We start from the raw sequence: 54194 nt of genomic DNA, 5'->3' as shown, positions 1-54194 counted from the left end.
GGAGTGGCGGAGGCGCACGGGGGTTCTCGTTTCGGTGGAGACGACCAAGGTCATCCCCACCCCTAACCCGCTCCCCCGAGCCCCAAGCGGCGCGCGGCCGCCGGAAGGTTTCGCCCTCACCCGTCCGGCGGAGAAGGCCCGTTACGGGGTGAAGACCTCTTCCAGCTGGTGGATCGCCCCGTCGTCCCCGACCTGGAACCGGAAGACGAGCCCGGAGTCCGGGTGGGCCTTGACCCAGTCGATCAGCTCCTGCACGCCGATCCGCTGGTTCTCGGTGCTGGTGACGATCGGGTTGGTGGCGGTGACGTACGCGGCCTGGTCGAGCGCCCAGCGGCTCTCCTCACCGGTGACGACGAACGGCCCTCCGTCGGAGTCCTTGGGGGCACACCCCCAAGCCCCGCGCTGGACCACGAGGTTGACCTTCCCCGTGCTGGGGTCGAGCTCCTCGATCCGGTAGAGCGCGAACTCGTCGGGGTCGACGTCGTCGGGCCCGGGAGGCGCGTCGACACAGTCCTCGGCCTTGGGCGCGGACGTCGCGGGCGCGGAGGTCTTGGGGGGCGCGGGCTTGGGGGCCGAGGGCTTGGCGACGACGGGCTTCTTCACGGCGGGAGCGGCGGTCGGGGTGGCGGCCGGCGGGGCGGTCGGCGGGGCGGTCGTCCCGGCGGGCGCACCGGACGCGCCGGTGGTCGTGGCGACCGGCGCGGGCGCGGTCGGCGCGGCGGCCGAGCCGCCCTCCTGGCAGCCGGTGAGCACAACGGCCAGCGCACCGGCGGCCAGTGCGAGGACAGCGGGTCTGAGACGGTCGACGTTCATTCGGGAAGCCCCCTCTTCACGGGCGGCCACCGCACGGCCGCACCCCTGCCGGGAACGTAGCAACGCCCCACCCCCGCGCACAGCACCCGGCCCCCGCTGTCACACACCTGGTACGCCCTCAGAACCCCCGCACGACAACGTACGGACGGTGCCCGGCCCTGAGGGTCCTGCGCAGACGGATGCGCTCTCCGCGCCCCCGCCGTTGAGTACCGGTACTCATGTTCGGGCGCGACCCGTGATCCATCGTGGAGATCACCAACGGACCTACCCGAGGAACAACCGATGCCGACTGCGTCCCACCCCCGCCGCCTCCCGCGCCTGCGCCGACTGCTCGCCCTCGCTTCGGGCAACTGGCTCGCCCGGGGCTATCTCGCGGTGTTCGCCGTCTCCCTCGCGGCCATGTTCCTCGCCCCGGACAGCGCCCTGGCCGGGAGCTCGCTGCTGCTGACGGCGCCCCTCTCCTTCCTGATGGTGTTCCTCCCCCTCGACCCCGGCGCCCAGATCGACGGGGCGGCCGACATGACGGCGGTCGCGGGCTTCACCGGCTGGCTCGTGGTGTGCGCCCTCGTGAACGCCGCCGTGCTCGGAGCCCTCGCCACGAGGATCACGACCACGGCTCCGGCCGAGCAGCGAAGAAGAGACGTGGAGAACCCCGCGGGCGGGCTCCGGGCCCTGCTGGCACCCGCGGTGGACAACTGGCTCGCCCGTGGCTACCTCGCCGTGGTCGCGGTCGCCCTCGGATTCTTCCTGTGCGCCACGTTCCTCCTGCCGGACCCCGGATACGCCGGCATCTGGCCCCTCATGGCCACGGCCCCGCTCAGCCTCCTCGCGGTGGCGATCTCCACGCCCATCGAACTGTTCTCCTCGATCACCTGGCTCGGCCCGCTGGTCTTCGCCCTCGGGGTGGCACTGTCCGGCCTGGTCAACGCCGTCCTGCTCGGCCACCTCGCCCGCAGGCTGCGGACCAGCGAACCCCGCCCGGCCCTGTAGCACCGCAGGACGGAGACACGGACAAGGCCCCCACTCGCGGAGAAACCGCAGGTGGGGGCCTTGATCACGCGTGTTGTTACTTCTTGCCCTGGTTCTTCACGGCCTCGATGGCCGCCGCGGCGGCGTCCGGGTCGAGGTAGGTGCCGCCCGGGTTGAGGGGCTTGAAGTTCTCGTCCAGCTCGTAGGAGAGGGGGATGCCCGTCGGGATGTTCAGGCCCGCGATGTCGGCGTCCGAGATGCCGTCCAGGTGCTTCACCAGGGCGCGGAGGCTGTTGCCGTGGGCGGCGATCAGGACCGTGCGGCCGGCGAGGAGGTCCGGGACGATGTTGTCGTACCAGTACGGGAGCATCCGCTCGACGACGTCCTTGAGGCACTCGGTCTGCGGGCGCAGCTCCGGCGGGATCGTCTGGTAGCGGGCGTCGTGGGCCTGCGAGTACTCGCTGTCGTCCGAGAGCGCCGGCGGCGGGGTGTCGTACGAGCGGCGCCACAGCATGAACTGCTCCTCGCCGAACTCGGCGAGGGTCTGCGCCTTGTCCTTGCCCTGGAGGGCGCCGTAGTGGCGCTCGTTCAGGCGCCACGAGCGGTTGACGGGGATCCAGTGACGGTCCGCGGCCTCGAGCGCGAGCTGCGCCGTGCGGATGGCGCGCTTCTGGAGGGAGGTGTGCAGCACGTCGGGCAGCAGGCCGGCGTCCTTGAGCAGCTCGCCGCCGCGCGTCGCCTCCTTCTCGCCCTTGGCGGTGAGGTTCACGTCCACCCATCCGGTGAACAGATTCTTCTCGTTCCACTCGCTCTCGCCGTGGCGGAGGAGGATCAGCTTGTACGGTGCGTCGGCCATGCGTACGAGCCTAATCGACCGCTGACGATTGACGCGCGTCGTCAATTCGCTGGCGTCCGGCGTATGAGATGCGTAAGTTACGAGAGCCGGAAGCAGGGCTTACGCACCACAGGGGGCCGCCACACATGTCCATCGATTCGCTCAGACGATCGGCCCGCGAGACGGTCTCCGGCCTCCCCCCGGGTTTCTGGTGGCTCTGGCTCTCCACCCTGGTCAACCGGACCGGCGCCTTCGTCCTGACCTTCCTCTCCCTCTACCTGACCGTCGAGCTCGGGCACTCGGCCTGGTTCGCCGGACTCGTCGTCGCCCTCCACGGACTGGGCGGTGTGGCGGGATCGCCGCTCGGCGGCGCCCTCACCGACCGCTGGGGCCGCCGCCCCACCATGGTCACCATGCACCTCGCGGCCGCCGCCTGCGCCGCCGCCCTCGCCGTCGTCACCAGCGCCTGGGCCATCGCCGCCGTCGTCCTCCTCATGGGCGTCGCCATGCAGGCCGTCCGCCCCTCCATCAACGCGACCATCGCCGACATGGTCCCCGCCCACGACGTGCGCCGGGCGTACGCCCTCAACTACTGGGCCCTCAACCTCGGCTTCGCCGTCGCCTCCATCGCCGGCGGCGCCGCGGCCTTCCTCGGCTACCGGACCCTGTTCGTCGTCGACGCCGTCGCCACCACACTGTGCGCCGTCATCGTCTTCCTCCGGCTCCCCGAGACCCGCCCCGAGGCCGCCGTCGACAAGCAGGGCGAGCCGGTCGCCGAGGAGAAGGTCAGCATGCTGACCGTGCTCCGCGACGCGCCCTTCCGGACCCTCGTCCTGCTCAACCTCCTCGTCTGCCTCGTCTTCACCGCCCCCTGGATCGGCCTGCCGCTGACCATGGCGAACCAGGGCCTCTCCCCTTCCTCGTACGGCGTCGTCATCGCCGTCAACGGCATCGTGATCGTCGGCTTCCAGCTGCTCGTCAACAAGCTGACCGACAAGCGCTCCCCCGTCCTCCTGCTGACCCTCTCCGCGCTCCTCTTCGCCCTCGGCACCGGCGCGACCGCCCTCGCCGGCTCCCCCGTCGCCTTCGCCGCGACCGTGGTCGTCTGGACGGTCGGCGAGATGATCCACGTCCCGACGAACGCCGCCGCCACCGCCCGCCTGGCCCCCGAGCACGCCCGGGGCCGCTACCAGGGCGTGATGGGCATGTCGTGGGCCGTCGCCGGTTTCGTCGCCCCGATCGGCGCCGGCGCGATCGTCGGCGGGCCGGGACCGGACGTGCTGTGGGCGGTGACGACCGCGATCGGCGTGGCGGCGGCGGTCGGGTACTTCACCCGCCTGCGGAAGGCCCTCTCGGAGGAGACGGAGGCGGCCGGAGTCGACACCCCCGCCACCACCCTCTCCGAGGAAGTCGACGCCCCCGCCACCAACCGCAGCGAGAACCCCGAGTCCTCCGCCGTCGGCGCCTGACTCAGCCCCTCCCGTAGGCCGCCCACCCGGCCACCGCGAACCCCGTCCCCTCCCTGCGCACTTCGGCGGCGCCCGCCCCGCCGAAGTGCGCGGGGACGACCAGTTCCCGCGCGTCGGCGGCCCGTTCGAGGACCCGTCGGCGACTCGCCGCCGCCCCGGCCGCGTCCAGGCAGAAACAGCTGGCGCGCGCCGGGTCGAGGATCTGCACCGGGCTGTGCAGGAGGTCGCCGACGAAGACCGCCCGGTCCGTCCCGGAGGCGAGCCGCAGCACGGCGGAACCCGGCGTGTGGCCGGGCGCGGACTCCAGGACGAGGTTCTCGTCGATGCGGTGGGAGCCGTCCCAGAGCGTGACGAGCCCCGCGCGGTGCACGGGCGCCACGCTGTCCTCGTAGATCAGCCGGTCCTCCTCCTGGAGGCCGCCGCCGTACCCGTTCTCCGGGCCGAAGTGGAAGTCGTCGGCGGCGGGGAGGAGGTACCGGGCGTTCGGGAACGTCGGCGCCCACTCCCCTCCCGCGTCGTAGGTGTTCCAGCCGACGTGGTCCGCGTGCAGATGGGTGTTCACGACGACGTCGACGTCCTCGGGCCGGATGCCCGCCCGCTCCAGACGGCCGAGGAAACCGTCCCGCCGCCGGTGGAAGTGCGGCGAGTGGGGCCGCTCCCGCCCGTCACCGACGCCGGTGTCGACCAGGACGGTCCGCCCGCCGCTGCGCAGCACCCAGGTCTGCAGCGCCATCACCGCGCTGTCGCCGTCCGGCGCCCAGTGGTCCGGCGCCAGCCACTCCTCGTTGTCCTTCCACACCTCGGCCCCGGCGTCCGGAACGAGGGTGCGGGCCGGCGCGAACGGCCCCTGCCACTCGACGACCCGGATGATCTCGACGTCCCCCAGGACGATGCTCTGTGCGCTCTCGTTCGTCATGCGATCGACAGTAGGGAGGGGGAGTTGAGCCTCTCAATGCCTGAACTGCTCCCCCTCATACGCGAGAAGCTCACCCCCGGCGATACGCTCCCGCCATGGACGTGGTGAGCGACGCGATCTCGGCCGTACGGGTCGGGCAGCCCTCCTCCGACCGGGTACGGGTCGCCGGACGCTGGTGCGCGCGGCTCGCCCCGTACGACGGGGCCGGCTTCCACGTCGTCCTCAGCGGCAGCTGCTGGCTGCTGCCCGACGGCGGCGCACCGGTCGCGCTCGGTCCGGGCGACGCGGTGCTGCTCCCGCACGGCACCGGGCACGTCATCGCCGACGCGCCCGCCGACGCGGAGACGGTCGCACGCGCGGTGCCCTTCGAACGCTGGGCCGACGGAAGCCTCCCGCGCCCGCCCCGACCGGCCCCACGCGCGCGCGAGGTCGAGATGCTCTGCGGCAAGTACCGGCTCGACCGCAGCCACACGCACCCGCTGCTCGCCGAACTCCCGCCGCTCGTCCACCTGCCGGCCCGCGAAGGCACCCATTCCGAGCTCCGGGCCGCCATCGGCCTCCTGGGAGGAGAGCTGGACGAACGGCGGCCCGGCGTATGCCTCGCGCTTCCCAGCCTGCTCGACCTGCTGTTCGTCTACATGATCCGGTCCTGGATGGCGACCGAGACCGCGGCCGGGAGCACGGCCGGAACGTGGCCCGCCGTCCTGGGCGACCCGGTGGCGGCCGCCGCGCTGCGCGCGCTGCACTCCGACCCGGCCGCGCCCTGGACGGTCGACCGGCTCGCGGCCGAGGCGGGCGTCTCCCGCCCGACCCTCGCCCGCCGCTTCACCACCCTGGTGGGCCGCCCCCCGATGGCGTACCTCACCTGGTGGCGGCTGACCCGCGCCGCCGCCCTGCTGCGCGACACCGAGGCCCCGTTGGCGACCGTCGCCCGCCACGTCGGCTACGCCTCCCCGTACGCCCTCTCCCACGCCTTCCGCCGCGAGTTCGGCACGACACCGGGCCGCTACCGCAGCGCCACGGTCACTCCGCCCTGAGCGCCCGCTGGGCCTCGTACGGGTTCGCGGGACGGACCTGGCAGCAGAGGGCCCTCACGGGAAGGGGTCAGCGCGTCGGCTTCTGGGTCAGGTTCTTGAACGCGTCCAGGTTCCGGGTCGACTCGCCGCGCGAGACCCGCCACTCGTACTCCCGGCGGATCGCCGACGCGAAGCCCAGCTCCAGGAGGGTGTTGAAGTCGCCGTCCGCCGCCTCCAGGACCGAGCCGAGCAGCCGGTCCAGCTCCTCCGGGGTGACGGCCGCCAGCGGCAGCTTGCCGGCGAGGTAGACGTCGCCGAGGGCGTCGACCGCGTAACTCACCCCGTACAGCTTGAGGTTGCGTTCGAGGAGCCAGCGGTGGACCCCCGCCTCGTTCTCGTCCGGGTGCCGGATGACGAAGGCGTTGAGGGAGACCGAGTGGCGGCCCACCCGCAGCGACAGGGTGGTGAACAGCTTCCGCGTGCCCGGGAGCTTCACGACGTACGAGCCGGGCTCCGGGGACTCCCAGTCCAGCTCCGCGTCCTTGAACGTGTCCTCGACGATCCGCCGGACGACCTCGGTCTCAGCCATGGTGCGAGCGTACGCGACGGCGGTTCTCCCGCAGCCGGTGGTCGTGCATGGCCGCCGTGTACACGTCCGCCGTGCCCGAGGCCGCCGTGTCCCAGCCGAAGGACCCCGCGTGCAGCGCCGCCGCCTCGCCCATCCGCGCGGACAGCGTCGGGTCCGTCACGAACCGGCCGAGCGCCCGCGCGTAGTCCGCCGGGTCGTGCCCCTGCACGAGGAAACCGGTCACCTCGTCCCGTACGGCCACGGGCAGACCGCCCACCGCCGCCGCGACGACCGGCGTGCCCGCCGCCTGCGCCTCGATCGCGACCAGACCGAAGGACTCGCTGTACGAGGGCATGACGAGCACGCTGGCCGCGCGGAACCAGTCCGCGAGCCGGTCCTGCCCCACCGGCGGGTGGAAGCGCACGACGTCCGAGATCCCGAGCCGGGCCGCCAGCTTCTGCAGCTGCTCCGGCTTCGCCAGGCCGCTGCCGCTCGGGCCGCCGACCACCGGGACCACCATCCGGCCACGCAGCGAGGGGTCCTGCTCCAGGAGCCGCGCGGCGGCGCTGAGCAGGATGTCCGGGGCCTTCAGCGGCTGTATCCGGCCCGCGAAGACCGGGATGAACGCGTCCTGCGGCAGGCCGAGCCGCGCCCGGGCCGCCGCGCGGCCGTCGGCGGGACGGAAGTGGTCCAGGTTGACCCCCGGGTGCACCACCGCGATCTTGCCCGGGTCCGCCTCGTAGAAGCGGGCCAGCTCGTCGGCCTCCTCGGCCGTGTTCGCGATCAGCCGGTCGGCGGCCGAGACGATCTGCGTCTCGCCGATCACCCGGGCCGCGGGCTCGGGCGTGTCGCCCTCGGCCAGCGCCGCGTTCTTGACCTTCGCCATCGTGTGCATGGCGTGCACGAGCGGGACGCCCCAGCGCTCGGCGGCCAGCCAGCCGACGTGCCCGGAGAGCCAGTAGTGGGAGTGGACGAGGTCGTAGTGGCCGGGCCGGTGACCCGCCCACGCCTGCATCACGCCGTGCGTGAAGGCACAGAGCTGCGCCGGCAGCTCCTCCTTCGCCAGACCCTCGTACGGGCCCGCGTCCACATGGCGTACCAGCACGCCCGGGGTCAGCTCGACCACCGGCGGGAGGCCGCCGGTGGTGGCCCGGGTGAAGATCTCCACCTCGATGTCGATGGCGGCGAGTCGTTTCGCCAGCTCGACGATGTAGACGTTCATGCCGCCCGCGTCACCCGTGCCGGGCTGGTGCAGCGGCGAGGTGTGGACGCTGAGCATGGCCACGCGCCGGGGGGTGCGGTGCCGGCCGGGGAGCCGGAGCCTGGCCGGCGCCGGGTGCCGGTGCCGGGTACCGGCGAACCGGGACACGTACTGGCTCACGTCGGCGGTCCTTCCGCTCGGGGGGCTGAGCTGGGCGGCTGAGCTCGTCGGGCATGACTGCTGGAGGGCGCGGTACGTCCTCCAGCGGCCACAACACCGGAATCGCCCCTTTCATTTCCGCCGGCCCCCTGCTTTGCCAATTCGTTGCCGGGGCCACCGGTCCGAGAGGCACCCCTTACGCTCATGACATGGCCCCGCGCACCACCCGCCCCGTCGGCACCCCGACCCGCGGGACCACCAACCCGAACCGGCTGCGCCGCATGGACCGCTGGATCGCCGCCGTCCACGGCCCCGCCCTGCGCCGCTCCCCCGAGCCGCCGCTCGCCGTCGACCTCGGGTACGGGGCCGCCCCCTGGACCGCCGTCGAGCTCCTGGCCCGGCTCCGCACCGCCGACCCCCGCACCCTCCTGTACGGGATCGAGATCGAGCCCGCCCGCGTCGAGGCCGCGAAGCCGTACGAAGCCGCTCACGAGGGCCTCTCCTTCCTGCACGGCGGCTTCGAGGTGCCGGTCCCCGGCCGGGTCGCCCTGATCCGGGCCGCGAACGTGCTGCGCCAGTACGACGAGGACCAGGTCGCCGCCGTCTGGGCGCGGCTCTGCGACCGGCTCGCACCCGGCGGGCTGCTCGTGGAGGGCACCTGCGACGAGATCGGGCGCCGGCACGTGTGGGTGGCGCTCGACGCGGCCGGGCCGCGCACGGTGACCTTCGCGACCCGGCTCGGCTCGCTCGACCGGCCCTCGGACCTCGCGGAACGGCTGCCGAAGGCGCTGATCCACCGGAACGTGCCGGGCGAACCGGTGCACGCGTTCCTGCGGGACTTCGACCGGGCGTGGGCGGCGGCCGCCCCGTACGCCTCGCTCGGCGCCCGGCAGCGGTGGATCCGCTCGGTCCGCGACCTGGCGGCGGACTGGCCGCTGACGGACGGCCCGCGGCGGTGGCGCCAGGGCGAGGTGACGGTGCGGTGGGAGGCGCTGGCACCGAGGACGTGACGGGGGGGGCGGGTTCTGACCGGGGGGGCGGTTCTGACGGCGGACCGGTCCTGACGGGGTGCAGGCTCTGACGGGGGGCTGGTTCTGACGGCGTGTCGGCCCGGATGTCTTTCCCTCGGTATCCGTAACTCCCCTTGAATTTCCCGTGCAGAGGGAACGCCACACGCGTATCACTCGTCCCCCGTGGGGGGAACCGGCCCGACAAGCCCTGGTTTCCCCTGTCGTTTTCCGGTTTCGCATGGCACTATCGCCAAGGTCACCACCAAGTTACTGACGGTAAATCAGATTTGGGTCACTCGAGGGGGAGCTCGTGAACCGACGCCGCCACGCCACTGCCGCGATCACCGTGATCTGCGCCCTGACCGTGTTGGCCTCCCCCGCACTGACCCTCCAGGCCTCGGCCGCGCCGCTCCCGCCCCCGCCGCCGAAGAAGAGCCTGGAGGAGGTGCGCAAGGAGATCGACGACCTCTACCGCAAGGCGGCCGTCGCCACCGACGCGTACAACCTCGCCGAGGAGAAGACCAAGGAGCAGTCCGCCGAGATCGTCCGGCTCGCCCGGATGATCGTGGAGGGCCGCGAGAGGATCGAGGACCTCAAGTCCAAGGCGGGCGCCCAGGCCCGCGCCCAGTACCGCAACGGCGGACTCCCGGACGGCGCGCAGCTCGTCCTCACGAACGACCCGCAGCTCTTCCTCGACGCCGCCGGGCGGCTCAAGTCCGGCGCCAAGGCCACCACCGACCTGCTGGGCGAGATGACCCGCACCCAGGCCGAGTTGGACACGTACGCCAAGGACGCCAGCACCAACTGGACCAAGCTGGAGGCCATCCGCGTCAAGCAGGCCAAGGCGAAGAAGGAGATCAACGACAAGATCGACGCCGCGAAGAAGCTGGAGTCCGAGCTCGCCGCCGAGGAGCGCGAGCGGCTGCGGCGCCTGGAGGAGCAGGCCCAGCTCCGGGCCCAGACGAGCTGGCTCGGCACCGGCGTCCTCGACGGCCCGCACGCGGGCGCGACCGCGGAGGGCAAGAGGGCGGTCGACTTCGCCACGGCCCAGATCGGCAAGCCGTACGTCTGGGGCGCGGAGGGACCGGGCTCGTACGACTGCTCGGGGCTGACCCAGAGCGCCTGGGGCGCGGCCGGCCGGGGGATCCCGCGCACCTCGCAGGAGCAGTGGCGGCTGCTTCCGCACGTGGACATCAAGGACATGCGGCCCGGCGACCTGATCGTCTACTTCCAGGACGCGAGCCACATCGGCATGTACGTCGGGAACGGCATGATCGTGCACGCGCCGCGCCCGGGCCGGAACGTGACCCTCGCGGGCGCGGGCTCGATGGAGATCCTGGGCGTGGTCCGCCCTTCGTGACACGAAGGGCCTCGGTGACGCGAGGGGGCGTGGTCCGCCCTTCGTGACACGAGCCACCCCGGTGGCTCGACGGGCGGCTCCCGGGGCGTGACCTTTCTCATGGGATCCGGTGCCCCGCGCGGACCGTCCGGGGGCAAGTACCTCCCCTTCCGCGGCATATGCCAAGTGCGACGCGCGCTCTCACAGGCTGATCACCATTCCGCTGCGCACCGCCCTACCGCTATGGTCCGGGACGGGCGGGACGCCACCCGGCGCCCTGCGCACCCTCGGGGGGAGGGAAGGAAACCCGGACCGATGCCCGTATCCGTACCGCGCCAGAGAAACGTCTCTGCCGCTGCGGGACCCGGCGAAACCACCCCAATGGACGCCACTCCCATGACAGGCACAGTCACAGGAACCGACCGCACCGATCTCACTCTCCTGGTCGTCGAGGACGACCCGGCGGGTGCCCTCGCCGTACCCGAACTGCTCGACGCGGCGGACGCCGCCGGCACCCGGGTCCGCATCCGTACCGCCCGTAACCTCACCGAGGCCGAGCGGCTCCTCACCGACGACGTCCACTGCGTCCTCGTCGACCTCTCCCTGCCCGGCGCGCGCGCCGGGGCCGCCGGCGACGACCCGCTCGCCCCGCTGCGGCACATCCTGCGCCTCGCCCCGCGCCACGCGGTCCTCGCGCTCGCGGGCTCCGCGGACGCCGAGCTGGCCGCCGAGGCCGTACGCGTCGGGGCCCAGGACCACCTCTTCCGCGAGGAGCTCGACGGGCGGCTGCTCAGCCGGGCCATCCGGTACGCCGTCGAACGCAAGCGGGCCGACGCGGTCCAGGTGAAGCTGGCCGAGTCCCGCCTCCGCGCCCAGGAGAACGCCCGCCTGGAGCGCGGGCTGCTCCCGACGCCGCTCCTGGAGGGCTCCGACCTCCGCTTCGCCGCCCACTACCGGCCCGGACGCTCCCGCGCCCTGCTCGGCGGCGACTTCTACGACGTCGTCCGCACCCCCGACGGCACCGTCCACGCCATGATCGGCGACGTCTGCGGGCACGGCCCCGACGAGGCCGCGCTCGGCGTCGAGCTGCGGATCGCCTGGCGTGCGCTGACCTTCGCGGGCCTGTGCGGGGACGAGCTGCTCTCCACGATGCAGCAGGTCCTGGAGCACGAGCGGGAGAGCGAGGAGATCTTCGCGACCCTCTGCACCGTCGACATCGCGCCCGACGGGCGCCGGGCCGGGCTCTGCCTGGCCGGGCACCCCTCGCCGCTGATCGCCCGGCAGGGGCGGACGGCACGGCTCCTCCCGTACGAGGACGGCGGCCCGGCCCTCGGACTGCTGCCGCGCGCCCGCTGGCCGCGCCGGCAGGTCGAGCTGGGCGGGGCGTGGAGCCTGCTCATGTACACGGACGGGCTCATCGAGGGCCGCTCGGCGGGCCCCGACTCGCCGCGGCTCGGCCAGGACGGGATGGTCGAGATGATCAACCGGCAGCTGGCCTCGGGCCTGCGGGGCGAGGAACTCCTGGAGGCGGCCGTGACGGAGGTCCGGTCCCTGAACGGCGGCGAGCTCACGGACGACGTCGCCGTCCTGGCCCTGGAAAGGGACAGGACCCGGGGGTAAGCACCACCCGGGCCCTGTCTTCCGTCGTCCTGTCTTCCGTCGTCCTGCCTACCGGCCGCCGTTGTAGGGGCCGTACGGTCCGTCGCTGCTGGAGCCGCCGCCCCGGCGGCCGCCCCGGCCTCCGCCGGAGACCTGCGCGAGCGCGGGGCGCACGTCCACCATGAAGACGATGGCGGCGATCAGGCCCGCGATCTGCAGGAACAGCATCGGCAGCAGCAGGTTCAGGGCGAGGTTGATGCCCAGGATGATCAGCCAGAACTTCTTCGTCTGCTTGTCGGCGGCGCGGTAGGCGTCCTCGCGCGCCATGGCGGCGAAGACGAGCGCGGCGACGGCGAAGCCGGTGAAGACCAGGAAGATCACCAGGGAGAGAAGGGAGTCGAATCCCGCGCGCAACATGCTGAGCACCGCCTAGGGGGATGGAGAGAGAGCGCCTCGCGGTCAAGGTACCCGGTACAACGCACCGGGTACCCGAATTGGTGCCCGGCCCTACTCCTTCTCGGCGGCGACCGTCGTCTTCTTGGCGGGAGCCTTGCGGGCGGTGGTCTTGCGAGCGGGCGCCTTCTCGGGCTCGGGCTTCTCGTCCGTCTCCGCCTTCGCCTCGGGCTCGGGCTCGACGACGACGGCGATCTCGGTGATCTCCTCGGCGACCTCGCCCCGCCAGGCGCGGACGGCCTCCTCGCCGTGGGCGGCGACCTCCTCGTACTTCTCGCGCGCCTTCACGGCGTACTCGGCGGCGACGCCGACCCCGCGCAGGGCGAGGTCCTGGGCGGTCTCGCCGAGCTTCTTCAGGTCGGTGTCGAGACCGCCGACGACCTCGGCGAACTTCGACTGCACGGTGGCCTGGGCCTCCTTGGCCTGCGCGGTCACCTTCTCCTGCACGGCCTTCGGGTCGGTCTTCCGCACGGCGTCGATGCGCGCGGGGGCCTCGGCGGCGAGCTGCTCGATCAGGCCGGGGACCTTCTTGGCCTGCTGGACGGCGAGGTCGGCGGTGCCGGCGGCGAAGTAGAGAGGGGTACGCAGTTCGTCGATGATGGCCATGCTGGTGTTCCTCCCGGAGATGACGTACTAGGTCGAAGGCGGCGTGGCATCGGGTGCGGCTTCCGCGGCGGCGTCGGCGGCGTTCTCCTTGCGGAAGGAGTCGTAGATCTGGAGCAGCACCTGCTTCTGCCGCTCGTTGATCGAGGGATCGGCCAGGATGACGGCGCGCGTCTCCAGCTCCTCCCGCTCCTTCTCGTCGAGGATCCCGGCCCGTACGTAGAGCGTCTCGGCGGAGATCCGCAGGGCCTTCGCGACCTGCTGGAGGACCTCGGCGCTGGGCTTGCGCAGCCCGCGCTCGATCTGGCTGAGGTACGGGTTCGACACCCCGGCGGCGTCGGCGAGCTGACGCAGGGAGAGCTGCGCGGTCCGCCGCTGCTCGCGGAGGTACTCGCCGAGATTGCCGACGTTGAGCGATGCCATGCTCCGACCATGCCAGCCTTTGCTAACTATTGCAAGCACCTGCTTGCAAGAGTCGCGTACGGGGTGCCGTGTGCCGTGCCATGCTGGGGGCGTGGACCTGGAGGACCTGAAACGACTGCGCCGCGCGCGGGACACCATGGACCGCGACTACGCCTCGCCGCTGGACGTACCGGCCCTGGCGAGGGTCGCCCTGATGTCGACCGGGCACTTCGCGCGCAGCTTCCGCACCGCGTTCGGCGAGACGCCGTACAGCTATCTGATGACCCGGCGCGTCGAGCGCGCGAAGGCGCTGCTGCGGCGCGGGGACCTGAGCGTGACGGAGGTCTGCTTCGAGGTGGGCTGTACGTCGCTCGGGTCGTTCAGCTCGCGGTTCACCGAGCTGGTCGGGGAGACGCCGAGCGCGTACCGGGCGCGCAGCCACGAGGAGGGCGCGGCAATGCCGGCGTGCGTGGCGAAGGTGCTGACGCGGCCGGTGAAGAACGGCGGCCCTTCTGAAGCGATCAGGATCGGAGAAGCGGGAACGAGCGCCTCGCCGTAGCGTCGTCGGCATGGACAACATCAAGCTCTCGCAGTGCTTCATCACCGTCGACGACGCCGACGCGGCGCTCGGTTTCTACCGGGACGCACTCGGCCTGGAGGTCCGCAACGACGTCGGCTACGAGGGGATGCGCTGGGTGACCCTCGGGTCGCCCGCGCAGCCGGACGTGGCGGTCGTCCTGGAGACCCCGCTGCCCGACCCCAGCGCCTCGGAGGCCGACCGGAAGGCGGTCACGGACCTCCTCGGCAAGGGCCTGCTGCGCGGCGTCATCTTCTCCACGCAGGACGTCGACGCCACCTTCGAACGCGTCCGGGCGGCCGGCGCGGAGGTCCTCCAGGAGCCGGTCGACCAGCACTACGGCGTGCGCGACTGCGCGTTCCGCGACCCGGCCGGCAACATGATCCGCTTCGCCCAGCCGAAGGCCTGACAGTATGGCCTGAAAGCCCAACGGGGAGGGACAGCATGACAGTTGACGAACGGAACGACGTGGCGGCGCCCAGGCGGCGCTCGGATGTCCTCGACGAGGCGGGGGTCGCGGGGCCGGCGCGGTTCACCGGTCCCGCGACCGGGGACGAGCTGCCGATGCTCGCCGGGTTCCTGGCGGACCAGCGGGCGACGCTGGTGCTGAGGTGCGCGGGCCTGGAGGAGGAGCTGGCGGTGAGGTCGGTGGAACCGTCGACGCTGTCCCTCCTCGGCCTGGTCCGGCACCTGGCCGACGTCGAGCGCCACTGGTTCCGCGAGATCCTCGCCGGCGAGAAGGACGCGCGCCCCCTCTTCTCCTCACCGGCCTCCCCCGACGGGGACTTCGACGAGGCCGCGGCCGGCCCGTCGGCCGTCGCCGAGGCCTGGGAGGCGTGGCACGCGGCGGTGGCCTACGCGGACCGCTTCACGGCGGAGGCGCCGAACCTGGACGTCACGGGCGAGGACGGGTGGCGCGGAACGGTGTCGCTCCGCTGGGTCCTGATCCACATGATCGAGGAGTACGCCCGCCACAACGGCCACGCGGACCTCCTGCGCGAACGAATAGACGGCACGCGGGGCCTGTAGGGCCCCGTCGCGGGCGCGCTTCCGCCCGTTGTGGGCAATCGTTCCGCTGGGGCGGAACGGGTGGGCACAACGGAACGGCGCCCCGAGCCGGGCCTAGGCTCCAGCGCCTGAACCCGCACCGAATGTGCGCCGCCACGGCCGGTGCGGGTCCAGGCCCGGAACGCGAAGGCGCCGCGAAAGGGCGCCGTCCCGTGCGCCCACCCTCCCCCAAGCTCTCGGCTTCGCTCGAGCAGGGGGGACCCCCATCGCCCAGCGGGACGATTGCCCACACGGGGCGTGGGCACCGCCCAGCACGGCGCGGCCGCCCCCACTCGTCCGCTTCGCGACGATCCGCTACGGATCGGTTCTCGTTACGCTGGCAGGTATGACAGCCATGGCGCCCACCCGCACCGAGCCCGACCTCTCCTACCTCCTCGATCACACCAGTCACGTCCTGCGGACCCGGATGGCCGCCGCGCTCAGTGCCATCGGGCTCACCGCGCGGATGCACTGCGTCCTCGTGCACGCCCTGGAGGAGGAGCGGACGCAGGCGCAGCTCGCGGAGATCGGGGACATGGACAAGACGACGATGGTCGTGACCGTCGACGCCTTGGAGAAGGCCGGGCTCGCCGAGCGCCGGCCGTCCAGCACCGACCGGCGGGCGCGGATCATCGCCGTCACCGAGGCCGGGGCCGAGGTCGCCCGGCAGAGCCAGGAGATCGTGGACGGCGTACACGAGAGCGCCCTCTCCTCGCTCCCCGACGAGGAGCGCACCGTCCTGCTGCGCGCCCTGAACCGGCTGGCCACCGGCCATCTGGACGCCCCCGTCGAGAGCCCGACGCCCGCCCGCCGGGCCCGGCAGCGCGGATAGCACCCGTAAGCCGTTCCGTAAAAAATAGTCTGCAACAAAACCTTCTGTTAGTGTCACTCCTGTCGCCTCCCTCCGACAGGAGCTGTCCCCATGCCCGCTGCCCCCGCCCCCAGCCCCCGCCTCGCCCTCGGCGTCCTCGCCACCGGCATGCTGATGACCGTCCTCGACGGCAGCATCGTCACCGTCGCGATGCCCGCCATCCAGGGCGACCTCGGCTTCACCCCCGTCGGCCTCAGCTGGGTCGTCAACGCCTACCTCATCGCCTTCGGCTCGCTCCTCCTCCTCGCCGGCCGGCTCGGCGACCTCATCGGCCGCCGGCGGATGTTCCTCGCCGGCACCGCGCTCTTCACCGCCGCCTCCGTCCTCGCCGGCGTCGCCACCTCCCCCGCCGTCCTCATCGCCGCCCGCTTCCTCCAGGGCGTCGGCAGCGCGATGTCCTCCGCCGTCGGCCTCGGCATCCTCGTCACCCTCTTCACCGCACCCCGCGAACGCGCCCGCGCCATCGCCGTGTTCAGCTTCACCGGCGCCGCCGGAGCCTCCCTCGGCCAGGTCCTCGGCGGTGTCCTCACCGACGCCCTCGCCTGGAACTGGATCTTCTTCATCAACCTGCCCATCGGCGCCGCCACCCTCCTCGTCGCCCTCCGCGCCCTGCCCGCCGACCGCAGCCTCGGGCTGAAGGCCGGCGCCGACGTCACCGGCGCGCTGCTCGTGACCGCCGGACTGATGGCCGGGATCTACGCCGTCGTCAAGATCGAGGAGTACGGGGCCGGTTCGGCGCACACGCTCGGCTTCGGGGCCCTCGCGCTCGCCCTCCTCGCCGGCTTCCTGCTCCGCCAGGCGAAGGCCGCGCACCCCCTCATGCCGCTGCGGATCCTCCGCTCCCGCGCCGTCGCCGGCGCGAACGCCGTCCAGATGCTGATGGTCGCCGCGCTCTTCTCCTTCCAGGTCCTCGTCGCCCTCTACCTGCAGAAGGTCCTCGGGTACGGAGCCGCCGAGACCGGCCTCGCGATGCTGCCCGCCGCGCTGATCATCGGCGCCGTCTCCCTCGGCGTCTCGGCGCCCCTCATCGCCCGCTTCGGCGAGCGGAACGTCCTGCTCACCGGCCTCGTCCTGCTCATCGGCGTCCTGGGCCTGCTGACCCGCGTCCCCGTCCACGCCTCGTACGCCACCGACCTGCTCCCGGTGATGCTGCTCGCCGCCGGCTTCGGCCTCGCGCTGCCGTCCCTCACCGCGCTCGCCATGTCCGGCGCGGAGGAGGCGGACGCCGGCCTGGCCTCCGGGCTCTTCAACACCACCCAGCAGATCGGCATGGCGCTCGGCGTCGCCGTCCTCTCCACCCTGGCCGCCGCCCGCACCGAGTCCCTCACGGCGGCCGGGAAGCCCGCCCCCGAGGCCCTGACCGGCGGTTACCACCTCGCCTTCGGCGTCGGCGCCGGGCTCCTCCTCCTCGCCCTGACCGTCGCCCTCACGGTCCTGCGCCCCACCGCCAACGCCACCCCCACCGAGCCCCGGCAGATGACGATGGCGGCCTGAGCCCCGACCGACGGCCCGGCACCGCCCCGCGCCTCCTCCGGAGCACCCGACGACGGGTCACCGCCGCCGGGTGCTCCGGCCGTCGAACTCGCCGCCGAACCCGGGCCGGCCGGGCGCACCGCCCCCGCCCGGACCGAGCCGCCCTCACCCCTCCCCACGGAGACACTCCGGCAGCTCCCCCACGTGCACGAGCGCGAGGCGCGACACCGCCCGGGTGAGCACCACGTACAGCCGGTTCGCGCCGCGTGCCTCGGCCGCCACGATCGCGGCCGGTTCGACGACCACGACGTGGTCGAACTCCAGGCCCTTGACGACCGTCGCGGGCAGCACGGTCACCCGTTCGCCCCCGCCGCAGTCGCCGGCCGCCTCCGCCACCGCGTCGACGAGCCCGTCCGCCGTGATGACCCCGACCGAGCCCTCCGCCGCGAGCGCGGCCCGCACCGCCTCGCGCACCCCGGCGGCCAGGTCCTCCGCCGGGTGGACCGTCACCTCGCCGTCCCGGCGTACCGAACGCCCGGCGGGCACATCGGCACCCAGCTGCGGCAGGAGCCGGTTGGCGAGGTCGACGATCGCGGCCGGCACCCGGTAGCCGAGGGTCAGCGGCACGACGGGGGTCCCGGCCTTGCCCAGGTGGGCCAGTTGTTCGGCCCAGTCGCGGGCCGCCCACGGGGTGGTGCCCTGGGCGAGGTCGCCGAGGACGGTGAGCGAACCGAACGCGGTGCGGCGGGCGATGGCCCGGCACTGCATGGGCGAGAGGTCCTGGGCCTCGTCGACGACGACGTGCCCGTAGCTCTCGGGGCGCTCGATCAGGCCCGCGAGCTCGTCGAGGAGGACGAGGTCGGCGGCGGTCCAGTGCGCCGAGCGGTACGAGCGGGGCGGCCGCGCCCAGCGGATCGCCACGCGCTCGCCCTCGCTCAGCGCGGGGTCGTCGGGGTTCGTCAGGACCTCCGCCAGGACCTCCTCGGGGCTCGTCCTCGGCCAGCACGCGTCGAGGAACGCCGTCACCGCCCGCGCCCGCTCGATCCTCCGCGCCCAGGCCGCCCCCATGGGCCCCGAGCGGCGTTCGGCCCGGAGCTGGAGGGCTCGGACGACCCGGGCGCGGACCCGCTCGCGGCCGGTCGCGTAGGGCGGGGCCTCCTCCCGTACCGCCGAGACGATCGCGGCGAGTTCGTGAGCCGGGAGCCGCCAGTGGTACGTGCCGTCCGGGACGGCCAGGTCCTCCGCCGGGGCCGGGTCGACCCTGCCGTACAGCGCGCGGTGCAGCACCCGCGCCATCCGGGCGTCGTGCTTGACCCGGGCCGCCGCCTCGCCGTCCTCGGCCCGTACCGCGTGGCGGGCGATCTCCTCGTCGAGGGTGGCCTGCCGGATGCCGGTCTCGCCGAGCGAGGGCAGCACTTCGGAGATGTACGCGAGGAAGGCCCGGTGGGGGCCGAGGACGAGGAGTCCGGAGCGGCGGATCCGCTGCGGATGCGTATAGAGGAGGTACGCGGCCCGGTGCAGGCCCACCGCGGTCTTGCCGGTGCCGGGGGCTCCCTGCACGCACAGGGAGGCGGCGGGCTCGGAGCGGACGAGGTCGTCCTGTTCGGGCTGGATGGTGGCGGCGATGTCCCGCATGGGGCCGACCCGGGGGCGCTCGATCTCCCCGGTGACGAGGGCGCTCACGGTCCCCGCCCCGCCGCCGTCCGTGAGGCGCTCGTCCTCCAGGGCGGTCAGGTCCTCTGTGGCGCCGGTGCTGTGCGGGGCCCAGCCGAAGCGGCGGCGCCGCAGGACGCCCTGCGGGTCGTGCGCGCCGGCCTGGTAGTAGGCGCGGGAGACGGGCGCGCGCCAGTCGACGACGAGCGGCGGGGCGGCCGGGTGTTCGGCGATCCGACGGCGGCCGATGTGGTGGATCTGGCCGTCCTCGCGGTCGAGGCGGCCGAAGAACAGCGGTCCGGGCGGCTGTTCGCCCATCTCCTTGGCGCGGCTGCGCAGGTGGTAGCCGAGCGCCTCGGCGTCGGCGCCCGAGGCGGCGACGTCCTCGCCGATGACGACCTGGTCGGCGACGTCCTCGGTCATGCGGATCAGGGCGGCGCGGCAGGCGTCGTGGTGGGAGCGTTCGCGGGCGAGCTCAAGGTCCAGTGACGTCATTCCGACAAGCCTAGCGGAAAACGTTACCGGGTTACATTTTTTACTTGGTCATAGCGGGGGTCAGTACGGAAGCCCCTGCCGCAGCGAGCCGAACGCCTTCTCCGCCCCCGCCACCGCGTCCCGCCCCACCTCCTCGATCGCCTCGCCCGCCATCAGCCGGGCCACGTTCGCGTTCGCCAGGATCCGCAGCACCGCCACGATCTGCCCGGCCGCGAGCCGCGCCACCAGGGGGTCGCCGCCGAGCGCCCGCGCCAGGACCTCCTCCGACCGCTGCTGGTAGCCGTGGATCGCGGCGAGCAGGGCGGGGGTCCCGTACAGCAGCCGGTGGTACGCCAGGACCGCCGGAACATCGCAGAGCCCGGTGACCGGATCGCGCCGCTCAAGCCCGTCGAGGAGGTGCGCGTACAGCGCGTCGAGCGGCGCCGCGCCCTCGGCCCGCCCGGCCTCCACCACGCGCGCGGACTCGTCCTCGTGGTCGGCGAACCGGTGGAGGACCAGGTCCTCCTTGGCCGGGAAGTACCGGAACAGCGTCGGCTTCGACACCTCGGCGGCGGCGGCCACCTCCGCCACGGAGACCCCGTCGAAACCCTTCTCCAGGAAGAGCGCGATGGCGGCGTCCGACAGGGCTTGCCGGGTGCGCGCCTTCTTCCGCTCACGCAACCCGGTCGGGTACTCCGGCTTCACGGGACATCTCCTTTGCGAGACGTCCATCCTATGAGGGCAGGGCTCAGAAGATGTCCGGCGAGAAGGGCCTCAGCGGCGTCCGGAACAGCAGCTCGGCGCGGGCCGCCGCACCGGGCGTCAGCTCCTCGACGCGCCCGAGCCGGGACAGCCGTACCGCCGACTCGTCACCGAACGCGAGCGTCCCCAACTCGGCGACGCCGAGGGCGACATCGGCGGACCCGGTCGTACGGACACAGGTCACGCCCGCCGGGGAGGCGTCGAGCCGGAAGCGGCCGCCCGCGAGCCCGTCGGCGTCCCGCACCTCGAGGACGAGGCTGTCCGCCACCGGATACGTCCGGCCCTCCAGCACCCGGACCACGTCCAGGACCCGGACCCACAGCATGTCCGCGTACGTCACCAGCCTGGCCGCGCGCGGGTCGGGCAGCAGCATCGGCAGCGGGTCGTCGGGCGCCCGGTAGCCGGAGCGGACCGTCGCGATCCAGTCGATCGAGCACATGTAGTGCCACAGGGCACGCTCGGCGGCCGGAGTGACCGCGACGAGGTCCCGCACGCTCGCCGTGTTCACCGGCTGCTTCGCGTCGTCCCACTTGTCGTCGGCCGTGTACGCCACGTACCCCTCGACCTCGCCGGCGGCCGACCGGTACATCGCGTAGTACGGCTCCCGCCACGGATCGCTCTGGTAACCGAGCCCCGTGCCGCGCTCCCAGTCCCGCTTGTCGCGGTGGGTCACCCCGGCACGGACGCCGGCCAGACGGCGGTGCAGCCCGGGGCCCGTCCGGCGGATCTCGTCGCCGTCCGTCAGATCGATCCGGCCGCCGTCCTCCGGGCGGCCCGAGCGGCGCGGGTCGAGACCCGCCCGCCGCACGTCCACGGCCCACTCGGACGTCCAGCTCGCCACACCGAAGCCGAACCGGCCGTAGATCGGGTACTCGGCGGCGATCAGCGTCGCGATCGCGTCGCCCCGCTCCTTCGCCGCGGCGAGATCGGCGGCCATCATCCGGCCGAGCAGCCCGCGCCTGCGGTGCGTCGGCGAGACCGTCACCTGGGTGATCGCGTCGGCGACGAGGCTCCCCCCGCCGACCGTGCTCACCTCCTGCCGGAAGGACCGGAAGGTGGCGACGATCCGGCCCCCGTCGAAGGCCCCGAGCGTCCGCGCCAGGTCCGCGTGGGCCAGCCGGTCGGCGAACTCCTCGTCGGAGACGACCGGCGTCCGGAGGAAGCCGGTGCGCAGCGCCCGCTGCCAGTCGCGGAACTCGGACTCCGTCACCGCGCGTACGTCGACAGTCATCCCCCGACCCTACGCACGGCCGCCCGGCCCCCGCACCCGACTTTCCCGGCGCTCGGGCACTCCAGACGCTCGGGCCTGCCCGGACCTCAGGCCAGCAGGTCGTCGACCTGGGCCTCGCCCTCGCGGTAGCGGCGGGCGATCTCCGCGCTGCAGTCGTCGGCGGTCCGCTGGAGGTGCTGCCGGCGCCGCGAGATCTGCTGCTCGTACCCCGCGAGCCGCCCCATCGCCGCGTGCAGCTCGTCGTCCGTACGGGCCGTCAGGTCCGACAGCTCGACCTCCGACAGCATCTCGGTCGCGAGCCGCCGGTACTCCTCGCCGCGCGGCGTCGACAGCGTCACGTGCCGCGCCGAACTGCGGTGCCGCGAGGGCACGTCGGCGAGGATCTCGGAGAGCCGGTCGAGGACCGGGGCCTCCGGATCGGTCCGCCGCGCCAGCTCGGCCCGCAGGATGTCGATCCGGCCCTGGAGCATCCGGCGCACATAGCTCAGGTCGGCCTCGTCGCTCTGCGCGTCCCGGCGCAGCGCGCGCAGCTCGGGCAGCCGCAGCGCGCCGAGGTCGGGCTGCGACCCGGGCTGCAGACGGTCGGGCTGCAGACGGTCGGGCTGCGTCCGGTCCGCCGGCTCGGCGGACCGCTGCACGGGTGGGCGCGTCACGGGTCCTCCGCCCGGTCCTCCGCCACGGGTTCCGGAGCGGATCAGCGGTACGGGGCCGGACGGCGTCGGCCCGGTGCCAGGTGCACTCATGAGAATCGTCCCCTCGACCGGTGCGGAACCGCACCGCCTCCCCCGCATGGTGCCACTCCTGCACCTGCACGTGCAGGCGCTCTGCACCCGTTCGGCCCCTCGTCCTTCGGTCGGCGGCACCCTCGGTAGGTTGGTGCGCATGCGAGCAGTGGTGCAGAGGGTCGACGGCGCGAGCGTCGTCGTCGCAGGGGAGACCGTCGGTGAGATCTCCGGCGAGGGGCTGTGCGTCCTGGTCGGGGTGACCCATGACGACACCCCGGAGAAGGCCGCCCAATTGGCCAGAAAGCTCTGGTCCGTCCGGGTACTGGAGGACGAGAAGTCGTGCTCCGACGTGAACGCGCCGCTGCTCGTCGTCTCCCAGTTCACCCTCTACGGAGACGCCCGCAAGGGCCGCCGCCCCACCTGGAACGCCGCGGCCCCCGGCCCGGTCGCCGAACCCCTCGTCGACGAGGTGGTGCGCTGCCTCCGGGAACTGGGCGCGCACGTGGAGACGGGCCGCTTCGGAGCGAAGATGAGCGTCTCCCTCACGAACAACGGCCCGTTCACGGTACTGATCGAGGTCTGAGGTCTACGGCTCGACGACGGTCTCCTGCGCGGCCGCCGTCGTCCCGGCGATCAGCGGCGCGTCCACCGGCACGTTCCGCTTCACCAGCGCCAGGGCGATCGGGCCCAGCTCGTGGTGGCGGACGGCGGTCGTCACGAAGCCGAGCTGCCGGCCCTCCTCCCCGTCGGCCGCGAGCCGGACCGGGGTGCCGTGCCCGGGCAGCAGCACCTCGCTGCCGTCCAGGTGCAGGAAGACCAGACGGCGCGGCGGCTTCCCCAGGTTCTGCACCCGGGCGACGGTCTCCTGGCCCCGGTAGCAGCCCTTCTGGAGGTGCACGGCGCTGCCGATGAGCCCGACCTCGTGCGGAATGGTCCGGTGGTCGGTCTCGAAGCCGAGCCGCGGCCGGTGCGCCTCGACCCGCAGCGCCTCGTACGCGAGGATCCCGGCGGCCGGACCGTGCGAGGCCGCGAAGGACTCCAGGTCGGCCCGGGGCAGGAACAGATCGCGGCCGTGCGGGGTCTCCCGTACGACGACACCCGCGGGCACCTCGGCGATGGACCCGGCCGGCAGGTGGACGACGGCGAAGTCCTCCGTACGGTCGGCGACCTCCACCCGGTAGAAGAACTTCATCGACTCCAGGTACGCGACGAGCTCCTCGCGCGTCCCCGGCTCGACGTGCGCCCACACCGTCTCGCCGTCGTCGACGAGGTACAGGGCGTGCTCGATGTGCCCGTTCGCGGAGAGGATCAGCGCCTCGGTGGCCTGCCCCGGCGGCAGCTCCGTCATGTGCTGGGTGACGAGCAGGTGCAGCCAGCTCAGCCGGTCGTCGCCGGAGACGGCGACGACACCGCGGTGCGAGAGGTCGACGAAACCGTTGCCTTCGGCGAGGGCGCGCTGCTCGCGGAAGAGGTCGCCGTAGTGCGCGGCGACGCCTTCGTCGCGGCCTTCGGCGGGGACGGCGCCGGGCAGGGACAACAGAGGGCTCTTCATACAGAAGAGCCTACGACTCGGCGGCAGCTTCCTTGTTCGAACAGTCCCGGCAGCGGCCGAAGATCGCGAAGTGCTTCATGTCCGTCTCGAACCCGAAGGTCTCGCGGAGCTTCCCGGTGAAGTCGGCGGCCACCTCGACGTCCGCCTCGATCACCTCGGAACAGTCCCGGCACACCAGGTGCAGATGGTGGTGCCGGTCGGCGAGGTGATAGGTCGGGGCCCCGTGCCCCAGATGCGCGTGACTGACGAGCCCGAGCTCCTCCAGGAGCTCCAGGGTCCGGTACACGGTGGAGATGTTCACCCCGGAGGCCGTCCTGCGGACCTCGCCGAGGATGTCGTCCGGGGTCGCGTGCTCCAGCTTGTCCACGGCCTCCAGGACAAGCTGACGCTGCGGCGTCAGCCGATAGCCGCGCTGCCGCAGGTCGCTCTTCCAGTCGGTACTCACCACGCCCCCCAGTGTAGGAGTGACGGCCCCGCGCCGGGCCCCCGCCGAGTCACCGGTCCGAAGCGTCCGAGTCGTGGACATCGCCCGTCGTCATCGTGTCCGTCAAGGCTCCCCGGAGCGCCCGCGTCGCACGCACCACGGCCTCGTGTGCCCGGATCTTCTCGTCCAGAGCCCTGAGCGTCCGGCCCACCCGCCGCTGTTCCGCCAGACCCGGCAGGCGTACGGGAAGCTCGGCGAGCAGGCGCATCGAGAGGTGCTGGATGGTCGATCCGGCCGCGGCACGGCCGATCCATTCCTGTGAGGCGGACGAGGAGAGAAAGGCCAGAAGGTATTGCGGGTCGACGGACTCAGGCGTGCGCACCCGCAGCCGGATCAGCGACGGGCCGTGCAGCCACCCCTGTTCGTCCGGGGTGGTCAGCGCGACACGTCCGACCGTCCCGGACCGGGTCATGAGGAGGTCACCGGCGGTGACGGCATACCTTCTCAGCCGTTCCGCCTCCTCGGCGGGCACGTGGCGGGAGGGCGACGCCGTCAGCCGGTGGTCTACGAGGTCGACGGGATGGATGACGGGCAGTCCCTCGGCTGCGTACTGCTCCGGCTTCAGCGCCGGCATCCCGCTCTGGACGTCGCAGATCTCGCCCAGGGGTACCGTCGGAGCGCTCCGCGAACGGCCCACTTCTCGCGAAGCGCCCGCTTCCTGCGGATCACTCACGCTCTCCACCTGCCCTCCTTCTCGAGTCCGGACAGGATCTCCCGCACCCGCCCGTCCGCCTCACGTGCCTGCTCGTCCCGGCGCGCGAGGTCGTCGATCAATCGGCCGATCCGCGGCGCCACGTCGGAGGTGCTCCCTGGGGGTTCGGCGGCGACATGCAGGACGGGACTGAGCAGCCAGTCTCTGGCAGCCAGGGTCCCGGGGGACACCGAGGCACTGAACCCGCTCCGCCCGGAGAATGCCTTCCCTCCGGCCTGAGCCGACCGCCATCGGAGGCAGACATCCACGACGGAGGCGACATCGGCCGCCGAGAGGACACGCCGGACGCGGTCGGCCATGCTGCCGAGCGACGCCCCGTCGACGAACAGTACGTCCCCGGGGACACCGGTGGGACTGCGCAGCAGCCACAGGGTCACCGGGATGCTCGTGGCCCTGCCGAACAGTTGCGGCGGCAGCGCGACCAGCGCTTCCACCGCACCGCTCTCGACCATGGCGGCGCGAATCGCACGCTCGGCCGGGTTGGCCGACTGCGCGGCGATGTTCGGCATCAGAACGGCCGCCCTGCCTCCCGGCGCGAGCGCGGAGACGGCGAGCTGGAGCCAGGCGAAGTTCCCGCTGTGCCGAGGAGGCGTGCCGTACGGGAAGTGCCCCTCGTAGCGGTACGGTTCCTCGGTGCGCTGGTTGAACGGCGGGTTGCTCACGACCGCCGAGTACCGCTGTCCGGGCTCCGGCCACCAGAAGCCGCGGGTGTCCACTGCGTGGTCGGTGTCGCGGAGGGTCAGCCGCATACGAGCCAGAGTCGCGTCCTCCGCCCCACCACTCACCCCACGTAGGGCGAGCGACGCCCCCGGCGCCCGCTCCCGCTCGACGGCGGCGCAGGTGTCCAGGATCTCTCCCGTACGGCAGAAGGGGTCGAGGATCGTTCTCTCGGCACCGTCATCGACCCCGGACAGCAGTTCCGCCATCAGGCGGCGCACCGCCTTGGGCGTGACCAGGTCGCTACCGCGCCGCCCCTCGATGCCGCTGCGCTGCTCGACGAGCCAGTCGAACGCCTCGATCGCCGTGTCGCGGTCCCAGCCCTCGGCAACGAGCACCTGAGCCGCGAAATCCGCGGAACGTTCCTGCCACCACCGTTCGCCGGCGGGGCCTCCGAGGCCCGCCGCTTCGATGCCGTCTTCGGCGAGGGTCCGCCGCACGGCCCACCACACGTCGACGGACCGGGAGAGTTCGTCGGAGGACCGGACGGCGATGACGTACGTGACGGCGATCAGCAGGTCGAGGACGCGCTCCGTGGTGCTCTCGCCCCGGAGCCTGTCGAGGATGTGCGTGAGAACGGTCTGCGGGCTGGTTCGCGAACCGACCCCGAGGGAGGCCAGGAACCGATCCCCGTAGGTCGTCCCCTCCAGCTCGCCCGCCTGGAGCCCGCCGACCGGGATCCGCCTGGTCGCGAGCCACGCCGCCACGTCGGAGGCCCGGAACGTGTCCACCGCTCCCGTGCCGGTCCGTTCGGATGCGACGGGCTGCGGGAAGTCGTCGTGGCGGCGGGCCCAGTTGGTGACGGCAGGGCGGTTCACGCCTGCCAGGCGAGCGATGTCCGACCGGGTGACCAGTCGTTCAGCGAGTGGACGCACAGGAGTCACCCTCTCAGAACCGGGGCGGCCGGCGGCCGCGCAGCGCGTCACGCTTGGCCGCGAGCACCGCCGGGAAGCGGTCCATCGACCGGATCTCCTTGGCGAGATCCTGGTTCACGTACCCCATGATCCGGTAGAGCTTGGCGTGGTCCTCCCGGAGGTCGCGATGGTGGATCGGCTCGTGGTGCATGATGCGGTTCCGCAGCAGCACGAGCGACAGGACCTGGTCGTCGAGCACGTCCCGACGACCCTGGTAGCCGGGAAACGCCTTGTGCACGACGGGTACCCAGAAGTCCCGGCTGTTCCAGCGCGTCAGCAGCTGCCGCCAGAAGCCGAAGGACAGTTCGGCGACGATCTCGTCCGGCGTACCGGACTTCCCCCGCCCCTGGCAGGCGCGGCGGGCTTCGTCCACCTTGCGCAGCCCTCCGCTCCTGAGCGGAGCCACGGTCCACCAGTCCGGGCGCCCGTGGAACTCCGCCAGCCGGTCGTGAACGGCATTGCGGAGAGCGACCTCAAGGCAGTGGAACGGCCCGAACAGCGCCGCCGAGGCCTCCACGTTCCACCAGTACAGGCGGAGGGCCGCCGTACGGTCCCCACCTGTGAAGTCCGTGTAGGCACGGAGCCTGGCCTCCGAGAAGACGTCGGACATCCATGCGGGCAGCTCTTCTTCCACGTTTCCCCCTTGCTGATGGCGCATGCCGATGAACAGCCTGTGGCGGACCACCACGCCAGGCGTTATGCTTCCCGGGAACGCTTCAGGATCGCCTCTGCTTCGGCATGCCGCCTGAAGCACGGCTTGTAAAACCCCCGGCCACGCCTCATGCGGCCGGGGGTTTTCCGTTACCGGGTCCCTGCATCCATGAAGGTACTCCGCATCGCATCCCGCCGCAAGGGGATCGCAGTCATCTAGCTTTTGTTAACCCCCCTGGCTCGCGCCGGCCGGGGATTAACAACTCCGGGCCCACCGACCAGCAGGTCGATGGGCCCGGAGGGGAACGGGGGGATCGCCGCTCAGGCGATCGCCGGTCTAGCGGAAGAACGCGATGCCGTCGTCCGGCATGTCGGGCAGGTTGCGGGCCATCTCCGCGACCTCCTCCGGCGTCACGACCTTCTTCAGGTGGGCCGACATGTAGGGGCGGAGCGGGACCTCGGGGGTCGCCTTCTCGCCGACCCACATCAGGTCGCTCTTCACGTAGCCGTAGAGCCGCTTGCCACCGCTGTACGCCTCCGAGGCCGCGGTCCGCGCGACGGCGTCCGTCGCCAGGTCGATCTGCGGCTTCTGGTCGGCGAGCTCGCCGTACCAGATCTCGACGATGCCCTGGTCACGGACCATGACGACCTCGACCTTGCGGTCCTTGTCGATCCGCCAGTAGCCGCTCTCGCTCTCCAGCGGGCGGACCTTGTTGCCGTCGTTGTCCAGGACCCAGGAGTGCGAGTGGTACTCGATGAAGTCCCGGCCGTCGTGGCTGAACGTCACGGACTGGCCGAAGTTGCACTTCTCGGCGCCGGGGAAGTCGGAGACACCCGCGCCCTCCCACGTACCGAGCAGGAACGCGAGGGGGACGAGGTCCGGGTTGAGGTCGGACGGGATCTCGATCATGAGCAGCTCTGGCGTTCTCTAGAAGTGGTTACCGCTGGCCCTGGTACAGCTTCTTCACGGTCAGACCGGCGAAGGCGATCACGCCGACGGCGACCAGGACCAGGAGAGTTTCGAAGAAAACGATCACGGGGTGCTCCTCGACTGAGCGGTGAAGGCGGAACGGGCCGGACCCCAGCTTAGTGGGCGGGGGTCCGGCCCACTCGGTGAGGTGGGTCTCCGGGACGATCAGCCGAGCAGCTGGTTCTGCAGGGTGACGGTCTGCTGGAACGGCACGGCGAGCGCCTCGCCCTTACGGGTCTGGGTGATCAGCGCGAGGGTGTCGCCGGCCTGCACATAGGCCCAGCGGACCTGCTCGGGCCCGTACGGCTTCTTCTCCTGGAAGGCGTACGCGCTCGTGTCCGCCACGCCGATGTCGTCCGCGAAGCTGTCCAGGACGACGCCGTCCACCCCGTCCGGCAGGGCCTTGGGGCCGTCCGCGGCGTCCGCCTGCACCGCCTCGTCCTTGAACGCCTCGGCGAACGCCACCGAGCTGAACCGCAGCAGGTGGATGCTGGTGCGGGTGCCGTCCGGCGTCGTCCACCCACGGGCGGCGACGTGCCGCAGGGTGGAGTCCGCCAGGGCCCGCTTCAGCTCGTCGCGGGACTCCTTCCCGTACAGCGCGAGGTACGAGTCGGTGGGCACGAACCCGCCGTTCAGCTTCGGGTCGACCGTCGCACCGGCCGGCGCTGGCAGCAGCAGCTCGCGCACGTCGGCGTAGTGGACCTCACCGTCGTTGCCCTCGGTGAACGGGCGGGGCCGGTCCGCCGGCAGCGCCGGGAGACGCAGCTGCGGGTACGCCCAGCGCCCGTCGTTCTCGGTCGCCAGGCCGGGCACGTCGTTCCGGTCGAAGGCGGTGATCCCCATGGCGGTGCCCGCGCCCACGCCGCCGCACACGACGACGGCGGCGGTCCAGCGGGCGACGGCCCACAGGACCCGGCGGGACCGGCGGGGCGCGGCGGGCGCCGCTTCCGGGACGTCCGTCTCTGTCATCTGCTCGGTCATACGTACTCCCCCGGGGACTGGATGTGGCGGAGCTGCTGCTCGACGAGGTCCGCCACGGCCTTCTGGTCGAAGGGCTCGGCGCCGAACGCGGTGACGGTGACCATGACCTCCCCGTCGTACGCGGAGCAGGTCATCTTCTGGAGGTCGGGAGTCCGCTCGTCCTCGCCGTCCTGCTCGGGCTTCGCGGGCTTGGGCGCCAGGTAGCAGGCGGAGTTCTTCGCGTACTCCTTGATCTTCGGGCCCTTGCGCAGCTTGAAGACCTCGGACATCTCCTTGCGGAGCTCGAAGAACTCGCGGACCGTCTTCTTGTCCTTCATCCGCAGGACGATCACCTCCGCCTGGAGGGTGCTGTCCTGGGCGGCGTACGAGCGCATCGCCATGCCCTGGATGCCGAGCCGGTCGACCTCCTTCTCGTACGCGCGGCGCTTCTTGCCGTAGAAGGCCTTGCCGGTCTGCTTGAGGAGGGCCGCGGCCTGCTTCGCCGGGATCTCGTCGTCGTTCCCGTATCCCTCGATGTCCGCGCCGAGCACATAGCCCTCGGGCACGGGCAGGAGGAGCCTGCTCATCGGCGTGGACGCCTTGCCGCGGGCGCTGTTCTCGGCGGCCGGGTCCTTGGCGGTCGCGGTCGCGGTGGGGTCCGCCCAGGCCACGGTGGGGGCGGTCCGGTCGGCGCGGTCGACGGTGACGGCGGTGTAGGCGACGCCGCCGCCGACGGCGCCGAGCACGACCACGGAGGCCAGCACGTTCTTCAGGATCCGGCGCGTGCGGCTCCCGGACTTCTCGCTCACAGGCGCCCCAGCTGCCGCTCGGCCAGAGAACGGATCTCGTTCTCGGCGATCTTCTTGGTGTCGTACATGAGGATGGTGATCGCGATGTCACCGCGCTGGATGAAGGCGCGGGCCTCGTAGAAGTCCAGGTATCCGGCCTGGCGGTGCACGGGGTAGAGGAAGTAGCGACCGTTCTCGGAGCCCTTCACGGGCTCCCCGAGGGAATCGGACTTCCCGTCGCCGATGGCGATGCGCTGCTGCGCCTTGACGTGTTCGAGGGCTCCGTTCCCGGAGGTGGAGCGGTACTGCACGAGGTTGATCTCGACGCGCTTGTACTCGCCCACGCGCCACGACCGGGTGGCGATCCGCCGGATCTCCTGGTCGAGCTGGAACCCCAGGGCGTCCTCGGGCCGGGTGAAGTCGTCGACGTACTCGGAGAGCGACTGCCAGCCGTCCTGGCCGTCGGCCCGTGCCCCCGCCGGCTTCGGCAGCAGCAGCTTCCGCAGGTCGCCCTGGGCCTTGGCCTGGCGGTCGTCCTTCGCGGCCGGCGGCTCCGGCTCCTGGCCCTTCGGCAGCGGCTTCGCCGGGTACGCGAGGCCCGGCTGGTTCAGCGGCGGGAGCGCGGTGGGTTCGCGGTCGGCCTGGATGCCGTAGCCGACGGCGGTGCCGCCGACGAGGCCGATGACGGCGGCGACGGCGATCAGCGCGACGGTACGGAGGACACGGCGGCGCGGCTTCTGGACCGGAGGAGCGGTTTCCGTGGCCGTCTCCGGCTCGGGCGGTGATGTTGTATCCGTATTTTGGATACTTTCTTCGATACTCAAGAGTCCCCCCACGAGACCTGAAGCGCGGATTCCGTCATCCGCGCACACAGCTGACACGCGAGGGGCGCATGAGGTTGCAGTGCCGCGCATTACAGTTCGGCATATGGCGAAGAAGCTCGTGATCAAGGTGACCGCAGGGGCCGACGCCCCCGAACGCTGCTCCCAGGCCTTCACGGTGGCCGCGGTCGCCGTCGCCAGCGGCGTCGAGGTCTCGCTCTGGCTGACCGGCGAGTCCTCCTGGTTCGCGCTCCCGGGCCGCGCGGCGGAGTTCGAACTCCCGCACGCCGCGCCGCTGCCGGACCTGATCGACTCGATCCTGGCGGCCGGCCGGATCACCCTCTGCACGCAGTGCGCGGCCCGCCGCGAGATCACGGAGAAGGACGTCCTGGAGGGCATCCGCATCGCCGGCGCCCAGGTCTTCGTCCAGGAAGCCATGTCCGACGAGACCCAGGCGCTCGTCTACTGAGCCAGGACCAGGGCCCGCGGCGCTTCTTGCCGTCTAGGACTCGCGCCGCTTCTTGCCGTCCAGCTCGTCCCACCACTCGTCCGACTTGGGATCCCCGGAGGGATCGTCCCACCAGCGGTCCTCCGGGCCCCGGCGGTTGGCGACCATCGCGGCGATCGGGGGGATGACCATGGCGACGACGCACATGCCGATGGCGACCGGCATCGAGAACAGGCGCACGACGGCCCAGGCGCCCACGAAAAGCACCAGGCAGACGCCCATCATCCAGAAGTAGACGTGCCGACGTCGCGCGTACACACCTTCAGCGTACGACCGCGCCCCTGACGCGGACAGACCGAAGGGCCGTGCCTCAGTGTCCTGGAATAGGCGTCCAAACCCCCCAGGAGGCACGGCCCTCCGGCCGTTCGGGTGCGGTGTTTCTCCGCGTTCGCGGGTCAGACCGCGATGGCCACGTCCGTCAGGCCGCCGGCCTCCGTGACGACGACCTTGCGGTCGGCCTGGGCGCCGGGGACCAGGGCGCGGAGGGTCCACTCGCCGGTCGCCGCGTAGAAGCGGAACTGGCCGGTGGCCGAGGTCGGGACCTCGGCGGTGAACTCGCCGGAGCCGTCGAGGAGGCGCACGTAACCGGTGACGGGCTCGCCGTCCTTGGTCACCTGGCCCTGGATGGCCGTCTCACCGGGCTTGAGCGTGCTGACGTCGGGGCCGCCGACCTGAGCTCCACACATGTTCTCTGTCCTGTCCTGAAGAAGAAGTGGGGGTTACTTGTTGGCGCCGAGCTCGATCGGCACGCCGACGAGGGAGCCGTACTCGGTCCAGGAGCCGTCGTAGTTCTTGACGTTCGGGACCTCGAGCAGCTCGTGCAGGACGAACCAGGTCAGCGCGGAGCGCTCGCCGATGCGGCAGTACGCGATGGTGTCCTTCGCCAGGTCGACCTGCTCGTCCTCGTAGAGGGCCTTGAGCTCGTCGTCCGACTTGAAGGTGCCGTCGTCGTTGGCGTTCTTCGACCACGGGATGTTGCGGGCGCTCGGCACGTGGCCGGGGCGCTGCGACTGCTCCTGCGGGAGGTGCGCCGGGGCGAGCAGCTTGCCGGAGAACTCGTCGGGCGAGCGGACGTCGACCAGGTTCTGGGCGCCGATCGCGGCCACGACGTCGTCGCGGAAGGCGCGGATCGAGGCGTCCTGGGCCTTGGCCTTGTACTCGGTGGCCGGGCGGGCCGGCACCTCGGCGACGAGGTCGCGGGAGTCGAGCTCCCACTTCTTGCGGCCGCCGTCGAGGAGCTTGACGTCCTGGTGGCCGTAGAGCTTGAAGTACCAGTAGGCGTAGGAGGCGAACCAGTTGTTGTTGCCGCCGTAGAGGACGACCGTGGTGTCGTTGCCGATGCCCTTGGCCGAGAGGAGCTTCTCGAAGCCCTCCTGGTCGATGAAGTCGCGGCGGACCGGGTCCTGCAGGTCCTTGGTCCAGTCGATGCGGATGGCGTTGCGGATGTGGTTCTTCTCGTACGCCGAGGTGTCCTCGTCGACCTCGACGATGGCGACCTGCGGGTTGTCGAGGTTGGCCTCGACCCAGTCCGCGTCGACCAGGACGTCGCTGCGAGCCATGCTGTTCTCCTCCGGGGCAGTGTGCGGGGGCGTGCTGCGGTGGTGCGGGTGTGTGGTGCGGTACGCGTCATCGCGTGCGTACGGACATGCGGTCATACGGACGGGCGTACGGCTCTGCACGGTGCGGCCCCGACGTCAGTCGACGGGCCTGAGGGATACGGGAGTTGGCGTCCCGCTCAGACTGAGCGACAGAGCATGGCGGCGACGCGGCACAGGTCTACTGCCCGCCGCTTCGTGAGATCCGCCTGTCGCTTCATGCCCTCGATCGTAGGGACGGACAGGCGGCCGTGTCACCGGTGTGTCGTATTTTGAGACGCGATCGTCCGAGATGCGAGACGTGATCACGGTACGAGTCGGCTCCGGACGCCTCCGCGTCGCGGTGTCCGCTTCGCCATCTGCGGATCGGACGGCCGCGTCTCAGCATATGAAAAAGGGCCGCGAGGTGGGCGGTGTTCCGCCCGCCTCGCGGCCCCGTGCGCAGGTGCTCGGCCCGTCTCTCGGCCCCGTGCGCAGGTGCTCGACTCGTCTCGCGGCCCCCGAGCCCGCCGCTCAGCCCGCCAGGACGACGTCCTTGCCGGACACGGTGACCGCCAGGCCGTCCGGGCGCGGCTCGACCTTCTCGACCTTCATGCCGGCGATCAGGCCGATCGGGCGCTCGAAGTCGGTGCGCGCCCGGACCAGCTCCTCCAGGCCCGGGATGCCGCCGCCCGGCACCTCGTCGGCGCGGACCTTGATGGTGTCGCCGTTCACGACGGTGACCGTGGAGAGGACCGAGCGGGTCAGGCTGCGGCCCATGATCTTCACGCTGCCGGTGACCTTGACCTTGCCGTTCCCGCCGTAGGCGACGGTGGCCTCGCGGTCGGACGCGGCGGTGAGGTCCGCGTACGAGATGAGGGCCGTGCCGCTCGCCGAGCCCGCCTTCGCGCCCGCCCAGTCGCCGGTCACGGCCACGTCCCGCAGGGACACGGTCAGCTCGCCGACCCGGATGTCCTTGTCGCCGGCCGTCGCCGTGACGCCCGTCGCCTTCACGTCGACCTCGTCGAACCGCTTGTCCGCGACCTGAGTGAGGAAGGGGAAGCCCTTGATGTCGACCTCGATGGAGTCGCTCTTCGTGGCCGACAGCTTCACCCGGCTCGACGCCTCCGACTCGGCGTACGACACGGCGAGGCGGTCGATCCCGACGAGGATCCCGCCCAGCACGACGGCCACGATCAACAGAATCCGCAGTGCTCGCATGGGCTGAGCGTCCCCCGTTTTCGTTCGTTCAAAAGTTCCGGCCCCCCGACACGAAGATCGACGTGTCGGGGGGCCGGTTGGTTCCCCGGGCAGGAAGAACCCCAGGTCAGGCCAGGGCGCGGCCCAGCAGGTAGACGGCGGGCGCGGCGGCGGTGAGGGGCAGCGCGATGCCGGCGGTCATGTGGACGAAGCGCGAGGGGTAGTCGTAGGCGGCCACCCGCAGGCCGACGAGGGCGCAGACTCCGGCGCCGAGGCCGAGGAGCGCCCCGGAGGTGCCCAGGTCGGTGAGGCCGCCGGCCGCGATCCCGGCGCCCGCGGCGGCGAGCAGGGCGGCGATCACGGAGACCGGTCCGGGCAGCGGCAGCGCCCGGGCGAGGACGGCGGCGGCGACGGCGACCCCGCCGACGGTCACGGCGTCCGGGTCGGCGCCGAGGTGTCCGGTGGCGACGACGGTCAGGGCGGCGGAGGCGATGGTGGCCATCAGGCCGTACATGCGCTCGTCGGGGTCGGCGTGGCTGCGCAGCTGCAGGACGAGGCAGAGCAGCACCCAGACGCCGAGCGTGCCGAGGATCGCGGCGGCGGCGTGCTCGCGGCCGGTGGCGAGGAGGGCGGCGTCGGCGACGAGGCCGCCGAGGAAGGCGAGGGCGATGCCCTGGCGGGCGGGCCACATGCCGTTGAGCCGGAACCAGCCGGCGGCGGTGAGGCCCTGGAGCAGGACGAGCGGGACGAGGAGTCCGTACGAGCCGAGGGAGGCGCCGCCGGCGAGCAGCAGGCCGAGGACGGCGGTGAGGGCGGCGGGCTGCATGCCGGGGTCGATGATCGGCGAGCGGCCCTCGGCACGGGCCCGCTGGGCGTCGGTGACGCGGGCGTTCCCGGAGGTGGTGGGCGAGGAGTAGGCGGGCCCCTCGTCGACCACGGAAGCGTGAGCCGGTGTCGCGGGCGCGGCGAAGACCGCAGGCTCCGCGTAGTACGCGGCGGGGTTCCCCTGCGACGGGTACGGCTCGTACGGCTCCGGGGTCCCGTCGACCACTGGGGCATGGTGCTGCGGCAGCGGCACGGCCTGCGCCTGGGCCTGGGCCTGGGCGGCCTGGATCTGCTCGTACGAGACGGCCGGCTGGTACGAGGTGTCCCAGGTCTGGCCCTCCCACGTCTGCGTGACGTCGGCGGGGTTCTGCTGCCCGTGCCCGTTGCCGTACGGGTCGTACTGCTGGCCGTTGCTCATCTTTGATTCCTCCGTGGATACCCCCACCTTTGGGTGGGGGTAGGAAGTGGACTCCTGTGGGTCGGGGCGAGGGGCTGAGATTTGCCGCAGAAGCAGATCGCGCCCCTCCGACCAGCGGATTTGCGGTTCACGCATAGTGACACTAACTTGTGAGCATGACCGAGAGTAACGTTAAGCGAGCTTTCCGTTACCGCTTCCATCCAACCGATGCGCAGGCAGCCGAGCTGTCGCGCACGTTCGGGTGTGTACGCAAGGTCTACAACCTGGCCCTCGCGGCCCGTACCGAGGCCTGGGTGCGCCAGGAGCGGGTCAACTACAACCAGACCTCGGCCATGCTGACCGCGTGGAAGAAGACCGAAGAACTGGCCTATCTGAACGAGGTCTCGTCGGTGCCGTTGCAGCAGACGCTGCGGCACCTGCAGACAGCGTTCGCGAACTTCTTCGGCAAGCGTGCGAAGTACCCGCGCTTCAAGTCTCGGAAGAAGTCCCGTCGGACCGCGGAGTACACCACGTCCGCGTTCCGGTTCCGAGAAGGCCGACTCACGTTGGCCAAGATGTCCGAGCCGCTGGACATCGTGTGGTCCCGGCCCTTGCCGGAGGGCGCGGAACCGTCGACGGTCACCGTCTCGCAGGACGAGGCGGAACGCTGGTTCGTTTCGCTGCTGTGCGAGGACCCCTCCGTGAAACCGCTCCCGAAGGCGGACGCGGCGGTCGGAATCGACGTGGGCCTCGACCACCTCCTGATCCTGTCCACCGGGGAGAAGATCGCCAACCCGAGGCACGAGCGCCGCGACCGCGCTGCTCTGGCCAGGGCCCAACGGAGCCTTGCCCGCAAGGCCAAAGGCGACGGCGCCAACCGGGCCAAGGCCCGACGGAAGGTCGCCAAGATCCACGCCCGGATCGCCGACCGCAGGCGGGACGGGCTGCACAAGCTGACCACTCGACTCGTGCGTGAAAACCAAACGCTCGTAATCGAGGACCTGACCGTGCGCACCTTGGTCAGGAACCGGAGCCTGGCCCGATCCATCAGTGATGCTTCCTGGTCGGAGTTCCGGGACATGCTGGAGTACAAAGCCGCCTGGTACGGACGGGAAGTGATCGCGGTCGACCGCTTCTTCCCCTCCTCCAAGCTGTGCTCCCGCTGCGGCACGCTCGCCAAGAGCCTGACGCTGCAGGTTCGCATCTGGACGTGCGAGGGCTGCGGCACGACCCACGACCGGGACGTGAACGCGGCGAAGAACCTCAAGGCCGCCGGGCTGGCGGTGTCGGTCTGTGGAGCCGGTGTAAGACCTCAACGGAGAACTCCGGGCGGGCAGTTGGCTGCGAAGCAGAAAAGCCCACGGCGCAAGCCGTAGGAATCCACCTCCCTCAGGAGGGGGAGAAGCCAAGCTCTGGGGTTCACCCTCCTGCGAACGGGGGGAGCACCTCGACCGTGCCGCCCTCGGCAAGCCGTACCGTCTCATGGCTCCGGGTTCCGACGGGGTCGCCGTCGACCAGGAACGAGCACCGCTTGAGCACCTGGACGAGCTCGCCCGGGTGCTTCGCGCGGGCGGCGTCGAGGGCCTCGGCCAGGGTCCCGGCGGTGTACGGCTCCTCGGCGACTCCTGCGGCGGCCTTGGCCGCGGCCCAGTAGCGGATGGTTCCCGCTGCCATAGCGGCGCTCCTCTCGTTCGTGTGCGCGCCGCCCCCCATCATGGGCTATGCGCGCGTGAGCCAGTCCCCGAGCCGGGCGAGCAGCTTCTCGTCGGCCGCGTTCTCGGCGTGGCCCATGCCCCGCTCCAGCCAGAGCTCGGCCGGGCCCGCGGCGGCCAGCATGCGCGGGTGGTCGAGCGGGAAGTACGCGTCCCGGTCGCCGTGGACGATCAGCAGAGGGGTCGGCGCGATCAGCGGGACCGCCTCGACGGGCGACAGGGGGACGGGGTCCCAGGCCCTGCTGTCGATCCGGGTGCCGAATCCGTACCGCCCGACGAGGCGGCCCGCCGGCCGGGTGACGACCCAGTGGACGCGGCGCATCGGGGCCGTACCCCGGTAGTACCAGCGGGCGGGCGCGGACACGGCGGCGACCGCGTCGGCGCGGCCTTCCGCGCTCCGCTCCAGGGCCGCGTGGCGCAGGACCACGGAGCCGCCCATGGAGAAGCCGAGCGTCGCCACGCGCGCGTGGCCGAGCTCGCGGGCCCAGCGGACGGCGGCGGACAGGTCGAGGACCTCCCGGTCTCCGACGGTGGAGCGGCCACCCGAGCGGCCGTGCCCGCGGAAGGAGAAGGTGACGACCGCCGCGCCGAGCTCCGCGAGGGCGCGGGCGGCGCGCCGGACGGCGGGACGGTCGGCCGACCCGGTGAAGCCGTGGGCGAGGACGACGGCCGTATCGGTGACACTTGCCCGTGAGGGTTCGTAAACCGCCTCGATCCGGACACCGTCTTCGGTACGCAGCATGGACCGGACGGGACCGGAAGTGAGCGAGGAAACATCCAGGATGTGAAATCGACCCTCTGCCTCGGAACTCATGTGGGCTATTCTGCTTGCCAGAGGATCCGGGCAACGCAGCCCCCGGGTCCTTTTGTGTTTTCCGACCGTTGTTACGGACGGATGAACAAAAGCTCTCCGGGCGCGAGAGCAACACGTGAGCACACATAGACGTCCTCGCAGGGACCGAGGAGGAACCGACGTCATGGAAGAGCGAACGACGACGACGCACGACGGACCGACGACGCACGGCGTACCGACGACCGAAGAAGGTGCGGCGCGATGAGTTCTCTGCTGCTCCTGACGAACGCCCTCCAGCCGTCGACCGAGGTGCTCCCCGCACTCGGCCTGCTGCTGCACAACGTCCGGGTCGCCCCGGCCGAGGGCCCCGCCCTCGTGGACACCCCCGGCGCGGACGTGATCCTCGTCGACGGGCGGCGCGACCTCCCGCAGGTCCGCTCGCTGTGCCAGCTGCTGCGCTCCACGGGGCCCGGCTGTCCGCTGATCCTCGTCGTCACGGAGGGCGGCCTCGCGGCCGTCACCGCAGACTGGGGCATCGACGACGTCCTCCTCGACACGGCCGGGCCGGCCGAGGTCGAGGCGCGGCTGCGTCTCGCGATGGGCCGCCAGCAGATCGTCTCGGACGACTCCCCGATGGAGATCCGCAACGGTGACCTGTCGGTCGACGAGGCGACGTACAGCGCGAAGCTGAAGGGCCGGGTCCTGGACCTGACCTTCAAGGAGTTCGAGCTGCTCAAGTACCTGGCGCAGCATCCGGGCCGGGTCTTCACGCGCGCGCAGCTCCTGCAGGAGGTGTGGGGGTACGACTACTTCGGCGGCACCCGAACGGTCGACGTCCACGTACGGCGGCTGAGGGCCAAGCTCGGCCCCGAGCACGAGTCGCTCATCGGCACCGTCCGCAACGTCGGCTACCGCTTCGTCACGCCCGAGAAGGTGGAGCGGGCGGCGGAGGAGGCCCGCAAGGAGGAGGCCCGCAAGGAGGAGGCCCGCGCGGGCGCCCGGGTCAAGGGCGGCACGGAGGAGCTCACCCTGTCGGAGGACAGGAACGTGGCGGATGCCACAGTGCGACCTGCCGGTAGGTAGGTCCCCCCGCGTAGACTGCCGCGCGTGGCCAAGGTGACGCGGGATGACGTAGCGCGACTTGCAGGTACTTCTACCGCGGTCGTGAGCTACGTCATCAACAACGGACCCAGGCCGGTCGCCCCGGCCACGCGCGAGCGTGTCCTCGCCGCCATCAAGGAGCTGGGCTACCGGCCCGACCGGGTGGCCCAGGCGATGGCCTCGCGACGCACCGATCTCATAGGCATGATCGTCCCGGACGCGCGGCAGCCGTTCTTCGCCGAGATGGCGCACGCGGTCGAGCAGGCCGCCGCCGAGCGCGGGAAGATGGTCCTCGTCGGGAACTCCGACTACCGGACCGAGCGCGAGGTCCACTACCTGCGGGCCTTCCTCGGGATGCGGGTCTCCGGGCTGATCCTGGTCAGCCAGGGCATGAGCGAGCAGGCCGCGAGCGAGATCGAGGCCTGGGACGCGCGCGTGGTGTTGCTGCACGAGCGGCCCGAGGCGATCGACGACGTGGCCGTCGTGACCGACGACATCGGCGGCGCCCAGCTCGCCACCCGGCACCTCCTGGAGCACGGCCACCCGTATGTGGCGTGCCTCGGCGGCGTCCCGAACACACCGGCCGTCGGCGACCCCGTCGCCGACCACGAGGAGGGCTGGCGGCGGGCCATGCTGGAGGCGGGCCTCTCGATCGAGGGCCGGCTCTTCCAGGCGCCGTACAACCGGTACGACGCCTACCAGGTCGCGCTGAAGCTGCTGTCCGGCCCCGACCGGCCGCCGGCCATCTTCTGCTCCACCGACGACCAGGCCTTCGGTGTCCTGCGCGCCGCGCGTGAGCTGCGCATCGAGGTGCCGACGGAGCTGGCCGTCGCGGGCTTCGACGACGTGAAGGAGGCGGCGCTCACCGATCCGCCGCTGACCACGGTCTCCTCGGACCGTCCCGCGATGGCCCGGGCCGCCGTGGACCTGGTCCTCGACGACTCGGTCCGGGTGTCGGGCTCGCGCCGCGAGCGGGTGAAGCTCTTCCCGTCGGCGCTGGTCGTCCGCCGCTCCTGCGGCTGCCACGCGTAGCCCGCCCGGGTCTTTATACGGGACATACGGGGTTCTGTCGGGCTTCTCAGCCGCTCCTCAGACGGCTCTCATGTACGGCTCCGAGAGTCATAGCCATGACGGACTTCCAGGAGCAGCAGCCGCAGCAGCAGCCGTACTACCCGCCGAGGCCCCCGTACGAGCCGGCGCAGGGGCCGTACGAGTCGACCCAGCCGATCACCACCGAGCCGGGCACGACCATCTGGCCCTCGGGCGGCCAGGTGCCGCCGCCGGTGGACCCGCCGCTCGCCGCCACCGTCCCCGCCCCCGCGCCCGTGCCTTCGCCGCGCCGCCGCGCCAAGCGCGGGGTCGGGCTCATGGCGGCCGTCGCCATCGCGGCCGCGGCCGTCGGCGGCGGCACGGCGACGCTGGTGCAGCAGCTCACCTCCGACACGGTCGCGACCGCCTCCGCCCCCGTCGTGAGCGGCACCAACGTCTCCACCGGCAGCAAGGGCACGGTCGCCGGGGTCGCCGAGGCGGTCTCCCCCTCCATCGTGGAGATCTCCGCGAGCTCGAACGCCGGCAAGTCCACCGGCTCGGGCGTGATCATCACCTCCGACGGCGAGATCGTCACCAACAACCACGTGATCTCCGGCGCCTCCTCGGTCACCGTGCAGCTGAGCAACGGCAGGACGTACGAGGCGGAGGTCGTCGGCACGGACCCCGACAAGGACCTCGCCCTGATCAAGCTCAAGGGCGCCTCCGGGCTCAAGGCCGCCACCCTCGGCGACTCCTCGAAGGTGCGGGTCGGCGACGAGGTCGTCGCGATCGGCTCCCCCGAGGGCCTGACCGGCACCGTCACCAGCGGCATCGTCTCCGCGCTCGACCGGGACGTGACCGTCGCGAAGGACGAGGGTCAGGACCAGCAGCAGGGACAGCAGCAGTGGGACCCGCGGCAGGGCTGGCCGTTCGAGTTCGGCGGACAGCAGTTCAACGGCGACACCGGCTCGTCGAAGACCACGTACAAGGCGCTCCAGACCGACGCCTCGCTCAATCCGGGGAATTCCGGCGGCGCGTTGATCAATATGAACGGCGAGATCATCGGAATCAATTCGGCCATGTATTCGCCCAGTTCTTCGAACGGCTCCACCGCCGGAAGCGTCGGCCTGGGATTCGCGATCCCGATCGACACGGTGAAGGCCGACCTGGACAGCCTCCGCTCGGGCGGCGACAACTGAGCACGTGCGACGCTGAGCCCATGACGGGACAGCCCATGACCGGACAGCACAGCGAAGCCGAGCGCATCCTCATCGTCGACGACGAGCCCGCCGTCCGCGAGGCCCTGCGCCGCAGCCTCGCCTTCGAGGGGTACGCGACCCGGGACGCCGTCGACGGCCTCGACGCGCTCGCGGCGATGGAGTCGTACGCCCCCGATCTCGTCGTCCTCGACGTCCAGATGCCCCGCATGGACGGGCTCACGGCGGCCCGCCGGATCCGGGCCGCCGGCTCGACCGTGCCGATCCTCATGCTCACCGCCCGCGACACCGTCGGCGACCGGGTCACCGGCCTCGACGCCGGCGCGGACGACTACCTGGTGAAGCCCTTCGAGCTGGACGAGCTGTTCGCCCGCATCCGGGCCCTGCTCCGCCGCAGCTCCTACGCCGCCGCGTCCGCCGCCGCCCCCGCCGAGGACGACGTCCTGGCCTTCGAGGACCTGCGGATGAACCTGGCCACGCGCGAGGTGACCCGGGGCGGGCGGACCGTGGAGCTGACCCGTACCGAGTTCACGCTCCTGGAGATGTTCCTCGCGCACCCGCGCCAGGTCCTGACCCGGGAGCAGATCCTGAAGGCCGTATGGGGCTTCGACTTCGAGCCCAGTTCGAACTCCCTGGACGTGTACGTGATGTATCTGCGGCGCAAGACCGAGGCCGGCGGCGAGCCGCGCCTCGTCCACACCGTACGGGGCGTGGGCTACGCGCTGCGCGGAGGAGGCGGGGAGTGACGGGCCCCCTGAGAACGGCCGTCCCCTTGAGGAACTGGTTCCGCTCGCGGCCGCTGCGCTCCCGGCTCGCCCTGCTCACCGCGCTCGCGGTGGCGGTGGCGGTGGCGGCCGTGTCGCTGGCCTGCTGGTTCGTGACACGGGCACAGCTGGAGGCGGAGCTGGACTCCTCCCTGCGCAACACGCGGCTGCAGCCCGCCCTCGTGCAGGACCTCCTCGGCTCCTGCCAGCGGGGCGAGACGCCCCGGCCGGTGGCAGGTCCGTACACGGTGCAGGTGATCCTTTCGAACGGGGCCGTGTGCACCTCCGGGCAGGCGGCGATCCCCGCCGGGCAGGGTGACCTCGCGGTGGCCCGGAAGCAGCTGGTCTACACGCTGCACACGGTGAAGGACGACGACGGCCGGGAGATGCGGGTCTACACGTACCAGCACGACACCCCGCTCGAGATCGCCGTCTCCGTCGCCCGCCCCCTCTCCGAGATCGACAACTCGATGTCCACGCTGCGCTGGGTGCTGCTCCTGGTCTCCGGGATCGGTGTCGTCGGCGCGGGCGCGGCCGGCCTGTGGGTCGCGAGGACCGGCCTGGAGCCGGTGAACCGGCTGACCGGGGCGGTCGAGCACGTCGCCGCGACCGAGGACCTGACGGTCCGGATCCCGGTGGAGGGCGAGGACGAGATCGCCCGGCTGTCCCGTTCCTTCAACGCGATGACGGCGGCGCTCGCGAGCTCCCGGGACCGGCAGGCGCAGCTCATCGCGGACGCGGGCCACGAGCTGCGGACGCCGCTGACCTCCCTCCGTACCAACGTCGAACTGCTCGCGCGCAGCGAGGAGACCGGCCGGGCGCTGCCGCCGGACGACCGGCGGGCCCTGATGGCCTCGGTGAAGGCGCAGATGACGGAGCTGGCGGCGCTGATCGGCGACCTCCAGGAGCTGGCCCGCCCGGACGTGGCGCGGCAGGGCCCGCTGGAAGTGGTGCCACTGCACACGATCCTGCGGAACGCCCTGGACCGGGCGCGGCTGCGCGGCCCGGAGCTGACGTTCGTCACGGACCTGGCGCCCTGGTACGTACGGGCGGAGACGGCGGCCCTGGAGCGGGCCCTGGTGAACGTCCTGGACAACGCCGTGAAGTTCTCGCCGCGCCGGGGCACGGTCGAGGTGACCCTGATGCGGGGCGAGCTGACCGTCCGGGACCAGGGCCCGGGCATCGCCCCGGAGGAGCTGCCGCACGTCTTCGACCGCTTCTGGCGCTCCCCGTCGGCCCGCAGCCTGCCGGGCTCGGGCCTCGGCCTGTCGATCGTGGCGCGTACGGTGCAGCAGGCGGGCGGCACGGTGTCGCTCGCCCCGGCGGAGGGCGGCGGCACGGTGGCGACGCTCCGGCTGCCGGGGGCGCCGACGCCGCCGCCGGAGCTGTGAGAACCGGCTCGACGACGGGCCGCCCGGGGGCCAGGGTGGCCCCATGGACGACGACCACGGCCTGAACCCCGACGGGACGATCGCGCGCGAGGGCGCCCTGGACCGCGTACCGGCGGAGTTCGCGCCGGTCGTGGCGGCGGCGCGGGCGCGGATCACGGAGGCGTTCGGGCCGGACCGGCTGCACAGCGCGTACCTGTACGGGAGCGTGCCCCGGGGGACGGCGGTGGCCGGCGTCTCCGACCTGGACGTGCAGCTGGTCCTGCACGGGGAGCCCACGGAGGCGGACCGCGCGGCGGCGCGGGAGGTGGAGGCGGTGCTGGACCGGGAGCTGCCGCAGATCGACGGCGCCGGGATCCTGCTGAGCGGTACGGGGACGGTCCTCAGCGAGCTCGAACGCCACGACCTGGGCTTCTTCGTGGCCTGCCTGTGCACCCCGCTCCTGGGCCCGGACCTGGCGGAGGAGCTGCCCCCGTACCGCCCGACGTCCCTCCTGGCCCGGGAGACGAACGGCGACCTGGGACTGCTCCTGCCGGGCTGGCGTCGTGCCCAGCCCGACGGCCGCGCTCTGGGCCGGCGGGTCGGGCGCCGCCTGGTCCGTACGGGCTTCACGCTGGTCATGCCCCGGTGGGGCGGCTGGACGAGCGATCTGGACCGGCAGGCGGCGGTCTTCGGCGGGTACTACCCGGAGGGGGCGGAGCAGATGCGCCTTGCGGCGGAGGTGGGCAGGTCGGCGGCCCCGGATCCGGCGGTCCTGCGGATGCTGATCGAGGAGCTGGCGCCGTGGCTGGCGGCCGAGTACGCCGCCGTCCACGGCGTGAAGGCCCCGCGCTAGTTGTGCCGGAGGAGGGCCTCGACCAGCCCCGCCCGGGTGTTGGGGAAGTCCATGGGGACGATCCCGAGGCCGACCTTCCCGGCGAGTTCGGAACTGTCCAGGAAGCCGTGGACCCAGGGGTTCAGCCGGTCGGAGTTCCAGCGGGGCGGGAGGTAGGCGGAGGTGCTGACGAAGTTCACGTAGAGCCGGCCGGGCTGGGTGACGGCGGTGCGGAAGTGGGCCTGGATCTTGGGGTACTTGGCGTCGGGGAGGGCGTTCCAGTCGTCCTGGATCGCGAAGGCCGAGCCGCCCCACCTCAGTCCGGGCAGCCCGCCGTTGTCGGCGAGGAGCACGACCCGTCCGCGGGCCTCGCCGAGCAGCGGCAGCGAGTCGCCGATCCGGAAGAGGGACCGCCAGCCGCGGTTGTCGAGGTAGTCGTCGAAGACGGCGCGGAAGGTGGCGTCGGACTCCTCGGAGTACTCCTGCTTGACCCGCATGAGGACGGTCTCGGAGGGGTGGGCGGCGAGGAAGTCGCGGCAGGCGACGAGGACGTCCCCGAACATCATGTTCTGGTAGGAGGCGCCGTGGTGGATGGCGAACGAGCCGCCGGTCACCCGGCACCGCACGTCCAGGAACCGGACGCCGCTGTCCAGCTGCTGGGCGATGGTGGTGTTCTGGCACTCGCTCCAGGCGCCGCCGAACCGGGCCCCCGAGTCATGCGTCCCGGGAATGGTCAGCCGCCGCAGATCGGTCCCGTCCCCCTGCGCTCCCATCCACGCCCGTACGTCCACGGCCGAGGCGCTGGGCGCTCCCACGAGCAGAGCGGCTCCGGCACCCGCGGCCCCCACGAGGAATCGTCGTCGGTCCATGGCTCGGACTATGGCAGGAGCACGTCAACTCCACCAGATGGCGTACGGAAAAGGGGGCGGCGCCCCGTCGAAACGGTTCGCCGCCCCCTCTCGGGAACCCTGCCGGGTTACTTCACGACCGTGATCCGGTCCGCGGCCGGGACCTGCAGCGGGGCCGCCGCCGAGGAGTGGGCCGCCAGGTAGGCGTTGAAGACGTCGAGGTCCGAGGCGCCGACCAGCTTGTTCGTGCCGGTGGCGAGGGCCGCGAAGCCGTCGCCGCCGCCCGCGAGGAACTCGTTCATCGCGACGCGGTAGGTCTTCGACGGGTCGATCGCCGCACCGTTCAGCTTGATCGTGCCGTCGACGACGCGGTCAGCGCCCGTCTTCGTCATGTCGAGCGTGTAGGTCAGGCCCTTCGACACCTGAAGGATCTTGACCGAGTTCAGGTTCGAGCCGCTGACCTGCTGCTTCAGCGCGGTGATCAGGTTCGCGCCGGTCAGGTCGACCACGTTCATCATGTTGGTGAAGGGCTGCACGGTGAAGGACTCGCCGTACGTCACCACGCCGTCGCCCTCGGCGCCGGACTGCTTGTAGACGAGGTCGGCGCGGATGCCGCCCGGGTTCATCAGCGCGATCTGGGCACCGCCCTTGTCCGCCGGGGCCAGGCCTTCCAGCTGCGCGTCGGCGATCACGTCGCCGAGCGGCTTCTCGAAGGCCGAGGAGCCGCGGCCGTTGATGTCGGCGGCGATGAAGCCCTGCGGACGGTTCGCGATCGGGGCCGCGAGGTCCTTCCAGTCCGTGATGAGCCTGGTCATGTCCTCGGCCTTCGCCACGTCACGCGTGACGATGTGGTTGGCCGAGTCCACCGCCGTGCGCACGATGTCCTTGGTGGCGCGGTCGTAGGTCAGCGTCGTGTCCGTGTACAGCTTGCCGAACGAGGACGCCGAGGTGACCAGGCGCGGCTTGCCCGCCGGGTCGGGGATGGTGCACACGTACGCCTGGTGGGTGTGGCCGGTCACCATCGCGTCGACCTGCGGCGAGACGTTCCTGGCGATGTCGACGATCGCGCCGGAGACGCCCTCGCCGTCACCGTCGCCGTCACCGTCGCAGTTGTAGTTGACCGACGACGAGGCCGGCATGCCGCCCTCGTGGACCAGGGCGACGATGGACTTGACGCCCTTGCGCTCCAGGACCTTCGTGTACTTGTTGATCGTCTCGACCTCGTCGCCGAACTTGAGGCCCTTGACGCCCTCGGCGGTGACGACGTTCGGGGTGCCCTCCAGGGTCACGCCGATGAAACCGATCTTGACGCCGTCCTTCTCCCAGATGAAGTACGGGTCGAGGATCGGCTTTCCGGTCTTCTCGTTCGTCACGTTGGCCGCGAGGTACGGGAAGTCGGCGCCGCCGAAGGGCGCGAAGCCCTTCTCCGCGCCGAAGCAGCCGGCCGTCGGGTGACAGCCGCCGTACTGCATGCGGGCCAGCTCTGCGGCGCCCTCGTCGAACTCGTGGTTGCCGACCGAGGTGACGTCGAGGTCAAGACCGTTGAGCGCGTGGATGGTCGGCTCGTCGTGGAAGAGGCCGGTCATCAGCGGCGAGGCGCCGATCATGTCGCCGGCGGCGGCAGTGATGGAGTATCGATTCCCCTGACGGGCCTGGCGCAGGTGCGTCGCCAGGTACTCGACGCCACCGGCGTCGACCTTCTCCGTCGTCCCGTCCGCCTTGGTCCGGGTGACCTGCCCGGACGAGCCGGCCGGCGGCTCCAGGTTGCCGTGCAGGTCGTTGAAGGACAGCAGCTGGACGTCGACCATCCGGCCCCAGCCCTTGCCGTTCGTCCCCTGCCCGGCGGTGTACTCGTCCCCGGCCGCCCCGGCCGACGGCATCGCGGCGACGAGCGCCCCGACCGTCGCAAGCCCGGCCCCTGCGGCGAGAATTCGCCGTGCCGTCTTGTTCTTCCTCGGTGTCGCTGCCATCTCTCCCCTAGTCCCCTTGCCCCGATTCGCGGCCTTGATCTACTCCCCCGTTGCGCGTGCAGCCTAGAGTCAACGCGCGTAGCGCAACAGGGGGGAGTGGGTTACAAGACAGTTGCCCTTGGCTGACGAAGTGTCGCCGTAGGCTCGTAGCCATGACTTCCGACACGGCGCCGGCCCTCGAACCGGGACGGCAGATCCACACGTATGACGAGCTCACGCCCGAGCAGATCCAGGACGTACTGGAGCTGCTCGAGGCCGCCGACCACGCCGACGGCCTGCACGCCGTGTCCGAGCAGGGGCGGCTGTACCTGCGGCACGGCAGGCGCGAGGGCGTGCGCCACTTCCTCCTCACCGTCGGCTCCCACCTCTACGGCTACGCCCAGCTGGAGGAGACCGACCCGATCGAGGCCCCGGCCGCCGAGCTGGTCGTCCACCCCTCCCACCGCGGCCGCGGCCACGGCCGCGCCCTCGGCACCGCCCTGCTCGCCGCCTCCGGCAAGCGGCTGCGCGTCTGGGCGCACGGCGGCAAGTCGGCGGCCCGGCACCTCGCCCAGGTCCTCGGCCTGACGCTCTTCCGCGAGCTGCGCCAGCTGCGCCGGCCCCTGGTGCCGCTGGACATCCCGGAGCCGGTGCTGCCCGCGGGCGTCACCGTCCGTACCTTCGCGCCCGGGCAGGACGACGCGGCCTGGCTCGCCGTCAACGCCGCCGCGTTCGCGCACCACCCGGAGCAGGGCTCGCTGACCCAGCGGGACCTGGACGACCGGATGGCCGAGCCGTGGTTCGACCCGAAGGGCTTCTTCCTCGCGGAGAAGGACGGAAAGCCGATCGGCTTCCACTGGACGAAGACGCACGCCGAGGAGCAGCTCGGCGAGGTGTACGTGGTCGGCATCCTGCCGGAGGCCCAGGGCGGCGGCCTGGGCAAGGCGCTGACGGCGATCGGCCTGCGGCACCTGGCGGCGCAGGGGCTGCCGACGGCGATGCTGTACGTGGACGCGGACAACACGGCGGCGGTGCGGGTCTACGAGGGGATGGGGTTCACGACGCACGAGGTGGACCTGATGTACCGCACGGAGTCCTGAACCGGTAAAGGGCAGGGGGCGGTTGACACCGCCCCCTTCTTTCCACCACCCTTTCACTACTTGATTAGTGAAAGGGTGGTGGAAGGGATCGTGGTCGAGTACCGCATCGACCGGCGCAGTGGCGTCGCCACCTACCTCCAGATCGTCCAGCAGACGAAGCAGGCCCTCCGGATGGGCCTCCTGGAGCCCGGCGACCGACTGCCCACCGCACGCGAGGTCGTCGAAGCGACGGCCATCAACCCCAACACGGTCCTCAAGGCCTACCGCGAGCTCGAACGCGAAGGCCTCGTCGAGGCCCGCCGCGGCCTCGGCACCTTCGTCCGCGCCACCCTCGGCACCGGCCCCGCCGACTCGCCGCTGCGCGGCGAACTCGCCGACTGGGCCCGCCGGGCACGCGCCGAGGGACTGGAGCGGGAGGACGTGGCCGCGCTCTTCACATCCGTACTGAAGGAACACTTCGAGGGGGACGAATGACCGACCCGGTCATCGAGGCCGAAGGCCTCGGCATGCACTACCGACGGCGACGCGGGAGCTGGGCCCTGCGGGGGTGCGACTTCGCGCTCCCCGCCGGCCGGGTCTGCGCCCTCGTCGGTCCCAACGGCGCGGGCAAGTCCACCCTCCTCGCCCTCGCCGCCGGACTGCTCCGCCCCACCGAGGGCACGATCAAGGCCCCGGCCCGCGAGCACCTCGCCCACGTCGCCCAGGACAAGCCGCTCCACCCCCGGCTCAGCGTCGCCGACACCCTGCGCATGGGCCGCGAGCTCAACCCGGGCCGCTGGGACGACGCCCTCGCCCGGCGGGTGATCGCCGACGAACTCGACCCCCGCTCCCTCGTACGCGAACTCTCCGGCGGCCAGCGCACCCGCGTCGCCCTCGCGCTCGCCCTCGGCAAGCGGCCCGAACTGCTGCTCCTCGACGAGCCGATGGCCGATCTCGACCCGCTCGCCCGCCACCAGCTGATGGGCCTGCTCATGGCCGACGCCGCCGAGAACGGCACCACCGTCGTCATGTCCTCGCACATCCTCAGCGAGCTGGAGGGCGCCTGCGACCACCTCCTCCTGCTCCACGGCGGCAGGGTCCGCCTCGACGGCTCCGTCGACGACCTCCTCGCCGCGCACACCCTGCTCACCGGACCGATCGCCGACCTCGCCCCGCACAAGGTCGTCGAGTCCCGCACGACGGGCCGTCAGCTCACCGCCCTGGTCCGCCACGAGGGCCCCGTCGACGGCCCCTGGAACACCGCGGAACCCTCCCTGGAGGACCTCCTCCTCGCCCACCTGCGCACCACCGAAGTCACCACCGAAATCGCCACCGAAGTCGCCCCCGAAGGAGCCCCGGCATGAGCACCCTCGCCCTGAAGGGCCCCTACTGGGTGACCGTCCGCCAGTACCGGCGGACGCTGTGGCTGGCGGGCGCGGGAGTCCTCGCCTCCCTCGCCGTGATCGGCGGGCTGCGGATCTGGGACGCGCAGACCCCCGACACCCTGACCACCGCCGGGACCTGGGTCCCGGCGAACGACACCGGGCACACGCTGCTCCGCTGGGCCATGGAGTACGCGAACGGCGGCCTCGTCCTCCTGCCCCTGCTCGTCGCCGCCTTCGTCGCCGGGCCCCTGGTCGCCCGCGAGTACGAATCGGGCACCTACCGGGTCTCCCTCACCCAGTCGCAGAGCCCCGCCTCCTGGCTCCGCGCCAAGCTCCTCACCACCGGCGCCGTCGCGCTCGTGACCACCCTCGCCCTCATCGGCGTCTACCGGATCGGCTGGGGCCGCGTCGCCCACACCTGGAACCTCCAGTGGGGCGACCGCGGCCCGTACGAAGGCACCGGCATCGTCCTGCTCGCCCACGTCCTCGCCGCCCTCGCCGTCGGCGCCCTCCTCGGGCTGCTCATCCGCCGCACCCTGATCGCCATGGCCGCCACCGGCGTCGTCATGGGCGCCGTCACCCTCGTCCTCGGGGCGCTGCGCTGGTCCTTCCTGCCCGTGGAGACGTTCACCTCGACCGGACCCGTCCCCCGCCTCCCGGAGGAGGGCGGCCTCCTGATGGGGAACGGCCTGCTCACCAGCGACGGCGCGCGCTTCGATCCGGCGGTCTGCCGCGACGAGGCCATGACCGCGTCCGGCGTCGGCGAGCACCCGGACGCCTGGGGCAGGGCCTACCAGGCCTGCCTCACGCGGCACGACGTCACCGGCCAGTACCACGACTACCACCCCCGGTCCCACTTCTGGCCCACCCAGCTCATCGAGAGCGGCATCCTCCTCGCCCTCGCCGCCCTCGCCCTCTACGCCGCCTTCCGCGTCCTGCGCGCCCGGCACCCGTAACCCTCGGTGAAAACCCGGCACCCGTAACCTTCGGTAAAAAGACGGACGCGGGGCCCCGCCAAGGGCCCCGCGTCCGATTCCCGTACGTCATGTCGTCGTTACCGGCCATTCAGACGCGCTTGCGACGCTCACGCAATGAAGCGCTCCGTGTCCGCTCTCCCCAAAGGGAGACTTCCCTCCCCCACGGCCCGCTCCGACGCGCCCGACCACCCCTTCGCGCGGAAGAATGGGGCCATGAGCCAGCAGCCCGCCGAGGTCCCGGTCCAGTCCTCCGCCACGCCGTCCGTCCCGTCGTCCGGAACGGCGCCCGCCGCGCCGTCCCTCGGGTCCATAACCGCGCACCGCGCACACGTGGCGAACGGGGCCGTCGTGACCGGCATCGACGCCGACCTCGACGCGGATCCCGACACCCTCCAGGACGACGGCGCGCTCGGCGACGAGCTGCCGCAGGGGCGTTTCCTCGACCGTGAACGCAGCTGGCTCGCCTTCAACGAGCGGGTCCTCGAACTCGCCGAGGACCCGACGACCCCCCTCCTCGAACGGGCGAACTTCCTCGCGATCTTCGCCTCGAACCTCGACGAGTTCTTCATGGTCCGGGTCGCAGGACTCAAGCGCCGCATCGCCACCGGCGTCGCCACCCGCTCCGCCTCCGGCCTCCAGCCGCGCGAGGTCCTCGACCTGATCTGGACGCGCTCGCGCGAGCTCATGGCCCGGCACGCCGCCTGCTACCAGCAGGACGTCGCCCCGGCCCTCGCCGACGAGGGCATCCACCTGATCCGCTGGCCCGAACTCACGGAGAAGGAGCAGGCGCGCCTCTTCACCCTGTTCCGGCAGCAGATCTTCCCGGTCCTCACCCCGCTGGCCGTGGACCCGGCGCACCCCTTCCCGTACATCTCCGGCCTCAGCCTCAACCTCGCCGTGGTCGTACGGAACCCGGTCAGCGGCCACCGCCACTTCGCGCGCGTCAAGGTGCCGCCGCTGCTCTCCCGCTTCCTGGAGGCCTCCCCGCAGCGGTACGTCCCGCTGGAGGACGTCATCGCGGCGCACCTGGAGGAACTGTTCCCCGGCATGGAGGTGCTCGCGCACCACATGTTCCGGGTGACCAGGAACGAGGACCTGGAGGTCGAGGAGGACGACGCCGAGAACCTGCTCCAGGCCCTGGAGAAGGAGCTCATGCGGCGCCGCTTCGGGCCCCCGGTGCGCCTGGAGGTCGAGGAGTCCATCGACCCGTACGTCCTCGACCTGCTGGTCCGCGAGCTGAAGATCTCCGACGCCGAGGTCTACCCGCTGCCCGGCCCGCTCGACCTCACCGGGCTCTTCGGGATCGCCGGGCAGGACCGGCCCGAGCTCAAGTACCCCAAGTTCGTCGCCGGCACCCACCGGGACCTCGCCGAGGTCGAGTCCGCGTCCGCGCCCGACATCTTCGCCGCGCTGCGCGAGCGGGACGTGCTCCTGCACCACCCGTACGACTCCTTCTCCACCTCCGTCCAGGCCTTCCTGGAGCAGGCGGCGGCCGACCCGGACGTCCTCGCGATCAAGCAGACGCTCTACCGGACCTCCGGCGACTCCCCGATAGTCGACGCCCTCATCGACGCCGCCGAGTCCGGCAAGCAGGTCCTCGTCCTCGTCGAGATCAAGGCCCGCTTCGACGAGCAGGCCAACATCAAGTGGGCGCGGAAGCTGGAGGAGGCCGGCTGCCACGTCGTCTACGGCCTCGTCGGCCTCAAGACCCACTGCAAGCTGTCCCTCGTCGTACGGCAGGAGGGCGAGCTCCTCCGCCGCTACTCGCACGTCGGCACCGGCAACTACCACCCGAAGACCGCCCGGCTCTACGAGGACCTGGGCCTGCTCACCGCCGACCCGCAGGTCGGCGCGGACCTCTCCGACCTGTTCAACCGGCTCTCCGGCTACTCCCGCCGCGAGACGTACCGCCGCCTGCTCACGGCCCCGAAGTCGCTCCGCGACGGCCTCGTCTCCCGCATCACCAAGGAGATCGCGCACCACAAGGCCGGGCGGCCCGCGTACGTCCGCATCAAGGTGAACTCGATGGTCGACGAAGCGGTCATCGACGCCTGCTACCAGGCGTCGCGGGCCGGCGTCCCGGTCGACATCTGGGTCCGCGGCATCTGCGCCGTACGCCCCGGGGTCACCGGCCTCTCGGAGAACATCCGGGTCCGCTCGATCCTCGGCCGCTTCCTGGAGCACTCCCGGGTCTTCGCCTTCGGCAACGGCGGCGAACCCGAAGTCTGGCTCGGCAGCGCCGACATGATGCACCGCAACCTGGACCGCCGGATCGAGGCCCTCGTACGGGTCTCCGACCCGGCGCACCGGGCCGCTCTCACCCGGCTCCTGGAGACCGGGATGTCCGACACCACCTCCTCCTGGCACCTCGGCCCCGACGGGAACTGGACGCGGCACGCGACCGACCCCGAAGGCCGGCCCCTGCGGCACGTCCAGGAGATGCTCATCGACGCGCGGAGGCGCCGGCGTGCACAACCCTGACCACTCGCAGGACGTCACGGCGGGCGAGGTCCTGGCCCCCTACCTGCACGCCCGGGCCGCGGACTTCCTCCGCGGCCTGCGCCTGCACCGCGAGAGCGGCTCCGACACGGCCGGGGCGGAGGAGGCCGCCCGTACGCTGCGGGGCGCGGCCCGCCGGATCAGCGGCACCCTCCACACCTTCCGGCCGCTGCTCGACACGGCCTGGGCGGACCAGCTGCGCACCGAGCTCGCGTGGCTCTCGGGGACGCTGGCCCTGGAACAGGCCTGTACGTCACGGCTCATCCGCCTGGTGGACGCACTGTCCCGCCTGTCGAACACCGCCGGTCCCGTCCCCGCGGCCAGGGGTACGGAGGGCGGCACCGGCCTCACCGTCGGCGCGGCCCGCGCGGGCGCCCTGCTCGAACGCCAGTTGACCCTGGCCCGTACGCGCGCCCACTCGGCCTCCCTCCAGGCGCTCGGCTCCGCCCGCTTCCACGCCGTCGCGGACGCCGTCGCGCTCCTCGCCTCCGACGTGCCGCTCGGACCGGCGGGCGCGGCCCCGGCCGTCGAGGTCATCGACGCCCCCGCCGAACTCGCCGAACGGCGCCTCCTCGACGCGGTGGCGGCGCTGCCCCTCACGCGGGCGGCCCACCCGTACAACGCGGACGCCCTCGCGCTCGCCGCCGCCGAGAGCCAGGACGCGCCCTGGCACCAGACCCGGCTCCTGCTGCGCCTCCACCGGTACGCCACGGAGGCCCTGCACACCGGCGGCGAACCGGACGCGGTGCTGTACGAGGCGGCGAGGGCGCTCGACCGGCACCGCGACGCGGCGGAGGCCGCTTCGGCGGCGGCCGCGGCGGCGCGCACCCCGCGGATCGCCCCGGCCACGGCCTACGCACTCGGCGTCCTGCACGCCGACCAACGCCACGAGGTGGAGGCGGCGCGCTTCGCCTTCCAGCACGCGTGGCGGCGCACGACGGCCCCGGTCCCATGACGACCCCCATCCTGGCCGCGGGCTGCGTCCTGTGGCGCCCGTCGCTTTCCGGCCAGGGCATCGAGATCGCCCTCGTCCACCGGCCCAAGTGGGACGACTGGTCCCACCCGAAGGGCAAACGGAAGCGCGGCGAGACGGCGGAGGCGTGCGCGCTGCGCGAGGTCCTGGAGGAGACGGGCCGCCGCTGCGAACTCGGCCCCCGCCTGCCGACGGCGCACTACTGGGTGGACGGCCGTCCCAAGGAGGTCGCGTACTGGTCGGCCCGGGCGCTGGACGGCGGCTTCGTCCCCACGAAGGAGATCGACGCCCTGCTCTGGCTCCCCCCGACGGCAGCCCGCCACCGCCTGACCCAACCCCGCGACCGCACCCTCCTGGACGAAGCCCTCACAAAATCCCACCACTGAATCCCCCCGTTGTGGGCGCGCTTCCGCCCGTTGTGGGCCCGC

The 54194-nt window shown here is 72.0% G+C and carries 58 protein-coding genes and 1 pseudogene (1 of these 59 running past the window's edge); 27 read left to right on the top strand and 32 right to left on the bottom strand.

From position 1 onward, the window contains the following. Positions 1-18, bottom strand: partial view of a hypothetical protein gene (locus ACWGN5_RS28795; protein WP_453520407.1) — the 5' end (the start) only. 336 nt of this gene lie to the left of the window's left edge; only the first 18 of its 354 coding nucleotides appear in the window; the start codon lies at positions 16-18; its stop codon lies off the left edge, out of view. A gap of 123 nt (positions 19-141) precedes the next feature. After that, complete coding sequence (locus ACWGN5_RS28790) at positions 142-813, bottom strand: hypothetical protein (protein ID WP_453520404.1); 672 nt, start codon at positions 811-813, stop codon at positions 142-144. A 282-nt stretch (positions 814-1095) separates the two neighbouring features. Between ACWGN5_RS28790 and ACWGN5_RS28785 the strand changes: the two genes are divergently transcribed. Beyond that, positions 1096-1803 (top strand): SCO4225 family membrane protein, encoded by a 708-nt coding sequence (locus tag ACWGN5_RS28785; protein WP_453520401.1) that lies wholly within the window; start codon positions 1096-1098, stop codon positions 1801-1803. Positions 1804-1879: 76 nt separating this feature from the next. Here the strand turns inward: ACWGN5_RS28785 and ACWGN5_RS28780 are convergent, their stop codons facing one another. Next, a complete protein-coding gene (locus ACWGN5_RS28780) occupies positions 1880-2638 on the bottom strand; it encodes a phosphoglyceromutase (RefSeq protein WP_453520398.1) in 759 nt (252 codons plus the stop codon). Between the two features lie 125 nt (positions 2639-2763). On the opposite strand from ACWGN5_RS28780, the gene ACWGN5_RS28775 reads away from it, so the two are divergent. Then, complete coding sequence (locus ACWGN5_RS28775) at positions 2764-4086, top strand: MDR family MFS transporter (protein ID WP_453520395.1); 1323 nt, start codon at positions 2764-2766, stop codon at positions 4084-4086. Between the two features lies 1 nt (position 4087). Here the strand turns inward: ACWGN5_RS28775 and ACWGN5_RS28770 are convergent, their stop codons facing one another. Beyond that, positions 4088-5002 carry an MBL fold metallo-hydrolase gene (locus ACWGN5_RS28770; protein ID WP_453520392.1) on the bottom strand — a complete coding sequence of 305 codons (915 nt, stop codon included), beginning with the start codon at positions 5000-5002 and terminating at the stop codon, positions 4088-4090. A 95-nt stretch (positions 5003-5097) separates the two neighbouring features. Between ACWGN5_RS28770 and ACWGN5_RS28765 the strand changes: the two genes are divergently transcribed. After that, a complete protein-coding gene (locus tag ACWGN5_RS28765) occupies positions 5098-6039 on the top strand; it encodes an AraC family transcriptional regulator (RefSeq protein WP_453520389.1) in 942 nt (313 codons plus the stop codon). 67 nt (positions 6040-6106) lie between these two features. On the opposite strand, the gene ACWGN5_RS28760 is transcribed toward ACWGN5_RS28765, so the two are convergent. Both ACWGN5_RS28760 and mshA read right to left on the bottom strand, forming a co-directional pair. Continuing rightward, positions 6107-6607 (bottom strand): type III secretion system chaperone family protein, encoded by a 501-nt coding sequence (locus ACWGN5_RS28760; RefSeq protein ID WP_369145575.1) that lies wholly within the window; start codon positions 6605-6607, stop codon positions 6107-6109. Beyond that, positions 6600-7967 (bottom strand): D-inositol-3-phosphate glycosyltransferase, encoded by a 1368-nt coding sequence (mshA, locus tag ACWGN5_RS28755; RefSeq protein WP_453520385.1) that lies wholly within the window; start codon positions 7965-7967, stop codon positions 6600-6602. The genes ACWGN5_RS28760 and mshA overlap by 8 nt, the downstream gene beginning before the upstream one ends. 188 nt (positions 7968-8155) lie before the next feature. On the opposite strand from mshA, the gene ACWGN5_RS28750 reads away from it, so the two are divergent. The 3 genes from ACWGN5_RS28750 (at position 8156) to ACWGN5_RS28740 (ending at position 11915) form a co-directional block, all read left to right on the top strand. Next, positions 8156-8956 carry a class I SAM-dependent methyltransferase gene (locus ACWGN5_RS28750; RefSeq protein ID WP_453520382.1) on the top strand — a complete coding sequence of 267 codons (801 nt, stop codon included), beginning with the start codon at positions 8156-8158 and terminating at the stop codon, positions 8954-8956. Between the two features lie 310 nt (positions 8957-9266). Further along, positions 9267-10316, top strand: a complete 1050-nt coding sequence (locus tag ACWGN5_RS28745) for an NlpC/P60 family protein (protein WP_453520380.1) — start codon at positions 9267-9269, stop codon at positions 10314-10316. A 360-nt stretch (positions 10317-10676) separates the two neighbouring features. Beyond that, on the top strand, positions 10677-11915 hold the full coding sequence (locus ACWGN5_RS28740) for a PP2C family protein-serine/threonine phosphatase (protein ID WP_453520377.1): 1239 nt from the start codon (positions 10677-10679) through the stop codon (positions 11913-11915). 48 nt (positions 11916-11963) lie between these two features. On the opposite strand, the gene ACWGN5_RS28735 is transcribed toward ACWGN5_RS28740, so the two are convergent. From ACWGN5_RS28735 to ACWGN5_RS28725, 3 genes and pseudogenes are all read right to left on the bottom strand, one after another. Then, complete coding sequence (locus tag ACWGN5_RS28735; protein WP_351180359.1) at positions 11964-12311, bottom strand: DUF2516 family protein; 348 nt, start codon at positions 12309-12311, stop codon at positions 11964-11966. A gap of 90 nt (positions 12312-12401) precedes the next feature. After that, on the bottom strand, positions 12402-12953 hold the full coding sequence (locus tag ACWGN5_RS28730; protein ID WP_453520375.1) for a hypothetical protein: 552 nt from the start codon (positions 12951-12953) through the stop codon (positions 12402-12404). A 48-nt stretch (positions 12954-13001) separates the two neighbouring features. Continuing rightward, positions 13002-13373 (bottom strand): annotated as a pseudogene (locus ACWGN5_RS28725) (helix-turn-helix domain-containing protein); the annotation flags it as partial. Positions 13374-13464: 91 nt separating this feature from the next. Here ACWGN5_RS28725 and ACWGN5_RS28720 point away from each other — a divergent pair. The 5 genes from ACWGN5_RS28720 to ACWGN5_RS28700 all read left to right on the top strand — a co-directional run bounded on the left by ACWGN5_RS28720 (position 13465) and on the right by ACWGN5_RS28700 (position 17341). Continuing rightward, positions 13465-13911 carry a helix-turn-helix domain-containing protein gene (locus tag ACWGN5_RS28720; protein WP_453520372.1) on the top strand — a complete coding sequence of 149 codons (447 nt, stop codon included), beginning with the start codon at positions 13465-13467 and terminating at the stop codon, positions 13909-13911. 10 nt (positions 13912-13921) lie between these two features. Continuing rightward, complete coding sequence (locus ACWGN5_RS28715) at positions 13922-14338, top strand: VOC family protein (protein WP_351180365.1); 417 nt, start codon at positions 13922-13924, stop codon at positions 14336-14338. A gap of 35 nt (positions 14339-14373) precedes the next feature. Beyond that, on the top strand, positions 14374-14958 hold the full coding sequence (locus ACWGN5_RS28710; RefSeq protein WP_453520369.1) for a DinB family protein: 585 nt from the start codon (positions 14374-14376) through the stop codon (positions 14956-14958). Between the two features lie 364 nt (positions 14959-15322). Beyond that, positions 15323-15808, top strand: a complete 486-nt coding sequence (locus tag ACWGN5_RS28705) for a MarR family winged helix-turn-helix transcriptional regulator (protein ID WP_453520367.1) — start codon at positions 15323-15325, stop codon at positions 15806-15808. A gap of 90 nt (positions 15809-15898) precedes the next feature. Further along, a complete protein-coding gene (locus ACWGN5_RS28700; protein WP_453520366.1) occupies positions 15899-17341 on the top strand; it encodes an MFS transporter in 1443 nt (480 codons plus the stop codon). Positions 17342-17485: 144 nt separating this feature from the next. Here ACWGN5_RS28700 and ACWGN5_RS28695 read toward each other — a convergent pair whose 3' ends face one another. The 4 genes from ACWGN5_RS28695 to ACWGN5_RS28680 all read right to left on the bottom strand — a co-directional run bounded on the left by ACWGN5_RS28695 (position 17486) and on the right by ACWGN5_RS28680 (position 22183). Further along, positions 17486-19468 (bottom strand): HelD family protein, encoded by a 1983-nt coding sequence (locus ACWGN5_RS28695; protein ID WP_453520364.1) that lies wholly within the window; start codon positions 19466-19468, stop codon positions 17486-17488. Positions 19469-19528: 60 nt separating this feature from the next. Next, positions 19529-20152 (bottom strand): TetR/AcrR family transcriptional regulator, encoded by a 624-nt coding sequence (locus tag ACWGN5_RS28690; protein ID WP_453520362.1) that lies wholly within the window; start codon positions 20150-20152, stop codon positions 19529-19531. 43 nt (positions 20153-20195) lie between these two features. After that, positions 20196-21440, bottom strand: coding sequence for a GNAT family N-acetyltransferase (locus tag ACWGN5_RS28685; RefSeq protein ID WP_453520361.1), 1245 nt, complete (start codon positions 21438-21440; stop codon positions 20196-20198). Between the two features lie 86 nt (positions 21441-21526). Next, complete coding sequence (locus ACWGN5_RS28680) at positions 21527-22183, bottom strand: RsiG family protein (protein ID WP_453520358.1); 657 nt, start codon at positions 22181-22183, stop codon at positions 21527-21529. 139 nt (positions 22184-22322) lie between these two features. Here ACWGN5_RS28680 and dtd point away from each other — a divergent pair, with 139 nt between their 5' ends. After that, positions 22323-22748, top strand: a complete 426-nt coding sequence (gene dtd, locus ACWGN5_RS28675; protein WP_453520356.1) for a D-aminoacyl-tRNA deacylase — start codon at positions 22323-22325, stop codon at positions 22746-22748. Positions 22749-22751: 3 nt separating this feature from the next. On the opposite strand, the gene ygfZ is transcribed toward dtd, so the two are convergent. The 9 genes from ygfZ to ACWGN5_RS28630 all read right to left on the bottom strand — a co-directional run bounded on the left by ygfZ (position 22752) and on the right by ACWGN5_RS28630 (position 30737). Beyond that, positions 22752-23717, bottom strand: coding sequence for a CAF17-like 4Fe-4S cluster assembly/insertion protein YgfZ (gene ygfZ / locus ACWGN5_RS28670; protein ID WP_453520353.1), 966 nt, complete (start codon positions 23715-23717; stop codon positions 22752-22754). Positions 23718-23727: 10 nt separating this feature from the next. Further along, positions 23728-24165, bottom strand: a complete 438-nt coding sequence (locus tag ACWGN5_RS28665) for a Fur family transcriptional regulator (RefSeq protein WP_453520350.1) — start codon at positions 24163-24165, stop codon at positions 23728-23730. 46 nt (positions 24166-24211) lie between these two features. Beyond that, positions 24212-24874 carry a restriction endonuclease subunit S gene (locus ACWGN5_RS28660; protein ID WP_453520348.1) on the bottom strand — a complete coding sequence of 221 codons (663 nt, stop codon included), beginning with the start codon at positions 24872-24874 and terminating at the stop codon, positions 24212-24214. Further along, a complete protein-coding gene (locus ACWGN5_RS28655; protein WP_453520346.1) occupies positions 24871-26448 on the bottom strand; it encodes an N-6 DNA methylase in 1578 nt (525 codons plus the stop codon). Before ACWGN5_RS28655 ends, ACWGN5_RS28660 begins: the two co-directional genes overlap by 4 nt. Before the next feature lie 70 nt (positions 26449-26518). Then, positions 26519-27178, bottom strand: coding sequence for a hypothetical protein (locus ACWGN5_RS28650; protein ID WP_453520344.1), 660 nt, complete (start codon positions 27176-27178; stop codon positions 26519-26521). Between the two features lie 354 nt (positions 27179-27532). Next, on the bottom strand, positions 27533-28105 hold the full coding sequence (locus ACWGN5_RS28645) for an FABP family protein (protein ID WP_351180389.1): 573 nt from the start codon (positions 28103-28105) through the stop codon (positions 27533-27535). A 225-nt stretch (positions 28106-28330) separates the two neighbouring features. Next, positions 28331-29146 (bottom strand): hypothetical protein, encoded by an 816-nt coding sequence (locus ACWGN5_RS28640; protein WP_453520342.1) that lies wholly within the window; start codon positions 29144-29146, stop codon positions 28331-28333. Next, positions 29143-29934 (bottom strand): hypothetical protein, encoded by a 792-nt coding sequence (locus tag ACWGN5_RS28635; protein ID WP_453520340.1) that lies wholly within the window; start codon positions 29932-29934, stop codon positions 29143-29145. Before ACWGN5_RS28635 ends, ACWGN5_RS28640 begins: the two co-directional genes overlap by 4 nt. Continuing rightward, positions 29931-30737, bottom strand: a complete 807-nt coding sequence (locus ACWGN5_RS28630) for a hypothetical protein (RefSeq protein WP_453520338.1) — start codon at positions 30735-30737, stop codon at positions 29931-29933. The genes ACWGN5_RS28635 and ACWGN5_RS28630 overlap by 4 nt, the downstream gene beginning before the upstream one ends. 103 nt (positions 30738-30840) lie before the next feature. On the opposite strand from ACWGN5_RS28630, the gene ACWGN5_RS28625 reads away from it, so the two are divergent. Then, positions 30841-31203: a DsrE family protein gene (locus ACWGN5_RS28625; RefSeq protein ID WP_453520335.1), complete on the top strand. Its 363-nt coding sequence runs from the start codon at positions 30841-30843 to the stop codon at positions 31201-31203. A 33-nt stretch (positions 31204-31236) separates the two neighbouring features. Here the strand turns inward: ACWGN5_RS28625 and ACWGN5_RS28620 are convergent, their stop codons facing one another. The 6 genes from ACWGN5_RS28620 to ACWGN5_RS28595 form a co-directional block, all read right to left on the bottom strand. Continuing rightward, complete coding sequence (locus ACWGN5_RS28620; protein ID WP_453520427.1) at positions 31237-31536, bottom strand: DUF3099 domain-containing protein; 300 nt, start codon at positions 31534-31536, stop codon at positions 31237-31239. A 101-nt stretch (positions 31537-31637) separates the two neighbouring features. Next, the gene (locus tag ACWGN5_RS28615; RefSeq protein ID WP_389307668.1) at positions 31638-31928 is read right to left on the bottom strand and encodes a DUF1416 domain-containing protein; all 291 of its coding nucleotides are present in this window, start codon (positions 31926-31928) and stop codon (positions 31638-31640) included. A 33-nt stretch (positions 31929-31961) separates the two neighbouring features. Further along, complete coding sequence (locus tag ACWGN5_RS28610) at positions 31962-32801, bottom strand: sulfurtransferase (protein ID WP_369145551.1); 840 nt, start codon at positions 32799-32801, stop codon at positions 31962-31964. 176 nt (positions 32802-32977) lie between these two features. Beyond that, the gene (locus ACWGN5_RS28605; RefSeq protein ID WP_350497993.1) at positions 32978-33058 is read right to left on the bottom strand and encodes a putative leader peptide; all 81 of its coding nucleotides are present in this window, start codon (positions 33056-33058) and stop codon (positions 32978-32980) included. A 292-nt stretch (positions 33059-33350) separates the two neighbouring features. Then, positions 33351-34037 carry an LmeA family phospholipid-binding protein gene (locus ACWGN5_RS28600; RefSeq protein ID WP_453520331.1) on the bottom strand — a complete coding sequence of 229 codons (687 nt, stop codon included), beginning with the start codon at positions 34035-34037 and terminating at the stop codon, positions 33351-33353. Between the two features lie 106 nt (positions 34038-34143). Continuing rightward, positions 34144-35259, bottom strand: coding sequence for a hypothetical protein (locus ACWGN5_RS28595; protein WP_453520329.1), 1116 nt, complete (start codon positions 35257-35259; stop codon positions 34144-34146). Between the two features lie 155 nt (positions 35260-35414). On the opposite strand from ACWGN5_RS28595, the gene ACWGN5_RS28590 reads away from it, so the two are divergent. Beyond that, positions 35415-36614 carry an RNA-guided endonuclease InsQ/TnpB family protein gene (locus tag ACWGN5_RS28590; RefSeq protein ID WP_453520326.1) on the top strand — a complete coding sequence of 400 codons (1200 nt, stop codon included), beginning with the start codon at positions 35415-35417 and terminating at the stop codon, positions 36612-36614. A 43-nt stretch (positions 36615-36657) separates the two neighbouring features. Here the strand turns inward: ACWGN5_RS28590 and ACWGN5_RS28585 are convergent, their stop codons facing one another. Together ACWGN5_RS28585 and ACWGN5_RS28580 are read right to left on the bottom strand one after the other, a co-directional pair. Further along, positions 36658-36912, bottom strand: coding sequence for a MoaD/ThiS family protein (locus tag ACWGN5_RS28585; protein WP_389236980.1), 255 nt, complete (start codon positions 36910-36912; stop codon positions 36658-36660). Positions 36913-36957: 45 nt separating this feature from the next. Then, a complete protein-coding gene (locus tag ACWGN5_RS28580) occupies positions 36958-37764 on the bottom strand; it encodes an alpha/beta hydrolase (RefSeq protein WP_453520324.1) in 807 nt (268 codons plus the stop codon). Positions 37765-38004: 240 nt separating this feature from the next. On the opposite strand from ACWGN5_RS28580, the gene ACWGN5_RS28575 reads away from it, so the two are divergent. The 6 genes from ACWGN5_RS28575 (at position 38005) to ACWGN5_RS28550 (ending at position 44077) form a co-directional block, all read left to right on the top strand. Next, positions 38005-38826, top strand: coding sequence for a response regulator transcription factor (locus ACWGN5_RS28575; RefSeq protein WP_453520322.1), 822 nt, complete (start codon positions 38005-38007; stop codon positions 38824-38826). A gap of 24 nt (positions 38827-38850) precedes the next feature. Beyond that, entirely contained in the window at positions 38851-39876 is a 1026-nt protein-coding gene (locus ACWGN5_RS28570; RefSeq protein ID WP_453520320.1) for a LacI family DNA-binding transcriptional regulator, read from the top strand. Between the two features lie 95 nt (positions 39877-39971). Continuing rightward, on the top strand, positions 39972-41072 hold the full coding sequence (locus tag ACWGN5_RS28565) for a S1C family serine protease (RefSeq protein WP_453520318.1): 1101 nt from the start codon (positions 39972-39974) through the stop codon (positions 41070-41072). Between the two features lie 35 nt (positions 41073-41107). After that, positions 41108-41836, top strand: coding sequence for a response regulator transcription factor (locus tag ACWGN5_RS28560; protein WP_453520423.1), 729 nt, complete (start codon positions 41108-41110; stop codon positions 41834-41836). Further along, complete coding sequence (locus ACWGN5_RS28555; protein ID WP_453520316.1) at positions 41833-43245, top strand: sensor histidine kinase; 1413 nt, start codon at positions 41833-41835, stop codon at positions 43243-43245. The genes ACWGN5_RS28560 and ACWGN5_RS28555 overlap by 4 nt, the downstream gene beginning before the upstream one ends. A 43-nt stretch (positions 43246-43288) precedes the next feature. Then, positions 43289-44077, top strand: coding sequence for a nucleotidyltransferase (locus ACWGN5_RS28550; RefSeq protein ID WP_453520314.1), 789 nt, complete (start codon positions 43289-43291; stop codon positions 44075-44077). Here ACWGN5_RS28550 and ACWGN5_RS28545 read toward each other — a convergent pair. Then, positions 44074-44925, bottom strand: a complete 852-nt coding sequence (locus ACWGN5_RS28545; protein ID WP_453520312.1) for a phosphatidylinositol-specific phospholipase C — start codon at positions 44923-44925, stop codon at positions 44074-44076. The two genes, ACWGN5_RS28550 and ACWGN5_RS28545, sit on opposite strands and share 4 nt — an antisense overlap. Before the next feature lie 107 nt (positions 44926-45032). Beyond that, positions 45033-46874 carry a bifunctional metallophosphatase/5'-nucleotidase gene (locus ACWGN5_RS28540; protein ID WP_453520309.1) on the bottom strand — a complete coding sequence of 614 codons (1842 nt, stop codon included), beginning with the start codon at positions 46872-46874 and terminating at the stop codon, positions 45033-45035. A 152-nt stretch (positions 46875-47026) separates the two neighbouring features. Between ACWGN5_RS28540 and mshD the strand changes: the two genes are divergently transcribed. The 7 genes from mshD to ACWGN5_RS28505 all read left to right on the top strand — a co-directional run bounded on the left by mshD (position 47027) and on the right by ACWGN5_RS28505 (position 54152). After that, positions 47027-47953 (top strand): mycothiol synthase, encoded by a 927-nt coding sequence (mshD, locus tag ACWGN5_RS28535; protein WP_453520307.1) that lies wholly within the window; start codon positions 47027-47029, stop codon positions 47951-47953. Positions 47954-48043: 90 nt separating this feature from the next. Then, positions 48044-48427, top strand: coding sequence for a GntR family transcriptional regulator (locus tag ACWGN5_RS28530; RefSeq protein ID WP_351181040.1), 384 nt, complete (start codon positions 48044-48046; stop codon positions 48425-48427). Further along, the gene (locus tag ACWGN5_RS28525; protein ID WP_453520304.1) at positions 48424-49296 is read left to right on the top strand and encodes an ABC transporter ATP-binding protein; all 873 of its coding nucleotides are present in this window, start codon (positions 48424-48426) and stop codon (positions 49294-49296) included. Before ACWGN5_RS28530 ends, ACWGN5_RS28525 begins: the two co-directional genes overlap by 4 nt. Then, positions 49293-50273 carry an ABC transporter permease gene (locus ACWGN5_RS28520; protein ID WP_453520302.1) on the top strand — a complete coding sequence of 327 codons (981 nt, stop codon included), beginning with the start codon at positions 49293-49295 and terminating at the stop codon, positions 50271-50273. Before ACWGN5_RS28525 ends, ACWGN5_RS28520 begins: the two co-directional genes overlap by 4 nt. Before the next feature lie 234 nt (positions 50274-50507). Next, positions 50508-52775, top strand: coding sequence for an RNA degradosome polyphosphate kinase (locus tag ACWGN5_RS28515; RefSeq protein ID WP_453520300.1), 2268 nt, complete (start codon positions 50508-50510; stop codon positions 52773-52775). Continuing rightward, positions 52762-53748 carry a CHAD domain-containing protein gene (locus tag ACWGN5_RS28510; protein WP_453520298.1) on the top strand — a complete coding sequence of 329 codons (987 nt, stop codon included), beginning with the start codon at positions 52762-52764 and terminating at the stop codon, positions 53746-53748. The genes ACWGN5_RS28515 and ACWGN5_RS28510 overlap by 14 nt, the downstream gene beginning before the upstream one ends. Continuing rightward, on the top strand, positions 53745-54152 hold the full coding sequence (locus ACWGN5_RS28505; RefSeq protein WP_453520295.1) for an NUDIX hydrolase: 408 nt from the start codon (positions 53745-53747) through the stop codon (positions 54150-54152). Before ACWGN5_RS28510 ends, ACWGN5_RS28505 begins: the two co-directional genes overlap by 4 nt. Positions 54153-54194 lie beyond the last annotated feature (42 nt).

The sequence above is a fragment of the Streptomyces sp. NPDC055815 genome, assembly GCF_053616475.1.
The sequence above is the reverse complement of the archived record's forward strand: the minus strand, read 5'-3'. Positions and strand labels throughout refer to the sequence as shown.

What these genes read in the sequence shown, in the direction of transcription:
- ACWGN5_RS28640 (WP_453520342.1), bottom strand. Translation starts at nt 29,146, where the DNA reads ATGACCGAGCAGATGACAGAGACGGACGTCCCGGAAGCGGCGCCCGCC.
- ACWGN5_RS28550 (WP_453520314.1), top strand. Translation starts at nt 43,289, where the DNA reads ATGGACGACGACCACGGCCTGAACCCCGACGGGACGATCGCGCGCGAG.
- ACWGN5_RS28740 (WP_453520377.1), top strand. Translation starts at nt 10,677, where the DNA reads ATGGACGCCACTCCCATGACAGGCACAGTCACAGGAACCGACCGCACC.
- ACWGN5_RS28545 (WP_453520312.1), bottom strand. Translation starts at nt 44,925, where the DNA reads ATGGACCGACGACGATTCCTCGTGGGGGCCGCGGGTGCCGGAGCCGCT.
- ACWGN5_RS28695 (WP_453520364.1), bottom strand. Translation starts at nt 19,468, where the DNA reads ATGACGTCACTGGACCTTGAGCTCGCCCGCGAACGCTCCCACCACGAC.
- ACWGN5_RS28760 (WP_369145575.1), bottom strand. Translation starts at nt 6,607, where the DNA reads ATGGCTGAGACCGAGGTCGTCCGGCGGATCGTCGAGGACACGTTCAAG.
- ACWGN5_RS28525 (WP_453520304.1), top strand. Translation starts at nt 48,424, where the DNA reads ATGACCGACCCGGTCATCGAGGCCGAAGGCCTCGGCATGCACTACCGA.
- ACWGN5_RS28645 (WP_351180389.1), bottom strand. Translation starts at nt 28,105, where the DNA reads ATGATCGAGATCCCGTCCGACCTCAACCCGGACCTCGTCCCCCTCGCG.
- ACWGN5_RS28735 (WP_351180359.1), bottom strand. Translation starts at nt 12,311, where the DNA reads ATGTTGCGCGCGGGATTCGACTCCCTTCTCTCCCTGGTGATCTTCCTG.
- ygfZ (WP_453520353.1), bottom strand. Translation starts at nt 23,717, where the DNA reads ATGAAGAGCCCTCTGTTGTCCCTGCCCGGCGCCGTCCCCGCCGAAGGC.
- ACWGN5_RS28515 (WP_453520300.1), top strand. Translation starts at nt 50,508, where the DNA reads ATGAGCCAGCAGCCCGCCGAGGTCCCGGTCCAGTCCTCCGCCACGCCG.
- dtd (WP_453520356.1), top strand. Translation starts at nt 22,323, where the DNA reads ATGCGAGCAGTGGTGCAGAGGGTCGACGGCGCGAGCGTCGTCGTCGCA.
- ACWGN5_RS28780 (WP_453520398.1), bottom strand. Translation starts at nt 2,638, where the DNA reads ATGGCCGACGCACCGTACAAGCTGATCCTCCTCCGCCACGGCGAGAGC.
- ACWGN5_RS28700 (WP_453520366.1), top strand. Translation starts at nt 15,899, where the DNA reads ATGCCCGCTGCCCCCGCCCCCAGCCCCCGCCTCGCCCTCGGCGTCCTC.
- ACWGN5_RS28585 (WP_389236980.1), bottom strand. Translation starts at nt 36,912, where the DNA reads ATGGCAGCGGGAACCATCCGCTACTGGGCCGCGGCCAAGGCCGCCGCA.
- ACWGN5_RS28790 (WP_453520404.1), bottom strand. Translation starts at nt 813, where the DNA reads ATGAACGTCGACCGTCTCAGACCCGCTGTCCTCGCACTGGCCGCCGGT.
- ACWGN5_RS28770 (WP_453520392.1), bottom strand. Translation starts at nt 5,002, where the DNA reads ATGACGAACGAGAGCGCACAGAGCATCGTCCTGGGGGACGTCGAGATC.
- ACWGN5_RS28600 (WP_453520331.1), bottom strand. Translation starts at nt 34,037, where the DNA reads ATGCGAGCACTGCGGATTCTGTTGATCGTGGCCGTCGTGCTGGGCGGG.
- ACWGN5_RS28540 (WP_453520309.1), bottom strand. Translation starts at nt 46,874, where the DNA reads ATGGCAGCGACACCGAGGAAGAACAAGACGGCACGGCGAATTCTCGCC.
- ACWGN5_RS28560 (WP_453520423.1), top strand. Translation starts at nt 41,108, where the DNA reads ATGACCGGACAGCACAGCGAAGCCGAGCGCATCCTCATCGTCGACGAC.
- ACWGN5_RS28715 (WP_351180365.1), top strand. Translation starts at nt 13,922, where the DNA reads ATGGACAACATCAAGCTCTCGCAGTGCTTCATCACCGTCGACGACGCC.
- ACWGN5_RS28610 (WP_369145551.1), bottom strand. Translation starts at nt 32,801, where the DNA reads ATGGCTCGCAGCGACGTCCTGGTCGACGCGGACTGGGTCGAGGCCAAC.
- ACWGN5_RS28730 (WP_453520375.1), bottom strand. Translation starts at nt 12,953, where the DNA reads ATGGCCATCATCGACGAACTGCGTACCCCTCTCTACTTCGCCGCCGGC.
- mshD (WP_453520307.1), top strand. Translation starts at nt 47,027, where the DNA reads ATGACTTCCGACACGGCGCCGGCCCTCGAACCGGGACGGCAGATCCAC.
- ACWGN5_RS28625 (WP_453520335.1), top strand. Translation starts at nt 30,841, where the DNA reads ATGGCGAAGAAGCTCGTGATCAAGGTGACCGCAGGGGCCGACGCCCCC.
- ACWGN5_RS28750 (WP_453520382.1), top strand. Translation starts at nt 8,156, where the DNA reads ATGGCCCCGCGCACCACCCGCCCCGTCGGCACCCCGACCCGCGGGACC.
- ACWGN5_RS28590 (WP_453520326.1), top strand. Translation starts at nt 35,415, where the DNA reads ATGACCGAGAGTAACGTTAAGCGAGCTTTCCGTTACCGCTTCCATCCA.
- ACWGN5_RS28765 (WP_453520389.1), top strand. Translation starts at nt 5,098, where the DNA reads ATGGACGTGGTGAGCGACGCGATCTCGGCCGTACGGGTCGGGCAGCCC.
- ACWGN5_RS28595 (WP_453520329.1), bottom strand. Translation starts at nt 35,259, where the DNA reads ATGAGCAACGGCCAGCAGTACGACCCGTACGGCAACGGGCACGGGCAG.
- ACWGN5_RS28565 (WP_453520318.1), top strand. Translation starts at nt 39,972, where the DNA reads ATGACGGACTTCCAGGAGCAGCAGCCGCAGCAGCAGCCGTACTACCCG.
- ACWGN5_RS28575 (WP_453520322.1), top strand. Translation starts at nt 38,005, where the DNA reads ATGAGTTCTCTGCTGCTCCTGACGAACGCCCTCCAGCCGTCGACCGAG.
- ACWGN5_RS28710 (WP_453520369.1), top strand. Translation starts at nt 14,374, where the DNA reads ATGACAGTTGACGAACGGAACGACGTGGCGGCGCCCAGGCGGCGCTCG.
- ACWGN5_RS28685 (WP_453520361.1), bottom strand. Translation starts at nt 21,440, where the DNA reads ATGACTGTCGACGTACGCGCGGTGACGGAGTCCGAGTTCCGCGACTGG.
- ACWGN5_RS28785 (WP_453520401.1), top strand. Translation starts at nt 1,096, where the DNA reads ATGCCGACTGCGTCCCACCCCCGCCGCCTCCCGCGCCTGCGCCGACTG.
- ACWGN5_RS28705 (WP_453520367.1), top strand. Translation starts at nt 15,323, where the DNA reads ATGACAGCCATGGCGCCCACCCGCACCGAGCCCGACCTCTCCTACCTC.
- ACWGN5_RS28775 (WP_453520395.1), top strand. Translation starts at nt 2,764, where the DNA reads ATGTCCATCGATTCGCTCAGACGATCGGCCCGCGAGACGGTCTCCGGC.
- ACWGN5_RS28680 (WP_453520358.1), bottom strand. Translation starts at nt 22,183, where the DNA reads ATGAGTGCACCTGGCACCGGGCCGACGCCGTCCGGCCCCGTACCGCTG.
- ACWGN5_RS28615 (WP_389307668.1), bottom strand. Translation starts at nt 31,928, where the DNA reads ATGTGTGGAGCTCAGGTCGGCGGCCCCGACGTCAGCACGCTCAAGCCC.
- ACWGN5_RS28605 (WP_350497993.1), bottom strand. Translation starts at nt 33,058, where the DNA reads ATGAAGCGACAGGCGGATCTCACGAAGCGGCGGGCAGTAGACCTGTGC.
- ACWGN5_RS28520 (WP_453520302.1), top strand. Translation starts at nt 49,293, where the DNA reads ATGAGCACCCTCGCCCTGAAGGGCCCCTACTGGGTGACCGTCCGCCAG.
- ACWGN5_RS28505 (WP_453520295.1), top strand. Translation starts at nt 53,745, where the DNA reads ATGACGACCCCCATCCTGGCCGCGGGCTGCGTCCTGTGGCGCCCGTCG.
- ACWGN5_RS28580 (WP_453520324.1), bottom strand. Translation starts at nt 37,764, where the DNA reads ATGAGTTCCGAGGCAGAGGGTCGATTTCACATCCTGGATGTTTCCTCG.